The sequence below is a fragment of the Weissella oryzae SG25 genome (assembly GCF_000691805.2).
Lineage (GTDB): Bacteria > Bacillota > Bacilli > Lactobacillales > Lactobacillaceae > Weissella > Weissella oryzae.
Window position 1 is genome coordinate 57672 of the sequence record NZ_DF820486.1, and the last position, 57671, is coordinate 115342.

Annotated in this window: 51 protein-coding genes and 2 pseudogenes (2 of these 53 cut by a window edge); 3 read left to right on the forward strand and 50 right to left on the reverse strand. The window is 40.5% G+C overall.

Annotated features, from left to right (window positions below; all coding sequences use genetic code 11):
* The 6 genes from grpE to TT13_RS02765 all read right to left on the reverse strand — a co-directional run.
* On the reverse strand, positions 1 to 539 hold the 5' portion of the coding sequence (gene grpE / locus TT13_RS02740) for a nucleotide exchange factor GrpE (RefSeq protein WP_027698570.1). Its footprint begins 1 nt before the window's first position; 539 of the gene's 540 nt are visible here — the first part of the coding sequence; the start codon lies at positions 537 to 539; its stop codon straddles the left edge of the window (only 2 of its three bases are visible, at positions 1 to 2).
* Between the two features lie 16 nt (positions 540 to 555).
* Complete coding sequence (gene hrcA, locus TT13_RS02745) at positions 556 to 1581, reverse strand: heat-inducible transcriptional repressor HrcA (protein ID WP_027698571.1); 1026 nt, start codon at positions 1579 to 1581, stop codon at positions 556 to 558.
* Between the two features lie 159 nt (positions 1582 to 1740).
* Positions 1741 to 2757 (reverse strand): GH25 family lysozyme, encoded by a 1017-nt coding sequence (locus TT13_RS02750; protein WP_052348517.1) that lies wholly within the window; start codon positions 2755 to 2757, stop codon positions 1741 to 1743.
* On the reverse strand, positions 2744 to 3067 hold the full coding sequence (locus TT13_RS02755) for a hypothetical protein (RefSeq protein WP_027698572.1): 324 nt from the start codon (positions 3065 to 3067) through the stop codon (positions 2744 to 2746). The genes TT13_RS02750 and TT13_RS02755 overlap by 14 nt, the downstream gene beginning before the upstream one ends.
* Positions 3057 to 3368, reverse strand: coding sequence for a hypothetical protein (locus TT13_RS11545; protein WP_242868509.1), 312 nt, complete (start codon positions 3366 to 3368; stop codon positions 3057 to 3059). Before TT13_RS11545 ends, TT13_RS02755 begins: the two co-directional genes overlap by 11 nt.
* A 390-nt stretch (positions 3369 to 3758) precedes the next feature.
* Positions 3759 to 4151 carry a DUF1492 domain-containing protein gene (locus tag TT13_RS02765; protein ID WP_027698573.1) on the reverse strand — a complete coding sequence of 131 codons (393 nt, stop codon included), beginning with the start codon at positions 4149 to 4151 and terminating at the stop codon, positions 3759 to 3761.
* A gap of 160 nt (positions 4152 to 4311) precedes the next feature.
* Between TT13_RS02765 and TT13_RS02770 the strand changes: the two genes are divergently transcribed.
* Together TT13_RS02770 and TT13_RS02775 are read left to right on the forward strand one after the other, a co-directional pair.
* Positions 4312 to 4659, forward strand: a complete 348-nt coding sequence (locus TT13_RS02770) for a helix-turn-helix domain-containing protein (protein WP_027698574.1) — start codon at positions 4312 to 4314, stop codon at positions 4657 to 4659.
* A gap of 5 nt (positions 4660 to 4664) precedes the next feature.
* Positions 4665 to 5063, forward strand: a complete 399-nt coding sequence (locus TT13_RS02775) for a hypothetical protein (RefSeq protein WP_027698575.1) — start codon at positions 4665 to 4667, stop codon at positions 5061 to 5063.
* Positions 5064 to 5596: 533 nt separating this feature from the next.
* On the opposite strand, the gene TT13_RS02780 is transcribed toward TT13_RS02775, so the two are convergent.
* The 6 genes from TT13_RS02780 to map form a co-directional block, all read right to left on the reverse strand.
* A complete protein-coding gene (locus TT13_RS02780) occupies positions 5597 to 6550 on the reverse strand; it encodes a glycosyltransferase family 2 protein (protein ID WP_027698576.1) in 954 nt (317 codons plus the stop codon).
* A gap of 122 nt (positions 6551 to 6672) precedes the next feature.
* Positions 6673 to 7578: a glycosyltransferase family 2 protein gene (locus tag TT13_RS02785; protein WP_027698577.1), complete on the reverse strand. Its 906-nt coding sequence runs from the start codon at positions 7576 to 7578 to the stop codon at positions 6673 to 6675.
* Positions 7579 to 7584: 6 nt separating this feature from the next.
* Positions 7585 to 8766 (reverse strand): UDP-galactopyranose mutase, encoded by a 1182-nt coding sequence (glf, locus tag TT13_RS02790; protein WP_027698578.1) that lies wholly within the window; start codon positions 8764 to 8766, stop codon positions 7585 to 7587.
* Positions 8767 to 8840: 74 nt separating this feature from the next.
* A complete protein-coding gene (locus tag TT13_RS02795) occupies positions 8841 to 9620 on the reverse strand; it encodes a DUF4422 domain-containing protein (protein ID WP_340147919.1) in 780 nt (259 codons plus the stop codon).
* Between the two features lie 75 nt (positions 9621 to 9695).
* On the reverse strand, positions 9696 to 10322 hold the full coding sequence (locus TT13_RS02800) for a sugar transferase (protein ID WP_027698580.1): 627 nt from the start codon (positions 10320 to 10322) through the stop codon (positions 9696 to 9698).
* 32 nt (positions 10323 to 10354) lie between these two features.
* Positions 10355 to 11137, reverse strand: coding sequence for a type I methionyl aminopeptidase (gene map / locus TT13_RS02805; protein WP_027698581.1), 783 nt, complete (start codon positions 11135 to 11137; stop codon positions 10355 to 10357).
* Between the two features lie 233 nt (positions 11138 to 11370).
* Between map and TT13_RS02810 the strand changes: the two genes are divergently transcribed.
* Positions 11371 to 12609, forward strand: coding sequence for an aminopeptidase (locus TT13_RS02810; RefSeq protein ID WP_027698582.1), 1239 nt, complete (start codon positions 11371 to 11373; stop codon positions 12607 to 12609).
* Positions 12610 to 12697: 88 nt separating this feature from the next.
* Here the strand turns inward: TT13_RS02810 and TT13_RS02815 are convergent, their stop codons facing one another.
* The 38 genes and pseudogenes from TT13_RS02815 to TT13_RS03000 form a co-directional block, all read right to left on the reverse strand.
* Positions 12698 to 13123 carry a low molecular weight protein-tyrosine-phosphatase gene (locus tag TT13_RS02815; protein WP_027698583.1) on the reverse strand — a complete coding sequence of 142 codons (426 nt, stop codon included), beginning with the start codon at positions 13121 to 13123 and terminating at the stop codon, positions 12698 to 12700.
* A gap of 25 nt (positions 13124 to 13148) precedes the next feature.
* A pseudogene (locus tag TT13_RS02820) lies at positions 13149 to 14054 on the reverse strand (RluA family pseudouridine synthase).
* A 67-nt stretch (positions 14055 to 14121) separates the two neighbouring features.
* Positions 14122 to 14865, reverse strand: coding sequence for a DUF4811 domain-containing protein (locus tag TT13_RS02825; protein WP_027698584.1), 744 nt, complete (start codon positions 14863 to 14865; stop codon positions 14122 to 14124).
* A gap of 3 nt (positions 14866 to 14868) precedes the next feature.
* Positions 14869 to 16425, reverse strand: a complete 1557-nt coding sequence (locus TT13_RS02830) for an MDR family MFS transporter (protein WP_045476493.1) — start codon at positions 16423 to 16425, stop codon at positions 14869 to 14871.
* 328 nt (positions 16426 to 16753) lie between these two features.
* On the reverse strand, positions 16754 to 18115 hold the full coding sequence (locus TT13_RS02835) for a Sapep family Mn(2+)-dependent dipeptidase (RefSeq protein ID WP_027698585.1): 1362 nt from the start codon (positions 18113 to 18115) through the stop codon (positions 16754 to 16756).
* An 11-nt stretch (positions 18116 to 18126) separates the two neighbouring features.
* Positions 18127 to 19629, reverse strand: coding sequence for a YfcC family protein (locus tag TT13_RS02840; protein ID WP_027698586.1), 1503 nt, complete (start codon positions 19627 to 19629; stop codon positions 18127 to 18129).
* A 234-nt stretch (positions 19630 to 19863) separates the two neighbouring features.
* Positions 19864 to 20592, reverse strand: a complete 729-nt coding sequence (locus TT13_RS02845; RefSeq protein WP_027698587.1) for a LysM peptidoglycan-binding domain-containing protein — start codon at positions 20590 to 20592, stop codon at positions 19864 to 19866.
* 394 nt (positions 20593 to 20986) lie between these two features.
* Complete coding sequence (gene coaA / locus TT13_RS02850; protein ID WP_052348518.1) at positions 20987 to 21931, reverse strand: type I pantothenate kinase; 945 nt, start codon at positions 21929 to 21931, stop codon at positions 20987 to 20989.
* A gap of 19 nt (positions 21932 to 21950) precedes the next feature.
* Entirely contained in the window at positions 21951 to 24239 is a 2289-nt protein-coding gene (helD, locus tag TT13_RS02855; RefSeq protein ID WP_027698589.1) for an RNA polymerase recycling motor HelD, read from the reverse strand.
* Positions 24240 to 24441: 202 nt separating this feature from the next.
* On the reverse strand, positions 24442 to 25638 hold the full coding sequence (gene recA / locus TT13_RS02860; RefSeq protein ID WP_027698590.1) for a recombinase RecA: 1197 nt from the start codon (positions 25636 to 25638) through the stop codon (positions 24442 to 24444).
* An 86-nt stretch (positions 25639 to 25724) separates the two neighbouring features.
* The gene (locus tag TT13_RS02865) at positions 25725 to 26192 is read right to left on the reverse strand and encodes a nicotinamide-nucleotide amidohydrolase family protein (protein WP_052348519.1); all 468 of its coding nucleotides are present in this window, start codon (positions 26190 to 26192) and stop codon (positions 25725 to 25727) included.
* A gap of 117 nt (positions 26193 to 26309) precedes the next feature.
* Positions 26310 to 26894: a CDP-diacylglycerol--glycerol-3-phosphate 3-phosphatidyltransferase gene (gene pgsA, locus TT13_RS02870; protein ID WP_027698591.1), complete on the reverse strand. Its 585-nt coding sequence runs from the start codon at positions 26892 to 26894 to the stop codon at positions 26310 to 26312.
* Positions 26895 to 26915: 21 nt separating this feature from the next.
* A complete protein-coding gene (locus tag TT13_RS02875) occupies positions 26916 to 27794 on the reverse strand; it encodes a helix-turn-helix domain-containing protein (protein ID WP_045476495.1) in 879 nt (292 codons plus the stop codon).
* A gap of 51 nt (positions 27795 to 27845) precedes the next feature.
* Positions 27846 to 29108 (reverse strand): EF-P 5-aminopentanol modification-associated protein YfmH, encoded by a 1263-nt coding sequence (gene yfmH, locus TT13_RS02880; protein ID WP_027698593.1) that lies wholly within the window; start codon positions 29106 to 29108, stop codon positions 27846 to 27848.
* Positions 29108 to 30355: an EF-P 5-aminopentanol modification-associated protein YfmF gene (gene yfmF / locus TT13_RS02885; protein WP_242868510.1), complete on the reverse strand. Its 1248-nt coding sequence runs from the start codon at positions 30353 to 30355 to the stop codon at positions 29108 to 29110. The genes yfmH and yfmF overlap by 1 nt, the downstream gene beginning before the upstream one ends.
* Positions 30356 to 30398: 43 nt before the next feature.
* Positions 30399 to 31835, reverse strand: coding sequence for a cardiolipin synthase (gene cls, locus TT13_RS02890; protein WP_027698595.1), 1437 nt, complete (start codon positions 31833 to 31835; stop codon positions 30399 to 30401).
* A gap of 133 nt (positions 31836 to 31968) precedes the next feature.
* The gene (locus TT13_RS02895; RefSeq protein WP_027698596.1) at positions 31969 to 33468 is read right to left on the reverse strand and encodes a gluconate:H+ symporter; all 1500 of its coding nucleotides are present in this window, start codon (positions 33466 to 33468) and stop codon (positions 31969 to 31971) included.
* A gap of 207 nt (positions 33469 to 33675) precedes the next feature.
* Positions 33676 to 35211 (reverse strand): gluconokinase, encoded by a 1536-nt coding sequence (gene gntK / locus TT13_RS02900; protein ID WP_027698597.1) that lies wholly within the window; start codon positions 35209 to 35211, stop codon positions 33676 to 33678.
* A 149-nt stretch (positions 35212 to 35360) separates the two neighbouring features.
* Positions 35361 to 36320: a 3'-5' exoribonuclease YhaM family protein gene (locus tag TT13_RS02905; protein WP_045476497.1), complete on the reverse strand. Its 960-nt coding sequence runs from the start codon at positions 36318 to 36320 to the stop codon at positions 35361 to 35363.
* Positions 36321 to 36330: 10 nt separating this feature from the next.
* Positions 36331 to 38571: an ATP-binding protein gene (locus tag TT13_RS02910; RefSeq protein WP_027698599.1), complete on the reverse strand. Its 2241-nt coding sequence runs from the start codon at positions 38569 to 38571 to the stop codon at positions 36331 to 36333.
* Entirely contained in the window at positions 38561 to 39766 is a 1206-nt protein-coding gene (locus TT13_RS02915; RefSeq protein ID WP_027698600.1) for a metallophosphoesterase family protein, read from the reverse strand. The genes TT13_RS02910 and TT13_RS02915 overlap by 11 nt, the downstream gene beginning before the upstream one ends.
* A 218-nt stretch (positions 39767 to 39984) precedes the next feature.
* Positions 39985 to 40332, reverse strand: coding sequence for a YlbF family regulator (locus tag TT13_RS02920; RefSeq protein ID WP_027698601.1), 348 nt, complete (start codon positions 40330 to 40332; stop codon positions 39985 to 39987).
* Between the two features lie 39 nt (positions 40333 to 40371).
* The gene (locus TT13_RS02925; RefSeq protein ID WP_082816169.1) at positions 40372 to 42498 is read right to left on the reverse strand and encodes a PBP1A family penicillin-binding protein; all 2127 of its coding nucleotides are present in this window, start codon (positions 42496 to 42498) and stop codon (positions 40372 to 40374) included.
* 8 nt (positions 42499 to 42506) lie between these two features.
* Entirely contained in the window at positions 42507 to 42968 is a 462-nt protein-coding gene (gene argR, locus TT13_RS02930) for an arginine repressor (protein ID WP_045476499.1), read from the reverse strand.
* Between the two features lie 191 nt (positions 42969 to 43159).
* Positions 43160 to 44773: an ABC transporter permease gene (locus TT13_RS02935; RefSeq protein ID WP_027698603.1), complete on the reverse strand. Its 1614-nt coding sequence runs from the start codon at positions 44771 to 44773 to the stop codon at positions 43160 to 43162.
* A pseudogene (locus tag TT13_RS02940) lies at positions 44760 to 45667 on the reverse strand (ABC transporter ATP-binding protein). The gene TT13_RS02935 and the pseudogene TT13_RS02940 overlap by 14 nt, the downstream one beginning before the upstream one ends.
* 214 nt (positions 45668 to 45881) lie before the next feature.
* Positions 45882 to 46439: a TIGR01440 family protein gene (locus tag TT13_RS02945; protein ID WP_027698604.1), complete on the reverse strand. Its 558-nt coding sequence runs from the start codon at positions 46437 to 46439 to the stop codon at positions 45882 to 45884.
* Between the two features lie 10 nt (positions 46440 to 46449).
* Entirely contained in the window at positions 46450 to 46944 is a 495-nt protein-coding gene (locus TT13_RS02950; protein WP_027698605.1) for an ECF transporter S component, read from the reverse strand.
* A gap of 28 nt (positions 46945 to 46972) precedes the next feature.
* On the reverse strand, positions 46973 to 47776 hold the full coding sequence (locus TT13_RS02955) for a hydroxymethylpyrimidine/phosphomethylpyrimidine kinase (protein WP_027698606.1): 804 nt from the start codon (positions 47774 to 47776) through the stop codon (positions 46973 to 46975).
* Between the two features lie 142 nt (positions 47777 to 47918).
* Positions 47919 to 49604, reverse strand: a complete 1686-nt coding sequence (gene argS / locus TT13_RS02960; protein WP_027698607.1) for an arginine--tRNA ligase — start codon at positions 49602 to 49604, stop codon at positions 47919 to 47921.
* A 2-nt stretch (positions 49605 to 49606) separates the two neighbouring features.
* Positions 49607 to 49951, reverse strand: coding sequence for a hypothetical protein (locus TT13_RS02965; protein WP_027698608.1), 345 nt, complete (start codon positions 49949 to 49951; stop codon positions 49607 to 49609).
* Between the two features lie 152 nt (positions 49952 to 50103).
* A complete protein-coding gene (murE, locus tag TT13_RS02970; RefSeq protein ID WP_027698609.1) occupies positions 50104 to 51618 on the reverse strand; it encodes a UDP-N-acetylmuramyl-tripeptide synthetase in 1515 nt (504 codons plus the stop codon).
* A 20-nt stretch (positions 51619 to 51638) separates the two neighbouring features.
* On the reverse strand, positions 51639 to 52946 hold the full coding sequence (locus tag TT13_RS02975; protein ID WP_027698610.1) for a bifunctional folylpolyglutamate synthase/dihydrofolate synthase: 1308 nt from the start codon (positions 52944 to 52946) through the stop codon (positions 51639 to 51641).
* A gap of 174 nt (positions 52947 to 53120) precedes the next feature.
* Positions 53121 to 54077 (reverse strand): diacylglycerol kinase, encoded by a 957-nt coding sequence (locus tag TT13_RS02980; protein ID WP_045476502.1) that lies wholly within the window; start codon positions 54075 to 54077, stop codon positions 53121 to 53123.
* A gap of 153 nt (positions 54078 to 54230) precedes the next feature.
* Positions 54231 to 55676, reverse strand: a complete 1446-nt coding sequence (gatB, locus tag TT13_RS02985) for an Asp-tRNA(Asn)/Glu-tRNA(Gln) amidotransferase subunit GatB (protein WP_027698611.1) — start codon at positions 55674 to 55676, stop codon at positions 54231 to 54233.
* Complete coding sequence (gene gatA / locus TT13_RS02990) at positions 55676 to 57133, reverse strand: Asp-tRNA(Asn)/Glu-tRNA(Gln) amidotransferase subunit GatA (protein ID WP_027698612.1); 1458 nt, start codon at positions 57131 to 57133, stop codon at positions 55676 to 55678. The genes gatB and gatA overlap by 1 nt, the downstream gene beginning before the upstream one ends.
* Positions 57133 to 57444 carry an Asp-tRNA(Asn)/Glu-tRNA(Gln) amidotransferase subunit GatC gene (gene gatC / locus TT13_RS02995; RefSeq protein WP_027698613.1) on the reverse strand — a complete coding sequence of 104 codons (312 nt, stop codon included), beginning with the start codon at positions 57442 to 57444 and terminating at the stop codon, positions 57133 to 57135. The genes gatA and gatC overlap by 1 nt, the downstream gene beginning before the upstream one ends.
* A gap of 68 nt (positions 57445 to 57512) precedes the next feature.
* A protein-coding gene (locus TT13_RS03000; RefSeq protein ID WP_027698614.1) for an RsmF rRNA methyltransferase first C-terminal domain-containing protein crosses the window boundary here: on the reverse strand, positions 57513 to 57671 show its end. 1245 nt of this gene lie beyond the right edge of the window; only the last 159 of its 1404 coding nucleotides appear in the window; its start codon lies off the right edge, out of view — the gene reads right to left on this strand; it ends in the stop codon at positions 57513 to 57515.

Below are 57671 nucleotides of genomic sequence, written 5' to 3' on the forward strand. Positions count from 1 at the left end.
TAGTTATATACTGCAACCATTGCTGGTCGGATTACACGATCAGCTAATACGTAGCCCTTTTGAAGAACCGATGCAATCGTGTCAGCTGGATGTTGATCATCCGCAGGTACTGACTGAATTGCTTGGTGGAAGTTAGGGTCAAATGGTTCACCAACAGCACCAACCGTCTTTATCCCATTTTCTTCTAAGGCATTACCTAGGGTCTTAAAGACCATCTCAACCCCAGTTTTAATTTGTTGCGCCGCTTCGTCGTTTACTTCAACTTGCAAAGCTCGTTCCAAATTATCAACGGCTGGCAAAATTGACTTTGCTAGACCGGCAGCCGCAAACTTTACAGCCTGTGCCTGTTCACGCTCAGACCGTACCTTGATGTTTTGCATCTCGGCCCGGGCACGTAAAAACTTGTCTTCTGCTGCAGCTAATTTTGCTTCAAGGTCGGCAATTTGGTCGATATCTTCAACAACTTCAGTTGCTGCTACATCTTCAACCGCCTCAGCTGCCATCTCTTCTTCTGCTGGACTATTCTTATTTTCTGCCATGTAACACCTCTATTTTCTAATGATAGTAAGCAAATATTTTTTGAGCGAGAGCTTGCCGGAAAGTATCAACAATTGTGATGATTTCCCCGTACGGCATATTAGTTGGACCTAAAATAGCTAAGGCTCCCATACCTAATTGCGGTACACGGTAAGTCGCTGAAACCAAACTATAAGGAGCCAGCAAACTCAAACTATTCTCATCACCAATCTGAATCATCACGCCCTCATTTGCATTCGTAATGATTTTGCGCATCGCTACTGGATTTTCCAACAATTGATAAAGTTGCTTAATATCGAGCAGTTTTTTATCATCTGAAAAATCCAATAAATTCAAACGACCACCAGTGAAGACTAAATCACGGATTGAACGTGCCAAAACATCCCCAAATAATTGTAAGAAGGCCATCGGCGTCCTAATCATCCGTTCCATCTTTAATGGAAGATCGCCCGACAGGGTCATCAAAATTTCCCTTACTGGCTGATTCACCAACGTCTCATTGATGTAGCGCACCATGCTACTCAAATCATCAAGTGATGTTCTCGTCGGTAGTTGGAAGCTCTGACTGGTTACTTGACCATCACTATTAACAATAATTGCCATGACCTGATTGTTATTTAACGGTACTAATCTGAAACCAGATAACCGTACGTCTAACACTTCTGGCTTTAAGGCAAAAACCGTAAACCCGGTCAAATTAGCCATTTCATGAACCATCCGATCTATCAAGTCATCAATCTGCTGAAAATTACGTTCAAAAACGTGATTTAACGCACTTTGAATTTCTTGATCGAGCCCCGGCTCACGTAGCAACTCATCAACATAGTAACGATAACCCATTTGTGATGGCACCCGACCAGAAGAGGTGTGCTCTTTTTGTAATAGCCCATCCTCTTCTAAAGAAGCCATTTCATTACGGATTGTTGCTGTTGAAACCGCTAAATCCAATTCACTCAATAAGCGCTTTGAACCAACTGCTTTACCAGATCGAACGTAGTCTCGAATAATCGCCGCTAAGATTAATTTTTGCCGATCCGTTAACATACGCTTCCTCCTTAGCACTCTTATCAACTTCGTGCTAACGATTATTATAATACACAGTTGGAAAACAAAAGTCAACCTTTTTAGCACTTTATTTTAAAGAGTGCTAAAAAATGAAAATCGCTGGATAGAATCACTATCCAACGATTAACTACATAATTATTATGCACCTAGTAATGCCAGTGCATTAAACCAAATCAAGCCATAACCAACAAAGTTTATGCCAACTGCTCCAGTAGCCAAATCGTACTGGTCAATTTTCCCATGATTATAGCCGGCTTCAAAGGCTACCATAGCTCCTGGTTGAACATTATTATTGTCACCACCATCAACACGACTAATAATTTGTAATGGAATGCCATTTTTAGTCCAATCAAAGCCCATACCGTTAATTTCTACTCCAGCTAGCGCATAATTGGCAAATTGCCAAATACCATTACTGAATTGAACAGCATCAACACGTATGGGATTATATGCCGTATACAGGCCACCGACTTGTTGAAATTGTTCAATTGCCGAACTAGCTGTAATCTGCGATACCACCTTATCTGCTAACACAACTTGACTGCCCTGCACATATTTATGCCAAGCTGTTGCGTCCATATAAGCTAGATCCAGGTCCAAATCACCAACGTAACCTGGCAAATCACCGTTAGCACTATATTGATATAATACTGGTCCAGCTGACCAAGCTCCCCAGCCACTATCATCTGACCAAGGCGCACTTTGATAGCCAGTTGAAACGGTCGAAGCATACTGGGCACTCCATAATGCATAATCAACTGCAACTGGTGCCCAATCAAATTGGTGGATGGTTGACTTGCTCATATAAATCAATGGGGCTACCCCAGTAACCGTTCTAACATGATCTAAAAATTGTTTAGCTCCAGCTACACCTAAGGTCAGTGCTTGGGCCTCAAAATCTAACACTAGCAAAACTTGCCCAATATATTCCTGACTTTGACTAATAAAGTAATCGGCTTGTTCAATTGGGTTATCTGCCGTCATAAAATGATAGATACCGAGTAACCGTCCCAGAGCTTTTGCCTGCTGAAAATGTTGGTCAGCACTAGGATTCACATAATGAATTCCTTCTGTTGTTTTAATGATGACAAAATCAGTGGCAACCTGCTCAAGATTTAAAAGAGCTTGATAATTTGAAATATCAATGCCGTTCATTTGATAACACCTCCGTTTGAGTCAACGTTTTAATTGCCCAATTAACTCCTGCTGAAACTTGTTCTGCACTGAAGCGCTTTGCTAAGTGATTGGCTGCTAGCCGATCATTTAAAATAGCTGCCGCACGCTCATAATTAGTTTGAGTATGCGGTAATGCCAAAGCCAATTCAGCCGCCTGAAGCGCCCATGTTTCAAACATTTGTAAATTTTTATTTTTCGTTTGTGCTCGTAGTAACTTAATAATAAAAATTGCCAGCGCCAACAAAATATTACTATTAAATAACATCAGCAAAAAATCATCAATCTTCATCTAATCCTCCTCGCACTGTTTCATTTTCAATATACTGTTTGACCTTCTCAGTCATATAACTATTGCCACCAAGCAACTTATATTCTGCATAAATTTTCGCCACAATTTTGCTACCATAATCATGGTCAATCGCCAAATTTAATTCCGTACGAATTTCTCTTAGCTTCAATTCCCGAAACTCACGGGACAACTTTAAATTCGCTTTTTTGTGTATCTTGGCATTAGAACCAATTGTTGCGGCAGCAGAAGCAATAATTGTCACAACTCCCACAACAAAACCCTGAAACGCTTCATCTGTCACCAACCTAGAAAGTGATTTTAAAGAAAACATCATAAAAATCGTTAAATATTGAATGGTTATCATCTCCTTTGATTGATTACTTCCGGTTTACATTTTCACTCAACAAATTCATCAGTTATTACTAATATTCTTTAATTCAAATAGGTAAAACTTAATCAAATAATATAGTGCTTCCTTAATAGCAGGTCTAGTTTATATCACTATCATATTTTTTCTAACTAACTTCCGTAGCCATAACTCTAGCATCATTTAAATAACTATTTATGAATCATTGGTTAATTATTAAAGCCATTGCTCGGTATTCACTCCCCCTTCAACGTACTAATTATATAACCGGTTAATACAGTCATCTTACCTTGCTTTATCTCGCAAGAACCACTCGACGATTGACTAATTTCTTATCATTTTTCTTGCAGTAAATTCTTTATCAACTTGCTGTTTACCAATCGGCAATAGAATAAATAATTCAGTGAAATCACTGATTGCCCGTCGTTTATAACGATAAAATGTTGCCGTTGATTCGAACCCTAAACGTTCTAAAATTTGCATATCCGCCAATCTATCAATATAAGCTAACTCTAAAATCCGTGTCTCTTGCTCAGGAATGACTGCAAAAATATCTTGAACTATGTCCCAAATTTTGACTGCTTCATTATATTTTGTCATTTGTGGTTTATCTAAAACTAAATCAAGATTATCAGCAAGTTTTGCTAATTGAACAATCTTGACTAAATCTTTTTTTAGCCAGATACGTACAGTTTTTACTTCGTCCGCTTCTATCATCTCTAAACCCCTCTATCCTTTTGACTGGTTAAACTAAATCTTTTGAGTTAAACTTGTAAAAGTTGCTTTAAATCAATCAAGTTAAAACTAACTTAATTATAAAATTAACTAAATAAATTTAATTTGTCAACTAAAATAATTTATAAGGGTGGTTTAATCGATGGATATCTACGAACGTATTTATACAACTAGTCACGCCCGCGGTCTATCAATCAAGCAATTAGCTGACCGAGTGGGTATTAGTGATGCAACAATTTATACTTGGAAACGCAAAGGCAAGCCAAACGGGGCTACAATTCAAAAAATCGCCAACGAGTTACAGGTAAGTAGTGATTATTTACTAGGCGCTAGCGATAAAAGTTTGCGCGATACTTCCCAGCCAATTGACCTATACTATGTAGCTGATGAAGAAAGAGACAGCCTCCTTAGCGCCAACGGCCAAGCAATCAGCGATGATGACTGGCACATTATTAAAGCAATTTTAGCAAAGTATCCCAGAAAGGATTAAATTCAATGAATAAATCCGATATTATTGCCGATATTTTGCATCATATACGAGAAGCTGGCTGGCACTATGAAATTACTGATAACTTAAGTCCTCAACTCCACGCTTTTATTGACCCCGAACGTAGACTAGCAATTTTTAATCGGCAAACGGCATCCATCGCTGATTATATCCATGAAGAAGTACACATTGAATTAGCTCATAATGGTCGTTTAAACTGGACTAACGGCAACGATGAACGAAACCCCCACGAAACTGAAGCAAACGCTGAGATGATTAGCCGTATTGTTAATTTTCAAATTCAAAATGATTGGCCCTTAGATGTTTATACCATTATGACTTGGTACGGTATCCCGCCCTTTCTAGAATCTTATTTAATCGAAGAATTAACGCGTCAACACCAATAAAACAGCTTATTGCCTTCATTACTATCAGAGAATTAATCATTCTTTTTCATTGCAATAAATATATCCACCAAAAAAGCGCATCCTTTTGTTATTAATAACAAAAGGATGCGCTTTTATCTATATTCGAGGCATTAAACTCCCCCATGACTAAAGTCACGGGAATTGGCGCTTAGAATTACGATAACTTTAGGTAATATTCTACAATGGAACTCAGTTATCCAAAGCACAGTCATTTTGCAAACTCAGATTAATACGCAAATGGTTAATCCTTATATAGTTTTTATAGATGGCATAAGTCTGTTTGCCACATAGTTACCAATTTTTAAAGTTTGGCCTGCAATCTTTGAATGGTATTCAATCTAGCATTAATGCATCGAGTTTTCAGCCTACTTATGGGCGAAAAATTGTATCGCTACATCATAAATTAGCCTAAGATATCCTTGTACCATCCAATCCTGTAGAATGACCTAAACCAGAGCGGTGAACCAAACTAGCTGTACAAAAATTACAAGATTTAAGCAATTCTACTAAACTCAATCACGCCGATCAGCAATTAAATAGCGAGGACGATGCTTAACTTCCATAAAGACCTTACCAATATATTCACCGATAACCCCAATGGCAGTTAGCTGAATCCCACCCAAGAACCAAATTGAAACCATCAATGATGGCCAACCTAACTGCGTAACGCCCATCAGGTACCGAACAATTGCATAGATTAGCATCAATAGACTAATTCCTGAAATAGCTAACCCCATATTACGTACCATGGTAATTGGTGCAACTGAGAAAGAGGTAATTCCACTCAAGGCAAACTGTAACATTTTACGTAAGGGATATTTAGTTTCACCAGCTTCACGCTCAGCTCGTGCATAAAAAACTTCAGCAGAATTAAACCCAATTGCTGGGAAAATCCCACGTAAGAACATATCCCGTTCTTGATACTCTTGGAAGGCAGCCAACACTCGTTGATCAACCAAACGGAAATCAGCATGATTAGGAATGGTTTTAACGCCCAAAAAATTCATTAACTTGTAAAAAAGACCAGCTGTTTGCCGCTTAAAGGCAGTATCTGATGTACGGTCATTTCTAACTCCATAGACAATATCTTTATGCTCCTCAATCGCTAACCGAAGCATCTCAGTAATTGCCTGTGGATCATCTTGCAAATCTGCATCAATAGTTACCGCATAGTCAACATCTGACCCAGTTACTTCCGTTAGCCCAGCAATCAACGCATTCTGATGACCAAAATTATGACTAAAGCGTAACCCCTTAACATGACCATATTGATCCGCCAAACGATTAATCAACTGCCAAGTTTGGTCAACACTGCCGTCATCCACATACATGATAAAACTATCATCTGTAATTGTTTCAGCAGCTACTAAACTCTTAAGTAAATCACTAAGCACTTTTGTTGTTTTTTGAATTACTGGTTCTTCGTTATACGCTGGCAATATAATTGCAAGTTTCTTCTTTGACATGTTTATTAATACTTTCCTCACTTAATTGTATTCACGTTAATCATATTTCACTTAACTGCATATGAGCTTTTATCAGTAAGAAAAGCCCCCCTCTTAACTTAACATCAATCTGGTCAAAACATTTATTTTACAGCTTCATGCTTTTTGGCAAACTCAACCGGTGGATTAAATTTACGCCCGTCATGAACCGCCTGCAAAATAACTTTGACTTTACCCCAGCGATTTTCTACCTTCTTAGGCCAAAAAATTAACCGCATTGTTTCAAGTAAGATTCGCACTTGCCCTTTAAAATAACCAAAACTATTGCGTTGGCGTGCATAGTATAACTTATTACGATAAGCATAGTAATAACGATTCGTTCTCGCCTTACTATCTTTGATAATATCTGACCCAATATTTTGTGACATTTTATGTACCACTTGGGCAGCCGGTACTAAGTATCCTGGCGCAACGCGGCGCGCCCGTTCAGTATACTCAATATCGTCACCCCAAATGAAAAAGTCAGTGATTGGTAAGCCGATTGTTGCTACCACCGAACGAGCAAATAAAAGTGACACGAAGGTCGCTGAACGCAACTCAATTGGTACTACCGGATTTTCAGGTACAACCTGCAAACGATTGAGCGGTGCAGGTAAATTCATCAAAGCCCGCTGTCCATCAATCCAACGTACATCAGATGCTAAAAAGCCAAATTGTTGTTTGCTATCCGCAAAATTAACTAGTTTGGTTAAAGTATCTGGCTTCACCACGGTATCATCATCCATCAACCACACATAGTCATCGTTGGTTTCTTCCATAAAATAACGAATCCCACGGTTAAAACCGCCAGCACCACCCAAATTTTTAGTTAACCGGACATAACAAATCTGGCCGGCCAGACTATTTAGGTAAGCCTGTGTGTCTTGGTCTGAAGCGTTATCAACTACAATGATATGATTAACCAGTGTCTGTGATGCTTGCAAGGCTGCAATAACTTCTTTTAATAGGCTCAATCGATTATAGGTGACGACTACCGCACTAACTGTCATAACTAATTAATGCTCCTCATCATGTGCAAAGTTAAAGTCACTCGCAATGTCAAATTCACTACGCACCTCATTCAAAGCTGCATTAAAGACTTGGTCCATATCGTAATAGCGATACTGACCTAGGCGACCACCAAAAATAACTTGATCCTTGTGCTTACGCGCTTCTTTAGCGTATTCCTTGTAAAGATTCGTATTCTTTTCATCATTAACTGGATAATAGGCTTCCTTGCTCCGATCCCAGTCTTGTGGATACTCCCGCGTGATAATTGTCTTACCATCATCAGCCAAACCATCAAAGTGCCGCCACTCCATTACACGCGTATATGGTGTTTCTGCATCTGTGTAATTAATAACTGAGTTACCTTGGTAATTATCTGAATCAATCGTTTCATGTTCAAAACGAAGTGAACGATACTCTAACTCACCGTATTGATAGTCAAAGAACTGATCAATCATACCTGTGTATAGAATACGAGGGAATTCAGCTAGGTACTCATCTTTATGAGCAAAGAAATCCTCATTCAATTTAACATCAATCAAAGGATTATTATTAAGCATCTTTTCAAAAATTTGTGTGTATCCACCAACTGGAATACCTTGATAGCGGTGGTTAAAGTAATTATTGTCGTAAATAAAACGTACTGGTAAACGCTTAATAATGAAGGCAGGAAGCTCAGTTGCCTTACGTCCCCATTGCTTTTCTGTATAGCCCTTGATGAGCTTTTGGTAAATATCAGTACCAATCAAAGAAATTGCTTGTTCCTCTAGATTACGAGGTTCACGGTCACCTAAGTCAGCCAAAGCAGCCGCTTTTTGCTCCTCAATCTTAGCCTTAGCCTCGTCTGGAGTCTTTGTTCCCCACATCTCATAAAAGGTATTCATGTTAAATGGTAAGTTATATAGCTCACCCTTGTAGTTTGCAACAACTTGATTTTGATAACCATTAAAATCAGCAAATTGTCGTACATAGTCCCAAACTTCTTTGTTATCTGTATGGAAAATATGTGCCCCAAAATCATGAACTGTAATTCCATGTTCTGTATGGGTGTACATATTACCAGCTAGGTGGGCACGCTTTTCAATGATCAAAGACCGCTTATTACGCTTAGCTGCCTCATAAGCAAAAATGGCACCAAAAGGTCCAGCACCAACAATTAGATAATCATAATTTTTATCGTTTAAAGCCATCTTAAAAAAATCCTTTCAAAGTAAAAAACTCTTGCTAATACTTTACCATATAACCGAGTTTTTGAATATTGCCCCTAAAAATGGGTTCGACTGCCTTGCTTATATCCGAACTTACGTAGTAAAAATTGACTACCCTTATCAAGCCAATTAGTTTTTTCGGTTGTAACTAGTGGAAACTCTTTAAAACTTTTCTGATTAGTTACAAGCCAAACGTCCATTAAACGTTCAGCCAGAAAACCTAAAGCACGTTGTTCTTGACCTCGGTAGTTGACTAAATCAATCTGTTCAGCCACAAGAGCCAATACGTCAAATAAAAAGGTCGTGTAGGCTTGAAAATCTACCTGTTTCATTATACTCATATTAAATAAATGCGCCCGGGTTGTTTTAGCTAATTTGCTAAAAGCCGGTAAATAATCAGGATAATGGTCAGTTAAGACCTTTTCCAAAGCAAAATATGGTTCACCACGATGCGCATGTAGATAATGATCTTGCTGATTTTCAATAAAGTAGTTGCGAGCCTTGGGTAAAATAACATCAACCGTTTTTAGTGTCTGACGAATTTCGTCTTCGCTTAAAATATCAGCTAGGTTATGGCTTGCCTTACGTCCAAAGTAGCGCCGATAATGTACCAAACCAATAATATCCTCATCGGCTAAATTATATTTAGCCCAATATAATGCCGTTAGTTCATTGTAATGGCCATTCTCTTTTGAAATATTGCGTCCCGTATTATCAGCAATTGTATTAACAAGTAATTGACGATCAGGTAGGTCTGCCCCAACTTGAATTGGTAAATAAATCGCTTCTTTTGGTACTGCGTAGGGTTTATGCAGCGCAATTAATATTTTCATCATTACTCCCTCCATTTAAAAATGGGTCAGCTTGAACTGATCCATTCCTAAACCTTGCTTCTTGTTCAAATGGAGCATCTACATTGCCCCATCGCGCTTCAAAATTGCTAAGATATTTTGGGCTAAAATTTTAAAATCAAACCACATATCAGCTGAATAGACATAACTTAGTTCTAAATCGGCCCGCTCTGGGTATTGAATATCCGAACGACCTGACGCTTGCCAGACCCCCATTGCACCGGGCTTAACCGATAAAAACTCATCCACCCGGTCACCATACTCAATTAACTCTTTAGCAACAACCGGCCGCGGACCCACAATGCTCATATCCCCCAACAAGATATTAATAAACTGTGGAATTTCATCAAGGGAAGTTTTTCGTAAAAAGGCTCCGAATCTTGTAATCCGTGGATCATCCTCAGTTGGTAGCTTATAGCCATTTTCAACAAATTCGGCATATAACTTAGGATTAGCATATAACTTGCTTTCCGCATCAACAATCATTGACCGGAATTTGTAGATACCAAATTTTCGATGGTCTTGCCCGACCCGCTCCTGTTTATAAAAAACTGGCCCACGATTATCACCAAATAGATAAAACAAAGCAATAATTAAGAAAACTGGTGACAAAATAATTAAAGCAAATGAAGCCGCTGAAATATCTAAAAAACGTTTTGCGAAAATATAACTCTTGCTCTGTTGCATAAAATTTTAATTTCCTTACTAGCTAGCAATAATTACAAATATTTAGCGTCAAAGATTGGATCCTGACTCGTTAGAATTTTTGGACCATCATTAGTAATTGCAATTGTGTGCTCAAATTGGGCCGACCATGATCCATCCTTAGTTGTTACCGTCCAACCATCTTCTTCAGAGGTCTCGGTCCGCCAATCACCAACATTAACCATTGGCTCAATAGTAATTGTCATCCCTGGCTTCAAGCGCAAACCACGCCCAGCTACACCATAATGTGGTACTGCTGGATCTTCATGCATCGTAGGTCCAATTCCATGACCAATGTACTCACGCACATTACCAAAGCCATTCTCATCTTCGACATAGGCGTTGATTACAGCACCGATATCACCCAAACGATTACCAACTTGGGCTTGGTCAATCCCCAAATACAAAGCCTTGAAAGCCACATCCATCAACCGTTGGTGTTCGGCAGAAATTTCACCGACTGCATAGGTCCAAGCAGAATCCGAATAGGCCCCATCAAGGTCAACTACCGTGTCAACTTTGACTAAATCACCATCTTTAAGGAACAAGCCTTTACGTGGGAATGCGTGGGCAACTTCGTTATTAACTGAAACCGTTGTTGCGTATTCAAAGCCTTCAAAGCCAATTTGCGCCGCCCGACCGCCGTGGTCTTCGATATATTTACGCCCAAACTCTTCAATTTCCCAAGTCGAAATTCCAGGCTTGATAATATCACGTAAACCAATGTGCATACCGGCAATAATCGCCCCAGATGCTTTCATGGCTTCAATTTCACGTGCTGACTTCAAAGTAATCATTCTATAACCTTCTTATCTTTAAACTTATTCATTCTTTCATTATACCGGATTTTATGATTAGCGAACAATTAAGCCCAATAAATGTTTAAGAATCCTTCATTAAGCACCCTTCTAACCTTTAAATTACTTAATTTGCCTTCGCTAAAGCTTAAAATCAGCCGTTGCAACCAAATGGCCGGTGCCTAAAGCTGCTTTTTAGTGTAAAATTTTAACAAAGACAAAAGCGAGGGAAAATCATGTTAGAAAACCTAAATCAATATTTAGAAAAATATGCTGAAGTAATTACCTCAATTGGGGTTAATGTTCAACCGGGGCAGGATATTATCGTCTATGCTCAGATTGACCAAAGCCCACTAGTTCATGAAATCCAACGGGCCGCCTATCAACGCGGGGCCAATAATGTAATGGTTGAGTGGCAAGATACAACTACGGTACGTAATTTCTTAAACCACGCCCGTGAAGCGGACTTAACCAGCCAACCGGCCTGGCTGACCATTAGGGCCGAAGAATTAATGGGGCGCTCAACAAGTCGCATTAGCATCATCTCAGAAGATCCTGATGGCCTGGCTAGTGTTGATGCCGACCGAGTATCTGCCTACCAACAATCTTACCAACGGGCTGTTAAAGCTGTCCGTGAAGCTACCATGAATAACGATGTTTCATGGTTAGTTGTTGCTGCAGCTGGTCAAAAGTGGGCCCAGAAGGTCTTTCCAGAAATGGAAGCTAGTGCGGCACAAGATCGTTTATGGTTAGAAATCTTCAAAGCAACCCGCATTGACTTACAGCATGATGCAATTACCGCTTGGCAAGACCACATCAAACAACTCAAGCATAAGGCTACTTGGTTAAACGAGCAAAACTTTAAAGCCTTACACTTCCAATCACCCCGCACCGACCTAATTGTTGGCCTGGCAAAAAACCATCTCTGGGAGGCGGCTGATTCGGTTGATAAAGCTGGTAACCTCTTTGTCGCTAATATGCCAACCGAAGAAGTCTTCACCTCACCTGACCGTCAGCATATCACTGGTCATGTGAAAGCAACTAAGCCCCTCTCTTATGCGGGGGTCTTAATTAATGACATTGAGCTTACCTTTGTTGACGGCCAAGTTACTAAGGCCCAAGCCAGTTCAGGTGAAGCCGTTCTAAAACAATTACTAGCAACTGATGCTGGTGCCAGTTCACTTGGTGAGGTTTCATTAGTTCCTGACCCTTCACCAATTTCACAATCAGGGATTATTTTCTACAATACTCTCTTTGATGAGAATGCTTCTGACCACTTGGCACTCGGTGCTGCTTATCCCTTCAACGTTAAAAACGGTACACAGTTGAATGAAGCGCAGCGCAGCGCCCTAGGCCAAAACAATTCATTAGTCCACGTTGATTTCATGGTTGGCTCAGCTGATATGAATGTCGATGGCCTTACATTTGATGATCAAACAGTCCCAGTTTTCCGCAACGGCGATTGGGCATAAAATAAAAAACACTTAAAGCACTGGAAACGCAAACGCCAAACTAGCTTTGCGCTTGTACCAAGCTGCTTTAAGTGTTTTTTTGTGGTGCTTAGAGTAAATCTGCTAAGCCCACTTGTAATAAATCATATGTCCCAGCAAAATTACCGGAGTACCAAGGATCCGGCACATCTTGACTCATTAACTTACGAATCTTATGACTCGTACCTGCTGGTGCCATTTCCTGTAAGTCATCCACATTGGCTTGGTCCATTGCAATAATTTCATCAAAGTACGCAAAATCCGCCGCAGAGATTTTTTGACTGGTTTTATCCGCATCAAAGGGGATACCATGCGCAAGCATCATTCTTTGACTACCTTGATGGATTGGATTGCCATGTTCCCAACTGCTAGTTGCCCGGGATGCAATTTCAAAATCTGCTGCTTGATCATTTTGTCGAACAAGGTCCTTCATTAAAAATTCTGCCATTGGACTCCGACAGATATTTCCTAAACAAACAAAAACTATTTTTCGCATTTAATGCTCCTTGCTTCATATTATATTAAACTGGCCCCAAATTACGGGGGAAATCTTCTGGTAGTGGTACACCAATCATCTTTTCTTCATTGCTAAACGGAATTTGTAAACTAACCGCAGCAGCGTGTAAAAGCAAAGCTGCTCCTTTGGGGCTAGCTGGATTATATAGCGTATCCCCAACTAAGGGATGCCCAATTGCAGCAAAGTGAACTCGAATTTGATGAGTTCGCCCGGTAGCTAATTGAATCCGTACTAGACTGTAGTTAGTTACTTGATGAATTTTCACCCAATGCGTTAAAGCCGTCTGCGCATCTAATCCTGCCACCTAGCGCAAGCGTGGATTATTTGGGTCCAGGCCAATTGGTAAGGTAATTTCACCCGCTTGCTCGGCTAGCACCCCACTGACCCAGGCTAAATAAGTGCGGCCTAAAGTTTTATGCCGGAGTTGATCCGTTAAAATTGGCACCACAACTGGATTTTTTGCAATCACTAACGCACCCGTTGTTGCAGCATCTAAACGGTGGACCATGTAGGCCCGGTCCGTAGTTGATTTTTGCATCAAGTAAGCCTGGACGTAATTTAGCATTGTTCCTTGCTCATCCGGTGAATTAGGGTGCGTTTTTACATCCCTAAATTTATTAACAACCAATAAATCATCATTTTCAAAAATAATTTGTGGATGTCGCCCTTCATCCGGCAAATAACTTGATTCAGCGGTGATAAAATCACTAGCCACAAAGGTTAGTGCTAAAATATCTCCACTGGCTAAAGTCGTTGAGGTTGGCTGATAGTGCCCATTTAATAATATGCGCCGCGCTTGACGTAATTGTCCCCGAATCCGCTTGGGTAATTTCAAACCTATCAATAACTGCTTAATTGACTGCCCCGCCTGGGTCTTTGTAATCTTAATTTTCTTTTCCCAGCTTTGCATCGCAATCACCTACCACTTAATAATAATAAAAACACACCGCTAATTAGTGGTGTGTTTTTATTGTAACTTATTGCGCCAAACTGTGCTTAATTGCTTCGGCAGTTGCAGTTTTAGTTGCGGCTTGAATTTCACTCTGTTGTGCCCGTGGATGAGCTTGCATGTAGGCAGCGACCTTAGCTTCAACGGCCATCTTCATTTGGCTTTGTTGAGCTGCTGCCGCAGCTGGATTGCTCTGTGCTTGCGCTTGTTGCGCTTGCATTGTCTTAGCTTCTTGGGGCGTCATAACGACCCAAGTTGCTTTAGGCACTGTAACGGTCTTGACGCGTGAAACAAGTTCACCGCCCTGACCACCAACTTCAAACAAAAGCTTGTAGAAATTGTTCTTCCACTCCCAACGTACAGTCACTGTCTTAGCACTGGCATCATCTACATCAGCCAAGCGATAAGTTGTTCGCTCTTTAACTGCGGTTGTAATATGGCTTTTATCAGGTACACCAAAAGTGGTTGGCTTTTTAGCCGTTGCACTTGCACTGTACACTAGAACATAATTATCAGCCTTAGTTCCTAAGCGTTGCGCAATCAACATCCCCGCTGGTGATGCTGGACTTGCCGAGTATACGGCGCTCTTTTTACTAGTCGTAACTTTTTCCATTCCGAAATGATGAGCTATGTTTAAATTCAAAGCCCCTACAGTTACAAAGAGTAAGACCATTGAGATTGTACCAAGTGTAATCCGTAAATTGGTCTTTTTGATAAAGGCCCAACTTACAAAAGTCAAAATGGCCAAGATTAACATAATTATAAGAATCATTAATTAGGCCTCCTCTTTATTGATTTCACGTTCAACCCGAACATTGTTAGTTGTGCCAGCAATTACCTTACCCTTACGCAACATAAATGCAAACACAATTCCCAAAACGGCAAAACCAAAACCAAGACCGAAAGACCAGTGGAAACCTTTCATTGAGGCTTGCAAGAAGTCATTGGCATAAACCAAAGGATTTGTGGTTTGTAAATGCTTAGCTGGTTGATTGTTATTGATAATATCTTGCGTAACTGAAGCCAAGAGGGCAACAACCATTGCCGAAGCCACTTGGCGTGCAGTATTGTTTGATGCGGTTGCGTGTGCAGCTTCTTCTTGTGGTACTGCTGACATTGCACTAGCCGTCAAAGGCATCATTGCCATTGAAATTCCAAACATCCGCAAAGCATACAAAGCCGTGATGTAAATATCTGGCGTAGTTGAGCTCAAGAACATGAATGGGAAAGTCCCCAAAGCCAAAATAGTGAAGCCCATCAGTGCCAAACGACGTGCCCCAACGCGGTCATAAACTGCTCCGGCAATTGGTGACACGACTCCCAACATTAACGCACCTGGCAAAAGCATCAAACCTGAATCTAGTGGGCTCAAGCCGTGAACGTTTTGCAAATACGTAGGTAGCATCATCTCGACACCCATCATGGCCATCATGGCCATCATTACTGATAAGGTCGTCACACTGAATTGCTTGTTCTTAAAGACTCGCACATCCATAAATGGATCTTTTAGCTTCAATTGACGCAAAATAAAGGTAATAATAATCACAATTCCCAAGACAATTGGTAGGACAACGTTCTTTACATCACCCCAACCATCAGATGCAACATTAGTGAAGCCCCATAGGAATATTCCAAAACCAATGACTGACAAAATCAATGAAGTAACATCCAACTTCATCTTACGATTTGGCAAAACATCTTTAACTAAGAATGGTGTCAATACCCAAATAACTGCCAAAACAATCAGCGGTAGATAGAAAATCGTCCGCCAAGAATCTGAAATTAAGATACCGAATAGATAGTGGTTCTTATCCAAAATCCAACCAGTTAACGTTGGTCCAATTGCGGGGGCCAATCCGATAACTAAACCGTTAAGTCCCATGGCTGCACCACGTTCTTCGGCTGGGAAAATATTAACCATGATAACTTGCATCAATGGCATCGTAATTCCCACGGCCACCGCTGCCAACATCCGGCCAATCAAGAACATGAACCACATATCCTTACGTGCCGGTGTAAAGGCTGAAACTGCCATTCCAATGAACAACAAGGTATAAGCAATCCAATATAACCACTTACTTGAAATCCGCGTAACCAAAAATGCCGAAACTGGCACCATAATTCCATTTGCTAGTAAGAACCAGGTCGTCGCCTGTTGCGCCGTCCCTAAATTAATATCAAAACTAGTCATCAAAGTTGGAATTGCTGTTCCCAATGAAGTCTGCATTAACATACCTGCAAAGGTTCCAATCAGCAAAACCAAAATCATCACTGAACGATTATATGGCTTACCATGGATATCCAAAGTTGGTTGCTTTACTTTTTTTGCCATTATTTTCCTCCTGTTGTTCTACTTGCTAACTATCAATCATAGTTTTTATAATTCACAAGATGTTATTCTAAACCTCAAATTTCTTAAAAGCAACATTTTTGTCAAATAAGTTGACAAACTTTTGCCTTTCTTTTTTACTTTCTACAAATCTACCATCTGTAAGCGTATTCATATATTAAAAATATTATTATGCTTAACTTTCTTAAAAAATCAACTTACTTTTTCTCTCTATCAAATGAGCTAAAGCGGTCTTAAGTCCGCTTTTATTTGCAAGCAAAAAAATAGCCGGGTTTTAAATCACAAACCCAACTATCTTTACTTAATTTTTTTATTTATTATCGCTTACAAAGAGGCGATTAATTACTTCCGCGTAAATTTCCATCGCCTTGGTCATATCTTTGATTGCCCAACGCTCATTTGGTTGGTGTAAATAATCTGGTGTATCAGGGAACATTGCTCCAAAGGCCACGCTATTTTTAATCGTGCGCGCAAAGGTTGCCCCACCAGAAGTCATTGCTTTGGCCTCTGTATCACCACTAATCTCTTGATAAACGGCTAACATGGTTTGTACCATGGGTGAATCTTGCTCTACATAGAGCGGATCTAGGTAATCAACCTCACTAAAGGTTAGTCCGTAATCAGCAACATAAGCCTTAAGCTGATCAACAATCGTTTCTTTAGCTACCGTCACTGGGATTCGCACGTTCATTGCAATTCGGGTTTCGGCGGGTGTAATTGTAATCTTACCTAGGTTGAGTGACATAATGCCGGATTCAGCATCCTCGATGTCACCTAGAATAGTTGTCTGGTCTTCCATTGCCAAATCATTGGCAGCTAAAAACTTCAACACTGATAGTTCAGGATAGACACTGGCTAGCGCCTGCCCTAGATGAGTGATTGCATTCACCCCTTCAAGCGCTTCTTTAGCATGCGCACTCTTACCCTTAACTGTAATTGTACTATCAAGGATAGTATGCTCATAGCCAAGCTTTGTAAGCTGCTCAGCAACTTGTGCCAACTTATCGCTAGGCAAGGTAATTTCGGCACTATCTGGCACGGCATTATAAGCACCACCGGCGACAAAATTGATAACGGAGCTACCAGGACCAACAATGTCAAAATCAAGCAGCCCTTTTTCAGCGTAAGTCAGTGGGAAGGAAGCATCTGGTACAAAGCCCATGTCGATGCCACTCTCATGGGCATTATACTCTGCCATACAACGCCAAAGATTTTCTTCATCTGTACCAAAAATCACTCGAATCCGTCCTGCAAAATCTAAGCCAGCATCTACCAAGGCCTTAACTGCATACATTGCTGCAATGGTTGGTCCCTTATCATCTTGGGTACCACGCCCAAACATGATGTCATCTACAACTTGCATATTGAACGGACCGTATTGCCACTGACTAACATCACCACCAGGAACGACATCTAGATGGCCAACAATCCCAAAAATTTGTTCCCCTTCACCAATTTCAGCGTAGCCATAGTAGCCCTTAGGGTCACGATAAGTTGTAAAACCAAGCTCCGTCGCAATCCTTAAAGCTTCATCAAGGGCATCAATAATTGGCTTACCAAATGGTTGACCTGCTCCCATGGTTGCTTCATCAATCACTGATGGAATATCAACTAAGCGCTTAATTGCCGCAACTGCGCCAGTAAATTCTGTTTCATTAATCCACTTTGTCATTTTTTATCTCCTTAAAGCATGGTCCCAATTATCAAAAGCACACAAGTTGCAATAAATAGAATTAATAGTAGCTTCCAAACATATTTAAACCAAACAACAATATTCGTCCGGCCAATCGTTAGCGCCCCCATAACCACGGCAGAAGTTGGTGAGATTAGATTAACAATTCCCGAAGCAGATTGGTAGGCTGTGATAACTAGTGACTTATCTACATGCGCAAAGGTTCCCAACGGTCCCATAATGCCCATGGTTGCGGCAGCTAGGCCTGAAGTTGAAGGAATCAAGAATGACATTGGAATATAGAAGATATAGGTCAAAACAATGAAAATTCCAGCTGGTAGCCCATGCAAGCTTTGTTCACCAAAGTGCAAAACGGTTCCTGTAATCATTCCATCATTCATAATTACTTGAACACCACGCGCTACGGCAACAACCAGGGCAACCCCCATCATTTCGGCCGCACCATTCATAAAGGCATTAATAAACTTGTTTTCAGACATTTTGGCAAAGATTGCTACAATAATCGCCATCAGCATGAACCACATTGAAATTTCTGCGAAATACCATTGACCTAAAGGTATCATATCCGTTCCTAAGAACTTACCTAAGAAAGGAATGCCAACTAACCATTTAGTTAAGTTATCAAACAAAGTCCAGTGTGTATTCAACTGGTCCCAGGGAATCAAAGACACAATCATAATGATAAAAGAAGTAAAGAATAATACATTAACACTCTTTTGCGTCTTAGTAATTCCTTTGAAGTTTTCTAGCGCACTAGTATCAAAATGGGCTTCATCAGCCTTACGTTGACTATATAGTAGTGATTTAGTTGGGTCTTGCTTAATCTTATTGGCATAGCTCATTGTGAACCAAATTGAAATGGCAATTAAGACTACCAACATAATCAAACGGAGCCCCATTCCATCACCAACAGAGATTCCAACGGTTTGACTTGCTACCCCGGTTGCAAATGGGTTAACCGTCGAAGCTAAACATCCAACTTGTGAGCCAACAAGGGCAATTGAGATTCCAACGATGGCATCATACCCCACCGCCATCATCACTGGAATAATTAAGGCGAACAAAGGAATGATTTCTTCAGACATTCCATAACTTGATCCACCTAGGCCGAATAAGACCATTAACAAGGGAATCAATAATTTTTCCTTACCAGCATAGCGCTTTAATAAAGAAGCAATACCAGCATTTAATGAATCAGTTGCGTTCACAACGCCCAAGAAGCCACCAATAATTAAGATGAATAATGAAATCATAATTGCGCCATCGGTGCTGGCATTACCTAACATTCCATTAATTGGTGCCATTAGGACGTCCCAAAGTCCCTGAGCATGCGAAGCAACCGTCGTATATGTACCCGGTATGATTTGTCCAGCTGAACTAGTTTTATACTTTCCAGCTGGAATAAGCCAAGTCAATACCGCAATAACGGCTGTAATAATAAATAAGATGGTATATGCCGATGGCATCTGCATTTTTTTCTTCTGTTGATCCATACACTCTATCCTCCAAGAAATCGGTAATAAAATAACTGCTTTGAACAATAAAGTTATTCTAATTACTTTATGCAAAAAAAGCAAGCTTTTAGTATAAATATTCTTTTTAAAACGCTAAAAGTCCCGAAAAGAAAGGACTATATAGCATATTTATACATATACAAAATCAACAATTTAATTAGACAAAAAAAGCAAGCAACCAGATAACTGATTACTTGCTTATTACTTTTATTCTTACCACCATCCGTTAGCCAAGCGGAATTGTACGGCTGCATCAACTGAACCGTAACGTGATACGGCATAGTTAACCAAACCTTGAGTTTGTGTAGCAACGCTACCGTAACCCCAGCCTTGCATAGTTTGACCCAAACCATGATAGCCGTTTGGTGAAACAGCATTAGGATTTCCACCTGATTCAGGCATAACAATGTATTGCCACAAAGCATTAGTTCCACCAGCAGCGATGAACTGGCTATAAACAGAACCTGAACCTGCTGGTGCATCTGGTGTCGATGTAGTAGCAGCTGGTGTTGCAGCAGCGGCTTGTGATGCGGCAGCTGATGATGCGGCAGCTTGTGATGCAGCTGCTGACGAAGCAGCGGCTGATGATGCGGCGGCTGATGATGCAGCTGCAGCTGATGATGCGGCAGCTAATGAAGCAGCGGCTGATGATGCAGCAGATGAAGCAGCTTGTGATGCGGCAGCTGAATCATTTGTTGTTGAAGCTGATACAGCTGAAGTTGGAATAGAAATCTTTTGGTCAACGAAAAGCAAGTTTGCATCGCTAATCTTATTTGACTTAACCAAGTCTTCAACGGTTAAATTAAACTTTTGAGCCAATTGACTCAAAGTATCACCTTCTTGAACAGTGTATGTTGATGCAGCGTGGGCAACGGTTTGACCTGCGGCCAAAACGGTTGCTAAACCTGCGACTGTTAATGCTGTTTCTTTAATCTTATTCATAAGTTTTTTTAACTCCCTTTTGACTGCTTATCAGCAGCTCATCGTTTGTCTTCGATACCAGCCGATTGCTAGTAAATCTTATTCTGTAAAGAACTAAGTTATTTCTTTCATAACCACAAGATATAGTTTATCAATTCAGGCCGGCCTTAAATAACAAAAAGATTACAGTTTTTAACGAAGGAGCTAAATTCGCCGAAAATAGTGTTACAAGACTGTCACATTTAACCTTCAAGCCAACTTGAATGCCTGTTTATAGGCATCTATCTTCAAACCATTAACTGGTTAATACATGCGTTTTTTGTAATTTTTTTCTTCATATTCGCCACAAAATAGTCTTAAAAAAGACTAAAATAGAATTTTTGTCATATTTATGATAATTTTATAAGTTACGTTTTTAGTATTTACGTAACCAAACCTGGTCAATTTGATGGCCGGAAACCTTATGCAGCACTAAATCAGCCCGCTCCCTGGTCGGCAGAATATACTGTTCCAGATTAGGTAAATTAATGTCTTGCCACACATTATGTGCAATTTCAACCGCTTGACTTAAGGGCATCTGAGTCCAAGGCCAAAAGAAATTCGTCGCATCACCACTCTGAGCTGTCCGAGCTAAAAGCGCCTTAAAGCGGGTAATATACCACTCTTCAATTAGCTTCGTTGCTGCATCAACGTAAATTGATAAGTCAAAGAAATCTGATACATAGACTGGTGCGTTCGGTGTTGCCTGCAATGTATTAATTCCTTCAATAATAAAGATCTTTGGCTCTTTAAAAGTGTCATACGTATTTGGCAATACATCTGAAATCTCATGTGAATAGCGTGGTGATCGTAACTCTTCTGCCCCTTCTTTAAGCTTTGTCATAAAAGTCAATAGGGCTTCCATATCATATGATTCAGGAAAACCTTTTCGCTCAAAAAGATGACGGGCTTTGAGGGTTGCATTAGGCAGTAAAAAACCATCCGTCGTAGTTAGTGCAATCGATTTTTCACCAAACTCTGCTTGTAACATTAATTGTAACAAGCGAGCAGTGGTCGATTTACCAACAGCAACCGAACCAGCTACGCCAATCACAAAAGGACGTTTAAGCACCGGTTCACCTAAGAAATTCTGCCGTTCTACCAGAGCACGCTCATATTGTTGATAACGCAAGCGAATGTATTGGACTAATGGTTGATAAATGGTCATTACATCATCCATTGATATTTGATCATTAAAAGCCTTTATATGTGCTAGCGTTTCCTGATTAATTGTGGTCAATTGGTCATGGGCAACCTTTTTTGTTAAATCACCCCAAATGGCGCGCCCAATTACCTCATAGTTAAAGGCCATCTCTACCATGATTTACTCCTAATTTTGACTACTTTTCTTCTATATAGAGCTCTGCTGGTACAGCAGCTAGTAAGGGAGATAAGGTTTGCTTAGCCAGAACTGTTAATTGGTGCATAGCCCGTGAGGCAATCGTATAAACTAATTGGCGTTCATCATCCCCATGATAATTTTGTGCCGAAGCATCCCACATAATAACCGCATCAAATTCTAAGCCCTTGGCTAAATAAGCCGGTACAATAATAGTTCCTGGCACTAAGCGTTGATTTTCAGTCCGAATAATCGTCACATCTGTTTGATCTCGCAATAAATCATAAACTAGCTCTGCTTCAGCTAAAGTCTTCGTAATAATTGCAGTCGTTTCTCCCTCAGCAATATTAGCTTGTAGCTGAGCTAGTGCAGCTTGTGCCATCGTTGCATCATCGGCCAAAATTTGTACCTTTGGCAAATCACCAGTCCGTTCAAAAGCATCAATTTTTGCCCCATCAATCAAAATTGCCTTTGAATAATCGGTAATTTGTTGCGTTGAACGATAGGTTTGCGTTAATTGAATGTATTCTGATTTGGCTGGATCGAAAAGATTAGTTAATTCACTTTGTAAACTAACGGCATTCTCTTTGGTAAAGATTGCTTGATTTAAATCACCCAACATTGTGAAGCGCGCTCTTGGAAAGGCAAACTTCAAAAAGGCCAACTGGAATGGCGTATAGTCTTGAATCTCATCAATGAAGACAAAACGAATATCACGTTCACCACGACTACCTTTAATTAAATCAAATAGGAACATGAATGGTGTCATATCAGCCAAAGCTAATTCGCCTTGACGCATCATCTTTACCGTGGCCTTGATGCCTTCGGTCCATTCTTGCTCAGTCAGGCCATAATCAGCCAAATTAATTAATGTGGGGACTGTTTGCAAGAAATGTACAAACTGATTATTAATATTAATAAAGCGATTGCGGCTAATTCCACGCATAATTGGTGCCAATTCTTGTGTAACAATTAGTTTGGCTAAGGTCTTAAACTCTTGGTCATCTGATTTAAACTCACGTGGGTTATCACCTAGCAAAGAATCATACTCCTCTTTTGAAAGAGCTTGCACGGTATCCTCCACCCATGTTTTTTGCATCTCACTTCCAATTCTGCCTTGAACCATCTTTAATAAGCGTTCCTTAGTCGCTTGCAGACGATTACCTAGATTGTAATTTTCATTAAATGAATAATAAATTGCAGCAACTTGCTCTTTACTGATAATCTCCTCGCCTCGGAATTTAATTGGTCGTACCCGGATCTCAGCTTGATTTAGGCTTTGTGCGTACTCTTCCATTGCTTTAAAGTAGCGACTTGTCCCTTTTAAATCAATAATTTGCTTTACCGCACCTGTTGCTTGCGCCTCAAAACGTTCTTGTAGCGTCTCTAATTGTAACTTAGGTAAGCGGCGCGAAGCATACTGATAATAGGTCATTTGAACCATGTTTTGCTCACCTAATTCAGGCAAAACTTGGTCAATATAGTCATTAAAAAGTTGATTAGGTGAAAACATTACAACTTGTCCAGCATTAATACGTCCACGATAACGGTAAAGTAAAAATGCAACTCGTTGTAAGACTGCTGAAGTTTTTCCAGACCCTGCCGCTCCTTGGACAAAGAGCAATTCAGCCGCTGTATTACGAATAATCTTATTTTGTTCTTTTTGAATTGTTGTAACGATTGACTTCATCTTTGTCGATGACTCACCAGCCAAAGCGTTTAATAGTAATTGATCACCAACTGTTTCGTTTGTGTCAAATAAAGTAATGATTGTTCCATCTTCAATTTGAAACTGCCGCTTTAATTGTAAATCAGCCTTTTGAACCCCATCAGGAGTCTCATATTCAACCGGTCCCAAATTAGCATCATAATAGACCGAAGAAATTGGTGCTCGCCAGTCATAAATCAAAAAATTGTCAACGCCATCCGAAAAAGAAGCTAAACCAATATAAATTGCCTCAGGCTTATCTGCCCCTGGTTCCTGAATATCAATTCGTGCAAAATATGGTCGTTGCTTTAACCGCTGTAACACATCAGCCTGGTGTTCAGCTGTATTGACTGCTAATTCACGTTCTTGTAGCATCTGTTGTTGCTGACGAACCCCCATTGCGGTTTCAAATAGCGAGCTATATGTTCCGGCCTTGATGCGGACATCTTTCCAGCCATCATCAACATCAGCCTTATTATTTGCTGCTTTTTGCAAATCGGCTTGATTTGCCACAATGGCATCTTGAATCTTAACTAATACATTATCAAGACGCGTTTGTTCTATTTCATATGGTGTATCCATTCGAGCCTCCTGGAAAAAAATTCGTTATTCTATTTTACACTTTTTTTTTAGCTGTGTGAACTACTGCACCATCATTGCTTACTATTAGGCAGTCTAACTATTAATTAATTCAAAACGTATCAGTTAGTTCACACATTAAAAAAGCTGCAAAACCCTAAATGGGCTTTGTAGCTTAACAAACTTCCTATATTATAGTAGGTCTTTAATCTTCTGTATCAATATCTAAAGATAAATCAGCAGCATTATCAACAGTAGTTTCATCTAATTCAACCACTGTATCAGTAACATTAGCCGTATCATCATCGACTGTAGTACCATCTACATCCGCATCAATATAAGCATTACGGACCTTTTCATAAATCTCATCATACATATCTTTATGTTCAGGCATCTCAAGGAACTTTACAACGTTAACTTTTCCTTGACCAATCTTTTCACCATTATAAGAGAACCAAGAACCAGACTTCTTGATGATATCTTTATCCACAGCTAAATCAATTGTTTCACCAGTCCGTGAAATACCGTGACCAAAGAGAATTTCAAGTTCGACTTCCTTGAAAGGTGCTGCAACCTTATTTTTAGCAACCTTCACTTTGGTAATATTACCAATTGTCTTAATACTATCATCTTCGCCCTTATCCTTCTTACCAGGTTCAATGCCACCTTTGCGGCGTACATCCAAACGAACTGTTGAATAGAAGCGTAATGCACGACCACCTGGAGTAGTTTCTGGATTACCAAACATCACCCCAATTTTTTCACGAAGCTGATTAATGAAAATCGTTGTCGTACCAGTCTTAAGGATTGCACCTGACATCTTACGTAGCGCTTGTGACATCATTCGGGCTTGTAGTCCGACTGTCGAATCACCAATTGCTCCATCAATTTCCGCCTTGGGGGTCAAAGCAGCCACTGAGTCAACTACCACCATGTCAACGGCTGAAGATGTAATCAAAGCATCAGCAATCGCCAAACCTTGTTCACCAGTATCTGGTTGTGAGAGCAATAGCTCATCAACGTTTACACCCAAAGCACGAGCGTACTCAACATCCATCGCATTTTCGGCATCAATATAGGCAACGGTTCCACCATTTTTTTGCATTTCTGCAACGGCATGTAAGGCTAATGTCGTCTTACCAGATGACTCAGGGCCAAAGATTTCAATAATCCGCCCCTTTGGCAAACCACCAATTCCAAGCGCAATATCTAATTTTAGCGAACCAGTTGATGTTGACTCAACCTTGGTAAATTTAGAATCGCCCAGTTTCATGACTGACCCCTTTCCAAATTGCTTTTCAATATCTTTTAGCGCATCATTAAGAGCCTTTGCCCGCTCCTTTGGATCAGTGATACGTCCCTCTATTTTTTTATTCGGATTAATATTCTTTCCACTAGCCATAAAAGGCCTCCATCCTCATGTATATTATTTTTTAAGTTTTAACTTAACAACTATCTAGTTTACCCTAATTTTCAAAAAATTCAAGTTTAATCCTCCGGCAAAGCCGCAGCCAAAAGTATAAACGCAGCCTGAACTGCTTGTTCGCGAATCGACTGTCGATCACCCATAAAATGATATTCTTTTACTTGTGAAATCGCTGGACCAACCATACCAATAAATACCGTCCCAGCTGGTTGATTTTCTAGCCGCTCTGGTCCAGCCACACCGGTAAAAGAAACCGCCCAATCAGTTTGTAAGGTCTCTCGAGCACCTTCTGCCATCGCTTGGGCAACCACTGCTGAAACCACTCCTGCTCGCTCAATCAAGGCCAAATCAACCCCAACTAATTGATGCTTTGTGGCTGCAGAATAAGTTACAAAGGCCCCTGGCAAAGATTGCGAAATACCACTTACCTCAGCTAATGTCGCAACGAACAAGCCAGCAGTTAAACTTTCAGCACTGGTAATCGTCTGCTTGGCATTAATTAGCGCCCGTCCAACCTGTTCAACTAACATATAATTCCTCCATTATATCAACACAACCCCACTCACACCTATTAAGGCTAAGGTTAAAGAAAGGGCTGGGGCAGAAGACCACCCCAGCCCCGATAACTAATCAATGCTAGTAACTACCTATTTAAAGCCATCACTAAATACTTGACGATTTTGGTAAAAATAATCCACGCCTGAATAAATCGTAAAAATCAGAGCAATCCAAATCATAATTGTTGCAAATGGAATATTGAAGACTGCAAAAATAACATCATGTAGTAAGAAGAAAATTATTGCAACCATCTGCGTCGTTGTCTTAATCTTACCAGGCATAGCTGCTGCCAGTACCTTACCATTGTTTTCAACAATCAATGTTCGTAAACCAGTTATTGCTAACTCGCGAATAACAATAATTGACACAATCCAAGCTGGAACCCAACCAAATTGAACAAAGAAAATCAAAGCCGTCATAACTAAAAGCTTGTCAGCTAATGGATCAGCAAACTTACCAAAGTTGGTAACTAAATGATACTTACGTGCAATCTTACCATCGGCCAAATCTGTTAGTGCAGCTACGATAAAAACAATTGCTGCTACCAGGTGACTAAAAGGCATTGTTGCCCCTAGTAAGGTCAAGGTTCCCCAACCTAATGGTAAGGCCAGTAATAACATAAAAACTGGAATTAAAATTATTCTAAATACGGTTAACTTATTAGGTAAATTCATCCTAAAATCTCCATCCGTTTATTAGCGGACAACATTCAAAGTACTGGTCCAAACCGAAGAAGTTGACCCAGTTTGCAAAGTCTGACCATCAATACTTACATCTGTTTGTGCAGCATTACCAAATTGAATCCGCACATTGGTTGCATTTGCTGGAATTGTTACTTCCTCTGGTTGATTAACCTGTAGCGTACCGCTAAACAAAGCCACCCCATTATCGTAAGTTACTGATGTCCATGCCGCAGCTGACTTAGCCTTTAAGGTCATCGGAATCGTTGCAGTCTTATCCGCTGGTGTTACTGTAATTGTTGACGTACGTCCAGTAACTTGTGCTTTATCTATGGTTAGCTTTTTTTCGTCAGCCTTACTAGTTGAACTTGCCGCTTTCTTTTCAGCAGCTTTACTACTTGCGGCTGATGACTCAACCTTAGCCGATGAAACTGCCACACTTGACGAACTTGCTTCTTGCTTTGAATTACCAGCATAAGCAGCAACAGCCCACCAGATAGCAGCTACCAAGACTACTACGATAACCCCAATCACAACTTTTGGCATCAACTGACGAGTCTTTTCGGCCGCTGTATCCTCTTCTAGTCGCATACCAGTACGTGTAACGTTATCGGCATCCACCCGGGCAGCACTCAAATCTGGTTCAACTTCTTTTGTATCTAAATCATATTTTTCTAAAAGCGCAGCAGGATCTAGCCCAACAACGGCAGCGTACTGACGTACAAAGGCGCGCTCATAAAAAGTCCCAGGTAGTTGATCAAAGTTCCCGGCTTCGATTGCGGCTAAATACCGCTTTTGAATCTTCGTTTGTTGCTGAATATCATCAAGCGACAAATTTCTTTCGAGACGCGCTGCTTTTAGTTCTTCACCAATCGCACCATTTTGATTTTCCATCACTAAACTCACCCTTATCTTTTTGAAATTATCTGTTATTTTACCATATTATTACATTTTTGGTCGCACAAATACAGTAGCAATTTCACTTACTGGTACATTCTTTATAATTTTCTCAACTGTATCAAAATCAAGGGCCTGCAAAACGGCCAATTCATCTTGAACGGTTGCATTACCAAAAGTTGGCCCTTCAAACCGGGTTGCAATGTCTTCTAACTGGTCAAACTTAGCAATTAAATGACCAACAGCATCCCGATGAACGTACACGAACTGTTCCTTTAACTGTGCAAAATGCTCTGGCAAACTTGTCAAAACCTGTCTAATTGCTAAATGTAATTGTTCCGGCTCAGCTGTTTCAGCAGCAATTGTTAAATAGGCAGCTCCTCGCTCCCAATCAAACTCTGCAGCAAAACTATCATCAATTAATCCATCATCATACCAAGCCATATATTGGTCTGAATGTTCCGAAAAGACTAAATCAATCGCCAAACTAATTGCAATTGCCTGACGTAAAGCATCTTTACCAACGGGTAATTCAATTCCTTCATACCAACGCTGACCAAAAGCAACCTTATTACGAACCACCGACATTTCAACTTCTAAAATTTCTGGATTAACTGGCTGTAATTGATGTGCTAAATAATTTGGTTGTTGCCCAGCTTTTTTTTGGCCTAAAGGACTTGCTAATACCAAAGCTCGCATCGCCGTTAAATCAAACTTACCAGTAATTACTATATCAATATTAGCCGGTTGATAGGCTGCTTGATAAGCACTTAATAGTTCCTCAACTGTAATTGCATGGACTGACTGAACAGTCCCTGCAATATCATCCGCTAAACCATCACCTTGGTAAAGTTGCTGCAAAATCAAGCGATATAGGCGTGCATTTACATCATCGTCATACATATCAATCTCTTGACTAATAATTTCGGCTTCACGGGCAACCGAGCTCGCTTCAAAATATGGTTCTTGAGTGAAGGTCAACAATTCCTTAATTGCATCCTTACCATGGCTTGCAGTCGATAAAAAGTAACTAGTCCGGGTTTGCGTTGTAAAAGCATTAGCACTAGCACCTAACTCACTAAGCTTAGTAAAGGCATCATAAGTTGGTTGATCAAAAATTTTATGTTCAATAAAGTGCGCTAAGCCTGCATGAAAATGAGTTGTTTGACCATTGATAACGATATCTTGGTCACGGGCACCAAAGTCAACTGATAGCATCGCAACAACTTGATGATAATTCTGCCGTGGTAATAAATGCAGCCGACTACCGTTTGGTAATTCTTCATGATATTCCGGCATTTCTCCTTGCATTAAGCTTCACCTCCCTGCAAAGCATAGTCTAATTGAAGCTGTGCACGTAAAGCTACTTGCATGACATCTTCAGCCGTAACGGCTTTTAAGTTGTCCTGCCATTCAGCAATGCTTGTATGCTGGTTTGTTAATGCTTGGGTCAACTCTCGGTCAACAATTCGGGCTGGTTGATCTAAGGCTAATAAGAAATCAACATTCATTAATTGCTTAATCGTTGCTAATTCGTCAGGACTGACTAGTTCTGTTTGTAGGCGCGCTAATTCGGCTTCGATTCGCTGGCGCGTTTCAGCAAGATTACTGCGTTCAACCCCCGCTTCAACCAAAAGAACCCCAGTAAAGAGATTATAATCAGATGAAATTGCATAAGCCAGGCCTGCACTCTCACGAACATTCATAAATAACCGTGAGACTGCGTGCCCCCCCAAAAGCATATTGAAGACATAAGCCGCGAAACGCTCATTAGCACTCACCTTTAATTGATAGATTAACACTAAGTGGGCTTGATTGACGTCAGATTGAACCCGCAACGCTTTAACTTGCTCCAATAAAGGTTGTTGATAATTCAAGCTTAGTTTAGGTTGTCGAGCTGCCCAATGCCAGCTCATAAATGCAGTGCGAATCATCTCAGCATCAACTTGACCAAAGACCACAATATCAACGCGATCATTAGCTAGCATTGCTTGCCATGCCTGATATGCTACCAGTCGGTTAGTTTCAACCAGCAACTCCTCTGAACCAAATGCTGGTAGCGCCTGATCTTTGGATACAAAATACACTTGCAGCGCTTGACGTAACGCTAAATATTGTCGATCTTCTTTGAGGCCGGCTAGTTCGTCTAACGTAATCGCCTTTTGACGCTCAAAAACAGTTAAATGAAAGCCACGGTCACCATCAATCAAAGGATATAACAAAGATGACTTTAAGAAGGCTAAGCCGGCTTGTAACGTGTTCTCCCCGGCTGGTAAATACTCGTTATCAGCTAAGACCAAGCTTGCCCGTACCGTATGCAATTGTCCTGTTTTCATCACGTCAACATTAAAATCAGCCCCATATAATTTACTCTGGGCCTGTGCCATCAACTTTTGCGATGGTAATTCTGCTGAAACTGTCTCAACCATATTACTTGCCAAGACACGTGGACCAACCATATTTGCAGTTAAATTTTGCGTAAAATTCACCTGAATATGCGTAGTTGCAAAACCTTGATTTGGTAGCACATGTAAATATACTCCCTCAACTAACTCCATTGTTGCCAAAAACTCTTACCTGACTTTTCTCTTTTTTATTTACTTAAAGAATTGGAGCAAGCAAGCGTGAAAACATCTGTTTAAAGGTTAACCAGTGTGACTGTGCCGCATAGGTTGCCTCAGTTACCCGCTTTGCTTGCTTTAAATCATTTTCAAATTGCGCTTCTAAGTCCTGTGCAATTGTTTGATCATACATAAAAGCATTAACTTCAAAATTCAAATCAAAAGACCGAATATCCATATTTGCCGTACCAACCGAGGCAAATTTACCATCAACTACAACTACTTTAGCATGCAAGAAGCCGCCTTCATAGGTGTAAACTTCCCCACCCGCTAACATTAACTCACGGGCAAAATACTGCGTAGCTCGATAAACGAAAACATGATCCGGTCGATTAGGAATCATTAATCGGACTTTAACACCTGCCATAGCTGCTAATTGCAACAACTCTAACATTGCTTGCTTAGGAATAAAGTAAGGCGTTTGGATTGTAATTGATTCTTTAGCTCGGGCAAATAATTGTAAATAACCTTGATAAATTTGCTTAACTTCACTATCCGGACCAGATGAAACAATTTGCATTGCAACATTGCCTTGCACTACAGGTGAAGGGAAATATTCATCCGCAAAATCAATTTTTGCTTTACGTGTTGTTGCATTCCAGTCTAGAAAAAAACGACTCTGCATTGCCAAAACAGCATCACCAGCAATTCGCAAATGAGTATCGCGCCAATAGCCAAACTTCTTAAATTTGCCCACATATTGATCACCAATATTAAAACCGCCGACATAACCAATATTACCATCGATAATTACTAACTTTCGATGCATTCGATTGTTAATTCGGAAGGTAAACGGCTGCCACCAAGGCATTAAAAATGCTTCAACCTGACCACCGGCATCCTTTAGTGGTTTAAAGAGCCGTTTGTGGCGCCCATGTGAGCCCCACATATCATAAATTACCCGCACGCGTACTCCTCTGGCCGCACTTTGCGTTAGCGCATTAATAATTTGATTACCAATTTCATCATCGTAAATTGTAAAATACTCAACATTTATATGATGCTTGGCATTTGCAATATCAAACAGAAGCGCCGTAAATTTTTCATAGCCATCATCAAAAATTTTGACAGCATTTGCCTGCGTAAAGATTGCTTCATCATTTTTTAAAAAAAGTCGGATAAAAGCCTCCGCCTCACTGCGGCCATCATTGGCACTTAATAAGGCAGCTTGATGTTCAGCAATTCTATCAATTCCCATGGCCTCTTGCGCCTGTAGATTAAAAATATGTTTATTAGATAATTTACGCCCCAAAATAAAATAAATCATAAAGCCGACCACTGGAAAGAAGATTAAAACTAATAGCCAGGCCCAGATTGATGAAATGTCTCTTTTTTCTCTGAAAACGGTGATCACAGCTGCAATAATATTTAAAAGTACAATTAACTCAACCGTTCGTAAAATCACATTACTAGCCATGTACCCACCTCCTAAAGAATAACTTAATCCAGAATAGCAGACTTATATGAACAAAAAAAGAGCATTACCCGGCTTTTCTTAGTTAGACAAAAAAAGTATTGGCCTCAAGCTGAAGCCAATACTAAAATATTTTTTACTTAAATACTACACTCAAAAGTAGCACGACTAACAAACCGACCACCGAGATAATTGTTTCTAAGACTGTCCAAATTTTCAGTGTTTGGGTAACATCCAAATCAAAGAATTCCTTAAACATCCAGAAACCAGCATCATTCACGTGAGAAGCGGCTAATGAACCGGCACCAATTGCCAAAACCACAAAGGCTGGGTTCACAGTAGCACTTGCGACCAAAGGTGCAACGATACCAGCAGCTGTCAAACCAGCCACGGTTGCTGAACCAACAGATACACGGATAATTACCGCAATCAACCAAGCAAAGATGATTGGTGACATGTGAGTGTGTGCAAAGGCAGTTGCGATTGCGACTGAGATACCACCAGCAGTTAGTACACCCTTAAAGGCTGCACCACCAGCAATAACCATCAAAAGATTGGCAATTGACTTCAAGGCATCAGACATTGACTTACCAACTTGACCCATTGTGCGGTTTTGCTTTGGTCCCATTGACCAGATTGCAAAGGCCATTGCAATGACCATGGCAATCACTGGGTTACCAATGAAGGAAACGAAGTGTGCAAAACCAGATGGGTGAAGTAGGTAACCCTTTTGAGCAGCTGGTGTCAAAAGCTTCCAAGCTGCATCACCAATCGTACCACCATAAACTTGCTTACCACCATTAGCGGTCATTGTGAAAATTGTTGAAAGCAAAAGTAAGATAACTGGCATCAATGATGTCAAAATTGAAAGACCAAAACTTGGTGTGTCCTCCAACTTGAAAGTCTTTACTTCACCAAAGGCATCAAGTGTCTTGGTAATCTTGAAAGCACCTGGCTCCATCTTACGTGCCCAACGAGTGAACACTGGACCAGCAACTAACATCGCTACAATGGCAACGATAATACCATACATCAACACAACTCCAATGTTAGCCCCTAACATATTTGTAACGGCTGTTGGTGATGGCTGTGGTGGCAAGAAACCTTGTGCAGCAGACAAAGCCGCTGCCATTGGAATACCAAGATAAAGTAGTGGCACTTCTGCTTCAAGGGCAATCGTAAAGACGATTGGAATCAAAACAACCAAACCAACTTCAAACAATAGTGAAATTCCGATGATAAATGATGCACCGGCAACGGCCCACTGCAAACGCTTCTTACCAAAACGACTAATCAAGGTTGAAGCGATACGATAAGAACCACCAGCATCAGAAACCAAACGACCAATCATTGATCCCATACCGAAGACAATGATTAGCTCACCCATCGTACCACCAATACCTGTTTTAAGGGCATCACCGATACCGGCTGGGTTCATACCCAAAGCCAAGGCGACCAAGATTGAGATAATAATCAATGAAACAAAAGTATTAACTTTCAACTTCAAAATGAAGAATAGTAGTAAGGCAATTCCGATAATCAAAATCAAAAATGGCCATACATTCACATCACTCATCATCCATTGAAAGAGTCCGGTTGTTGGATTTACAGTAAATCCAGACAAAAGCGTAAACATACACAAACTCCTTTTCAAAAACAATCTACAAATAAGATAAAAATTGCATCGTGGTCAAAAGCTAATTTGACCACCTGCTAAAACTACTACTAGTTCCAAGCATTGTCAATACATTTAAAATTAAATGACATTAACAAATTTTAAAAAAATAATAAAATTGAAATAATAAAATATTAATTCAGTTCAATCAAAAAACTATCCGCTAAATTAGTCTTTATGGCTATGCTTCCGTTGGAAATCAGCAATATTCTTGTACTCAGTCTGCAATTGACGTGACAACCGAATAAAGATTGGTGCTAATTCACGATAAGCTTCATAATTTTCAGGATTTGGCTCATAAGTATTTGAATCACCAATCATTCCACCAATTACATCTAAGCTATCAATCATCCCCAAAGCTTTTTGCGCCATTACTGTAGCTGCCAAAGCCCCTGATTCAAAGGCCATTGGTACTGTTACAGGTTGCTCAAAAATATCCGCCATCATCTGGCGCCACAAAGGTGAGCGAGCAAAGCCACCGGTTCCTTGAATTGACTTAAGATCACCAACAACTTCTTCAAGCGCTAGTGACACCATGTAAATATTGAAGACAATTCCTTCCAAGACGGCCCGGGCCATGTGGGCCCGAGTATGACCATGATTCAAACCAAAGAAAGAACCACGGGCATTTGCATCCCAAATTGGAGCACGCTCTCCGCCAAGATATGGATGGAAAAGTAAACCATCTGACCCAGCCGGAATTTTAGATGCAATGTCTGTCAACAAATCATAAGTGTCAATTCCCAATAAAGCTGCAGTTGATGACTCTGCATCAAACATTTTATCGCGAGCCCAACGGAAAACATCACCACCATTGTTGACAGGTCCACCAACGACCCAGTGATCGCGGTCTAAGGCATAAGTAAATGTTCGCGCCTTTGGATCAATTCTTGGTCTGTCGGTCACAACCCGAATCGCACCTGAAGTTCCAATTGTGATTGCTGCAACTCCTGGTTGAATTGCATTAACCCCTAAGTTTGACAATGGTCCATCGCCGGCACCGTAAACGAATGGCGTCTCAACTGGTAAGCCCATCACTTTAGCGTAAACCTTGTCCATCCCCCGCTCAATCTCATAGGGTTCAACTGGTGTTGGCAATTGTTCCGCCTTAATGCCTGTCAATTCAAGGGCTTGCTCATCCCAAGCTAGATTAAAGATATTAAACAAGCCAGTACCTGAAGCAATTGAGTAATCCATTTTATTTGCGCCAAACAAACGGTGGAACAAATATTCCTTAATTCCTAAATAGTGCTTTGCTTTTTTATAAATATCTGGCTTATCACCTTTTAACCAAAGTAGCTTTGACAAAGGCGCCATCGGGTGAATTGGTGTACCAGTCTTGGCATAAAGTTCATTACCAAGACCAGTTGCCTTAAGTTCTTCGGTGTACTTAACTGCGCGACTGTCAGCCCAGGTAATCACCCGGGTCAATGGATGCCAGTCTTCATCAAAGGCAATCAGTGAATGCATTGCTGAACTGAAAGAAACAGCCAGAACCGTACCTGCCTTAGCAGCGCGGGTTACTTCCGTCATTGCATCCATAAAGGCTTCAAAAATTTCATTAATATCTTCTTCAGCCATATCTGGCTCATCTCGATACAAATTATATCCCTTATTTGAGCTTGCAATGACATTACCAGCTGTATCAAACAATACTGCTTTCGTTGATGTTGTTCCCAAATCAACGCCAATCAAGTAATCCATAATTATCTCCCACAAAAACAAAATTTCAAAAATCACGCTATAAACTATTAACCTATAATATTTTAGGTAAATTCTTTTCAAATTGCAAGCGTTTTACCTGTAAGATTTTTTCATAATCGTCACCTTCTAATAAAACTAATCCTAATTGATTAATTAGCACTACCTGATTCTGGGTGATAGACCATGCGCCCATCCAAGGCAAAAATGCGTTGTGAAAACTCACCAGGCTGTGTATCGGCTAACGCCTTGTCAAAACTTTGCATATTTGCATCTAATTCATCGAGCAGATGCAAAACCTGTGCCTCTTTGACCATTGGCCTAACTGGTGAACCCCAATCTAATTGGCCATGATGTGCCAAAACGACATGCCTTAGTAAAATCATATCCTCACTAAATAAGTCGATTTTAAGCTCATGCGCAGCTAAAACAATTTGTTCATCAATAATTGCGATGTGGCCTAAAAGGTTACCTGCAGTCGTATATTTAGTTGCGACCGGACCAGACAGCTCAATCACCTTACCCAAATCATGTAAGAGTGCACCGGCATAAAGTAGCGACTCATCAAGGTCTTCATATTGTTTAGCAACTGCCTGCGCTAAATGAGCAATCGACAGACTATGAAAGGCTAGTCCACCCGTAAAGGCATGATGATTACTCTTAGCTGCCGGGTACTTATAAAATTCCTCTTGATACTCTTTTAAAAGATACCGAACAATCCGATTCCAAGTTGGATTTACAATTTTGAAGACCAATTCTGTCACTTCAGCAGTCATTTCAGCTTTTTTCAATGGTGCAGCTTGAATAAAATCAGCTGGATCGTGCGGTTCAGTCTCCGTAGTCTTACGAATACTAAGGATTTTTAATTGCGGTTTATCCTTGTACTCTTGGCGAATTGCCGACACCGCGACAACTTGACCTGCTTTTAAGTCAGCCAGCTCCTCAGCGGTAACTTCCCACTTCATACCTGAAATTTCACCAGTCTGATCAGCTAACGTGACAGCAATATATGGCTTTCCTTGTTGCGTAACTCTTTGATCTAATTCCTTCAAAATCGTAAAAGCGGTAAAATGCTCATTCAATTTAACGTCTTTAAGTAATTTTTCATCCATAATATTCAACTTACTCCATCAAATTAATTATATTGGCAACATAATTAGGCTTTTTAATCGTAAAGTAAAGAATCTGCTGAGTTTGACCTAATTTACTCAATAAGTTAATCATACGCCCATAACGTTCATCATCAAAATCTACAAAAGCATCATCAATTAATAGCGGTAAAGTAAAGCTTGTGGCAATTACCTGGCTAAAGGCTAAACGCATTGCTACATACAATTGTTCGGCTGTACCCTTAGACAATTCAGTTACGCTCAACAGCTGTCCAGCCTGATTTTGCACTTGTAAAAGTTTGCCCGATGTAACCAATTTTTGATAGCGATTAGCCGTTAAATATGCTAAATATTCTTGGCTTTTTTCTAACATGGTTGGTAATCGATCTGCAATCGTTAAGGTTAGGGTCTGATTAATCCATTGAGCCGCCAGCCGGTCAACTAGTACCGCTGTTAATTCATGACTAGCTTGGGCTCGTAAATCGGCTAAATGCTGCTTAGCTTGTTGCACTTGATTGTCATTTGCCAATCGTTCTAAGCGAACTGCAATTGTTGCTAATTGTTGCTGTTGCTCAGCTAACTGGGCTGCTAGTTCCGTGGCATTTAACTCAGGGTATTTATTACCAATCTGCAAAGTCTTAGGATCGACTGAGCCCAGTTGCGTGTTCAAAGCTTGTTGCTCTTGTAATAATACCTGTCTTTGTTGGTCAGCTTGACGTTTAACGGTTAAATCAGTACTATCCTTAGCGCCTAATTGGGCCAGCAAAGTAAGCTGTTGACCTTTAAGTTGACCCAAAACTGTACGGTGTTGATTTTGACTGGCACGTCTAGCTTGTAGTTCAGCTAAATTCTGCTGGTAATCAGTTAATTTAGTTCCTTGCACTAAATGGCCTAATTGCTCTTTTAGTTGTGCCATTTCGGGCATCAAGGCTTGTAATTGTTGGTTGGTTTTTGCAATATTTTCATCCAAATGTTCAAGATGTTGACGGTCAGTTGACTCAGACGTTACTGTTGTTATTGGCTTGTCTGGTTGCTGTTGTAGCTTTCGCCATTGCAAGCCTAGTAACGCCAAGGCAAGTACCAAAAATAGGCCTGCTAAAGCAGCCTGCTTAAGGCCAAAGGCAAAAATTGCCGCAATTGCTGCAAAAATTCCCAAGCCTAAAAATAAATAGGTTTGTTTTTGGTTTGGGGCTGCAATCGGTTGCTTATCAGTTTTTTGCTGCTGTGACCACCCATGTTGACTTAAAATATGTTGGCGCTCAGCCTGCAAATCTAACTGGCGTTCAACTAATAACTTTTGTTCACGGTCATTGATTGCGAGTTGCTCGACAAACCGCCTGGCTTGACTTAATTCGGTGTCACTCGCTAAAGTCATGTCAGGACTAGCATTAGCTTCTTGCAAACTAATCTGTGCCATTAAACCATCGTATTCATTTAAAAGTTGTTGATCAAGCGCTACTGGCAATTGCGCTAATTGCCGCTCTATTTCATCCAATCGTGCCAGCAGTGGCTGAATTTGTTGTTGTTCTAATAATAAATGTTCATTTTGCCGTTCAGTGTTTTGGAGTGATTTGAGCTGTGTAATCTGTTGATTAATCTTTGTTTGTTCTGCCAATAAGTCCGCTACTAATGGTTGTTTATCTAATAAGTCCTGAACTAGGTCCGCTTGCTTTGAAATCGCCTTAAGTAATTGATTTAATGGTCGCTTAGCAAGTTTGGTGGCTCCTAAAACATTGCTCGCTGCTTGCTCTAAATCATCAGCTTTTTGCGCCCATTTCTCACTACCAGGTACTGCCAATTGGCCTAGTCGCTTAGCAAAATCATCTGGTTTCAAAGAAAAAACCGCTAATAAATCGGTTTGATTAAATGAAAAAACCGCTTCAAAAGTTTCACGGTCAATTGGTCCTAAAACTTCAGCTAATAACTGCTCCGGAGCTGCCAATTCTTGCTGGTTTGCCAGCAGATGAATTGATAACTCACTTTGTGTACGACCTAACCGCGTTAATTGATACCGTTGGCCTTCATGGATAAAAATTAAATGACCACCGTAGATTGCTTGCTGGCTTTGTTGATAGGTATTAACACGGTTCCCACGCTTTTGCGGAAATCCGTATAACATAGCTACTATAAATTGATGTAGAGTCGTCTTGCCAGCGGCATTTAAACCATAAATCACATTGAAGCCCTCTGTAAAATCAAATTCACGTTGGGTCCACTGACCAAAGCCCTCAATAATTGCTTTTTCAATTTTCATCGCTACCCTCACCTCGTGCTAGTGTTTGTATTTTCAAACTAACCGCTGTTTGTAGTTCCTGTAATTTTTCCGCTTGTAAAAACTCATGTAACAGCTCACTATCAACAACCTGTTTTAACCCCAACGCTTGTAGATTATCCAAAGTAAACACTGCTGCGACACTAGTTTGCCAATCGGCCTGCGCTAGCTGAGGTAATTGATCTTCTATCTTTGCAGCTAAGTAGGTCAATTCCCAGATATACCATTGGTCTTGCGTCCGTGAGTCTTGCATTAATTGCGCCTGTAATTGACCATTTGCTAGTAACGATTGAATCCTTTCATCATTACTACTTAAAGCAAGGGTAATCAGTGCAAAATTATCATTATCGCCTTGTACATGTTGCCGAATATAATTACTTAAGTCATTCACAGCCAAATTTGCTGGTAAGATAAGCTTTTCTTGTAACCAAACAACTGGCGCCACATCAATAAATCGACCTTGCAATTGTCCACTCGCATCATCAACCAAGTAATAACCCTTATGTCCAGTCTCATTTTTATTCAAGCCCTGGAGATTACCAGAATAACCAATGAATGGCTGTTCTTGTAAAGTTTGCCGTACATGAATATGGCCTAAGGCCCAGTAATCATAGTGCTTACTGTTCATCGCAGTTAAACTAAACGGGGCATAATCACCCTGTCCTGGCTGACCCAGTTCGCCATGATACAAGCCAATATGATATTTACTAGCTTGATTGCGACTTGGAAATTGACTAAGCATATCTGCATTAATATGTTGTTGCCCGTAAGAAAAGCCTGAAAAAGTGACTAGTTCACCATGCTTACTCATTAATTGTCGGCTTTCAACTTCTCCCTTAGCCAAAACAAATACATTATCTGGCCAAGGCAAGTCCCTCTTTTGTCCAACCATAAAATCATGATTCCCATAAACTAGAACCACTTGAATTTTTGCAGCTTTTAATTCTTCAAAGGCATTTAAAGCCGTTAAAATAACTTGTGCATCGAGGCTTCCCCCATCAAAAAGGTCCCCGGGTAGTATGACAAAATCAACGTCTTCAGCAATTGCATCTGCCACTAGGCGTTGAAATGCTGTATTACCAGCTTCTTGTATTAAATTTTGGGCCCAATTTGGAATATTCCTTAGGCCTACAAAGGGATTACCCAAGTGAATATCGCCCGCATGAATGAATTTCATCCTTAATACTCCTTCAGTTCATATGCTTTTTCTTATAACTTTCAACTAGTTAATCGGTTTAAATGTGTTAGTAAACCTAATCTAAGTATACTCAAACTTAAGCGTTTAAAACATATCCTTGTCAAAGTAACCGAACCATCTGTGTGTGTTTGTAAAAAAAGCTAAGCCTGCGTGCATAATCAACGCTGGCTTAGCTTTTTTAGAGTTGCTAAACTAAATTACTTTGCTGCATACAAATCAGCGATTGGCTTAGTAACAATATCATTAATTTCAACTAACAGTGCATTTAAAGCTTGCTCTGCTTGCATCAAATTTTTCAATGGCTCAATTGCATCCATTTGTGTTGCAACTGCTTGCCAATTTTTAATTTGCTCTTCATTTGGCTCTTGACCAGCTTGCATTGTTTGGTTAATGTCAGCTTGCGCAACTTGGAAGCGACTAAAAACCTCAGTTGCTGCTGCATCAGCTTGCACAGCAGTAAAAGCATCACGTAGTGTCTTATACTGAGCAGTCTCAACCAATTCGCTTTGTAGCTTGTTAATTGTATCGTAAATATTAATCATCATCGTACCATCCTTTTTCTTAATTATCGCATATTTAAAGGTCTAATTGCCAAAGATTCCCTGCACGATATTATTCGCACCCTTAGTAATATTGTCCCAAGTAGATGTAACCGCACTTTTGAAGTTTTGCATCAAATCATTGGTAGAGCCTGAACTTGTACTACTACTAGTACCGTTAGCACTATTAGTGCCTAGAGCTTGATTAGCCAAGGTTGTTTCGACACTTTGTACACCAAATTTCGTCTGTGCTGTATTTGGTAGAATATCGGTCAATTCCGCCTTCATCAATGGACCAACCGTCTTTGCCAAGTACGGTGAAATATAATCACTTCCTGAGGTATTATCTAAACCACCCCAAGTAACATCAACAATATCCGGAGTATAGGCTACTGCCCAAGAATCAGTTGCTGCAGCAGTATTTTCATCAGCCGCTACCTCGGTGGTTCCAGTCTTACCCGCAACCGTATAACCGGCCGGCTTAGCGCTGGCACCCGTTCCATAAGTATAGACTCCTAGCATCATCTGCGTCATTTCATTGGCAACTTTATTTGACCAAAGGCGTGTTTGCTTAGGCTGGTAGCTAGCTACCTCTTTACCTGAAGAATCGACAATTTTAGTGATAAAGTGCGCATTAGACATTACGCCACCATTTGCAAAACTAGTATAGGCTTGTGCTAATTGTAATGGTGTCACACCCTTAGTTAGACCACCAATTGCCATTGATAAGTTCTTATCTTTCTTGGTTAGCGGTAAGCCAGCTTTAATACCGGCATCATAACCAGCTTGCACCCCAATCTGGTCTAAAATCCAAACTGCTGGGATATTATAAGAATACTCAATTGCTTTATACATCGGTACGGGACCAGAAACATAATTGCTAGCATTGGTTGGTGCATAATTATCAGTTCCAAAGGTCATCGGTTCATTCTTTAGCATTGAATCATAGCTAAAGCCACGACTTAAAGATGGTGCATAGTCAACAATTGGTTTAATGGTTGAACCTGGTTGCCGATAAGACTGCGTTGCTCGGTTCAACCCCAAAAATACGTGTTCACCACGACCACCAACCACAGCACGCACACCACCTGTCCGTGCATCTAAGACCACACTTGCTGCTTGCGAATTTTCGCCAATTGGATTCAGCGCACTATCAGCGAAGGCCGTCTGTACATTACTCTGATCTTTTTGATTCAAAGTCGTGTAAATTCGATACCCGTTATTCAGTAAATCAGTCTGCGAAATACCATACTTTGCCGTTGCTTCTTCAAGCACCGCATCAAAATAATAAGGATACTTATAGCCATTATTACTAATATCATGCTTTTCAGCCCCTAATTCAGTTGCTTTAAAAGCATTCGCCTGATTAGCTGCCAACTTTTTGTCGTTGACCATATTAGTAATAACTTGATTTCGCCGGGCCAAAGTACCACTTGGATTATTGAAGGGATTATAACCATTTGGCGATTGCAACATCCCGACCAGCATCGCTGCTTGATTAACCGTCAAATCAGCAGCATTAACTCCAAAATACTTCTGCGCAGCATCCTGAATCCCCCATACGTCCTCACCAAAGTAGGCTGAATTTAGATACATCGTCAAAATATCATTTTTACTGTAAACTTTTTCCACCTGAATGGCTAAGAATAATTCACGTACCTTCCGCGTTATGCTCTGATTTTGCGTTAGAAAGGCATTTTTAACCAACTGCTGGGTAATTGTTGAACCACCAGCTGCCGCATTAACTCCGCGAATTCGATACCAAATCGTCGTAAGTAGCCCTCGGGTCATTCCCTTAACTGAAAACCCAGGTTCATGGTAAAAATTTCGATCCTCAGTTGCCAATAAAGCGCTAACCACATTTGGTGAAATTTTGTTGTAATTAATATAATCACCCTTTTGACCAGCAATCGAGCCTGCTTTATTACCATCACTATCATAAACTGTCGTAGGGGTTTTTAACTGGCTCATCAAATCACGTACATCAGTTGTTTTCGCCTCTAGTGTACCCAAGGCACTAATCGTTAAAAAAATAGCTAGTAGTAAGACTACTAACCAACGTGTAATTTGAAAACGATGCCACCATGGTTGCACATGCTTAGCAAACCAAGGAGCAACCCGACCTTTATGCCAAGCCCACCATCGTTTAAAGATATTTTTATTTGCTTTCATAGAGTATCCTATTGCCAACTATTAAATAACGCTTCAAGCCGGCTCGCCGCATCAACTGATGGTGCTGTAACATAAATCGTGTCATGCCCGGCCAAGGTACCTAATAAGTCATCCATTTCTTCATCGTCTAAGGCCGCACCCAAGCGATTACCATAGCCAGGTAGAGTCTTGATTACAATCATAAATTCAACTCGTTGCATACTTTGTACCAAGTCACTATATAGACTGGCTAAACGATCATTATCATCATTTGTATTTCCATCAAAGGCCATTAACTGATAACGATTTCGTCCTTGACTATCTGGTCGTCGAATAATCAACAACTCCTTAATGTCACGTGAAACTGTTGCCTGAGTTACTTCCACGCCAGCTTGTTCAAGGTGTTGCATTAATTCTTCTTGTGAGTCAATTACACGCTCCTCAATTAATTCTAAAATTAATGCTTGTCGTTCTTTTTTGCGCAGTGCCATTTAATAACCCCCGTAAATTAATACCGTTACCACTATGTATATTATAACCAATTTATTTAACTTTTTCTTAATTCATATTAAAAATGTTAAAAACGAATAAAAGTCCGCAGAATTGAGCATAGCACAGAACCAACCTTTTTCCAAAAGGATCCTCTTGCTTACCAAAACTTACGGACTAATAATATTTTTTCCTAAACTAAATCACGCCGGCGATAACCAATATAGCCAAATACCATTAAGCAGACAGCCACGCCAATTAAACCAAGTAAAGTTCCTGTTTTCACTGTTACAACTGGCAGCTGATAAGTCCAACCAAAAGGCGCTAATTTTAGCAAACCTAGTGGAATATGGAACATTTCTTTCATATAAGTTAATAAAAAGAAAATACCAAAATAGCCATACAGAGCACCAATTATTTTGGGGAACCAACCTATAACTAGGGCAATTATGCCAACTGCTACAACAATCGTTGGCATATAGCCAAAGAGTGCTTTAATAAACATTGCATGAGGCAAAGCATCACCGACACTCTGACGGGCTGCAAACCAAAGGGTTAAAATCCCAATCGTCCAAGTCAATAGTGCCGTGAACAAACCGCCAATTGTATATGTCAAAAATAGGCGTCTACGCGTAACTCTAGTTCCACTAAGTAAATCATAAGCCCCTGAATGAGCATCTTTATTCTGCCTTTGCATTACCATTAAAGCAGCAAAAATTACCATCGCTGCCATAAAAACAATAATCATTGCCAAAAATGACTCATAAACTTTGTTTTGCATTTGATGCAATACTTTTAAGCCCATAATTTGTTGTAACTCAGGCGACGTGTCCACCATCTTACCCACCTGCACAAAGAGGCCACCATACATTACACCTAAAAACACCAAGCCCAAAGTCCAGCCCCAAACTACTTTTTGCTCTAAGCGAATAAAAAGTGTTACATAACTGCGTAGAGCAAAACTAGCTCTTTGGCGCCCATGTCCGTTAAATTGCCAAAAGCCTGCACCTAAGTCACGCCGACTAATCAAGTAATAACTTGTCGTAAACATTAGCAAGATAACAATTATCATCGGCCACAGATAGCTCAAATTGTTTTGCGCAAAAATCTGCATGTCTTCTAGCCAATTAAAGGGTGATAAATAGTGCCAACTTGGGTAATGACTTGCGCCATCAATTACACTACGTAACCCATAAGTCAAAACCAACAATCCGTAGAGGGTAAAAGCCGTTGCTCTTGCATCTGCAAAAAGTTGTGCTGCTAGAACTGTGATTGCCCCAAACATTAACCCAAAAATAGCTAAGGCCAAAGCAAACAAGGCATAGCCTATTAAGTTAGCACCATTCATCTGAATTAACATTGAACCGGCAAAAATTAGGACAGCTAACAAGCCGTTTACAATGATTAGCTCAGTAATCACTACCAAGACAGGTTGGGTTGCTTTAACAGCCCTAGAACGTATCAATTCAGTTGCCCCACTATCCTCATCACCGCGAGTTCCCCGCGTAGCAAGCTGAATGTTCATTAAGGCCACTAAGACGCCCATCATCGCCATCATTAAAGCTGCAAATAAAATTGCCGTCGTCATCTGATGGCCAACTGGCAACCGGCCGAATAGTGCCGCCACCATTGGTGAATTGAGCATCGATTTTAATGAAGCAACTTCGCTAGGCGTATTATAAAGCGTTGCTAGTTTTGATACACCAGAAATTATTATCATTACATTCACAATTAACCAGACAATAATGACCCGTAAGTCACGTTTTAGGGCAGCTAGTAATAGCCAACGAAAGTTATTCTTGATCATCCGTGGCTACCTCCTTGTCTTCTACATAAAACTGTAAGAAGATATCCTCTAATGTTGGTGGTGTAATCTGTAAATCATGCACCATCATTTGACCCAAACTAGCTAAAACTGTTGGAAGTGCTTCATGGCTAACCGTAAAGGAAATTTTATTACCACTTTGCGTAAAATGTGCCTCTTGGCTAAACTTAGCGGCATTAGTCGCATCAGCCAACACGGCTTGTACATTCAATGCGGAAAGCTCCTGCATCTCTGCTAACGTACCAATCTTAACAATCGCACCTTGCCGAATAATTGCAACACGGTCAACCATTTTTCAACTTCCGATAAAATATGTGACGATAACAAGACCGTTTTCCCAGCGGTCTTTAGCGCCAATACTTCTTCTTGAAAATTTCGTTCCTGTAAAGGATCCAAACCTGAGGTTGGCTCATCAAATATATATAAATCGGCATCCGCGGCAAAAGCAGCAATCAAAGCCACCTTTTGCCGGTTACCCTTTGAATATGTCCGGGCCTTTTTCTTAGGATCAAGTTCAAACTTTTTTATTAGGGCGTCCGTTCGATCTGTCCGTGGATGACCACCTAAGCGAAGTAATAAATCAATGATTTCACCACCGGTTAAATTCGGCCATAAAAAGACGTCGCCTGGTACGTAGGCAATTTTCTGGTGGCTTTCTAAGACGTTTGCTTGTGCATCTTGACCTAAAATTTTAATGCTGCCACTATCTTCTTTCAAAAGTCCCAAGATTGTCCGCAAAGTTGTTGATTTTCCGGCACCATTAGGTCCCAAAAATCCAAACACTTCACCCTGATTGATTGAAAATGTAACATCTTTCAAGGCCTGAAACTTGCCAAAATATTTATTGACCCGGTCAAGCTCTAATACTTTTGTCATTTTATAATCCTCATTCTTTCAGCTGGGGTAAAAGCTTATGCCATTATTATGCTCGCTGTTTTCACCATACACAAGCTAATTAACAATAAGTTCACTCTTTAAATTATCATACAAAATCTATTATTTTAAGAAGTAAATACTAAAAATTATTGTACTATGCACTTAGTAAAAAAAAGCAGTCAACCATCTGGTCAACTGCATAAAAAATTTTGCCTTAGGCTTGCATCTCAAAACGATATACGGCACGTTCCCCACCAATTTTTTTAGGCCGACTTGTCAAAGCTGTAACATGGGCTGCACCGAGTTCTTTTATCGCTGGACGAACCGGAATTTGAACATGTTTAACATGCATACCAATCGCTGTATCGCCAATATCAATGCCAGCTTTTGCTACAATAAATTCAACTTCGACCGGGTCATTCATTAGTTCATAGCTAGCAACCTGTCCAGCACCGCCGGCGTGTAAAGCGGGTACTACGGTTACAATTTCTAAATCCTTTTTTTCAGCTAGTTCACGTTCAACCAATAAAGCGCGATTTAAATGTTCGCAAGCTTGAACAGCGAGATAAATTCCCTTCTCAGTCAACTTACTATGGATTACCTGCATAACTGCTCGCCCAATTTCCAAAGAAGAGCCTTGCCCAATTTTTTCACCAGCAACTTCCGATGATGAAAAACCAACAACAAAAATTTCACCAGCTTTAATACCAGTCTGCAACAAAACATCATCTATAATTGCTGCGGTATCAGCCTTAATTTTTTCAAGTTCCACTATCATAATATTAAACCTCGATTCGCTCAATAACTTGTTTTAGACTAGGATACAAAATTAATGCGCCCAAACCACCTAATATTTCCTGTAAAAAATTAGTTGATAATAAATCAACAATTGCACCGCCTAGACCTAATAAGATTAAATCAGCGATGAAATAGCCCACTAGCATCACAAATGCACCTAAAATAACTGCGCCCAACCGCTTATAACCCCTTGCCTGCCAACCGTATTTCCCAACAACATAACCTTGAATACCATGAATAAATAAGGAAAAAAACATATATTGTGGATAACCAGATAAAAAGTCAATCATAAAGGCTGCAATTCCGCCAACTAATAGTCCCCGTCGCGGACCATAAATTAGCGCAATTATAAAAATCATCAAATCAACCAAGGTAAAAATACCACCGCCCACTGGAATTTTGATTACAAAACCCAAAGCGGCGGTTAAAGCAATTAAAATTGCATCTTCACTAATCATTCGTATCTTAGTCTGCTTCATTGCCGGAGGTTCCCTTCTTGTTAGCTTTTCATCTTTGCTTGTAGCGCCTTGCACCCTGCCAAACATTCCCCAAATTTGTTTCAATCGGAACACCAGCTTGAATCCCTTGATAGACAAAGTCCTTTGCGTCTTCAACTGCGCCTAATAAGTTCAACCCCAAACTTAAGTTAGCCGTAATTGCAGCGGCAAAAGTACAGCCTGCACCGTTGACAGTCACAGCGTTTAACATCGTTTTCTCAAAATAATGTACATTTTGTTCACTATCTAACAACAAATCAATTGCTTCTGTCCCAGCTAACCGTTTACCGCCTTTTATCACAACACTGCCATTAAAATCACTTTGAATTTGTTGTGCCAAGGACAACAGTCCGGTCGGAGTTGTGGGTACTGGCCTATTAGCCAATAATGCTGCTTCACTTAGATTAGGTGTAATTACATCAGCATAGGGGAAAATATTTGTACGCATGGCTTGTACCAAATCAGCTAAATCAAGTTGATTGGCTTCTTTAAAAATCAAAACCGGATCAAAAACGACTAACTTAGTGGGGCTTTCCTTTAGGTACTGCCCAACTAATTCAATCAATTCAACCGTTGGCAATAAGCCCAGCTTGATTCCCTCAAGATCCGGCAAGGCAAAGATTGTCGCTAATTGTTCATCAAGTTGCTGGACTTCAGTCGGATAAATTTTAAAATCGTGCTGTACATTTGTAACAATCGAAGTAATTGCCGCTAAACCAAATAGACCATACTCACTAAAAGTTGCTAAATCTGCCTGTAGGCCGCCGGCTGCTAGCGGGTCTGAACCCGCAATCGTTAAAACTTTTTTTACCACCTATATTTACCCCCAAGCGCCTTGTTTTAACTATTGTAGCCCATTTTTTACGTTCTGGTTGCACAGCTTTGCAAGATTAAAGTGAAACTTGTTTAACCAACAAAAAAAGTAGTTCAATTTGCTTGAACTACTTTTAATTAAATTACATTTCTTTTGGTGCTTTTACCCCAAGAATATCTAAGGCACTAGTCAAAACTTGTGATACTGATTGTACCAAAGCCAAACGTGCATTTAGTTGAGCATCCTCGGTCAAAATCTTTGAGTTAGCATAGTACTTGTTGAACGTACGAGCTAAGTTCAAAGCATACTTAGCAATGATTGATGGCTCACGATCACGCCAAGCGCGACGAACAACCTCAGTATAGTCTGCCAAGAGTTTCTCAGTTTCCCAAACTGCTTCATCATCAATTGCCAAGTTTGTCAAATCTAATTCTGGCATACCAGCTTTACGCAACAAAGATTGTGCACGGGCATTGGTATATTGAACATAAGGACCAGTATCACCCTCAAAACGCACAACGTCTTCTAGGTTAAAGTCGAAGTTACCAATCCGTTCATTCATCAAATCATGGAAGACCACCGCACCGGTTCCAACTTCGTGCGCGACAACTTCCTTATTAGGCAAGTCTGGATTTTTCTCCTCAATTTGCTTAGCTGCTAAGCTAATTGAATCATTCAAAACTTCCTTCAACAGGATAATCCGGCCTGAACGAGTTGACAACTTCTTACCGCCAACCGTGATTAGACCAAACTGGATGTGCTCAATGTCATCAGACCACTCAAAGCCCATCTCCTTAAGCACAGCCTTAAGCTGCATAAAGTGATTCCTTTGTTCGCCACCAACAACATAAAGTGACTTTACAAAGTCGTAGTTACGCTTACGGAAAAGAGCTGCCGCCAAGTCACGCGTAATATACAAAGTTGCTCCATCGGTCCGCTGAATCATGGCCACATTCAAATCATACTTATCAAGGTCAACGACCATGGCACCCTTTGACTCATGTAACAAATCTTTTTCCTTCAAAATGTCAACGATTTCGTCCATCTTGTCGTTATAGAAAGATTCACCAGCAAATGAGTCAAACTTGATGTCAAGCATGTCGTAAATTTCCATGAATTCCTTCAAAGACTCATCACGGAACCATGACCATAGCTCATGCGCTTCTTGATCACCATCTTCTAGCTTCTTGAACCATGCACGACCCTCATCATCAAGCTCAGGGTTCTCCTTAGCTTCCTCATGGAAGCGTACATAATACTTAACTAATGTATTGATTGGATCATTGGTAACTTCTTCTTTTGAACCCCAGCGCTTGTAGGCTGACATCAACTTTCCAAATTGCGTACCCCAATCACCAAGATGGTTAATCTTAACTGGCTGGTAGCCGTTAGCCGTAGCTAAGTTGGCAATCGCATTTCCAATAACTGTTGAACGTAAGTGGCCCATTGACATTGGCTTAGCAATATTTGGTGAAGACATATCAATCGTGATATGACCAGTCTGACCATCAGCATTATTTCCATAAGCGTTGTTAGTTAAGACCGTATGCAAAACATCAGCCCCAAAGTCTGCTTGATTCAAGAAGAAATTAACATATGGACCAGCTGCCTTAACGGCCTTAAAACCAGTCTGGTCAATTTGGGCTACCAATTCTGCTGCAATTTGTTGTGGTGCCATCTTACGGGCTTTAGCCAAAACAAAAGTTGGGAAAGCAAAATCACCCATTGTTGAATCTTTAGGTACTTCAATTTTTGCCAAAACATCGGCAGCTGCTAGCTCTGGCACAATTGTGGTCAGTGCATCTGCAACACTCTGCTTATAATCCATAATTAGTCTTCTTCCTTTTCGTCCTCATCGTCGTCTTCATCTTCAATCAAGTCTGCAGGCATCGCTTCTTCCTCTTCCTCAGCTTCTTCAGCATTCAAGCGAGGAGCAGGATTATCAGTCTTAATCAAGATTTTAGTCTCTGACATGCGTACAACAGCACGATGATTATATTCATTAACTGTTGCAGTATCTTCTGGATCAAACTCAGTGATATTTACTAGCAAAGAATGCTCATAAATCCGTTCAACAATCCCTTTAAAATCGTGTTCGAAATTTGCAAACTTCTTGCCCGCAACAAAATCTCCCAAGTCAAATTCAGATGTATTTTCAACAGGTTCTTTAGCCATGATATGACAACTCCCTTATTCCAATTTAATAGCCAAAATTCGGCAAGTTGCTATATTATAGCAAAATTATTGGAATCTTTCATCATTTTCTAATCCCTGTTTTTTTATTCATTATAGCACAGGTGTTTGAATTTTTATTCATTTTTTTGAAATTAATCTAGTAAACGATGGGCAATTGCAAAGTCATTTTCATAAGGTGTATCAACCCCATTAATTTTCTGGTACTCATCCATTCCTTTACCAGCCAAAACGGTTACATCATCTGGTCCAGCGGCATTAATTGCCATTGTAATTGCCGCAGTCCGATCCATTTCACGAATAACGGTCACTTTAGAATCAGTGATGTGAGCTTGAATTTCATCTGCAATTACGGCTGGATCTTCATATTGCGGATCATCAGCGGTTAAATAAACCACATCTGCCGAAGCATTAACGGCTTTACCAATCCCTGGTCGTCGTGACACCCCTTTATTACCTGTAGCCCCGACAACAATCTGTAATTTGCCAGCTGCCTTATTTTGCTTAGCAAAATTAAGTAAAGCGGCAATTGATGCATAATTATGAGCATAATCAACATATACCGTCCCATGCTCAGCAGAAGTTATTACCTCCATCCGGCCTGGAATTTTAACTGTATTTAGTGCTTCATGCATTGCAGCGGTGTCTGTTCCAATCAAACGACTGGCAATCATTGCAGCTAAGGCATTTCCTTGGTTAAAATCACCAGGAATATCTAATTCATATTCACCTGCAATACCTAAGCGTCCCGCTTGTTGATTATCCTCATAAACGGCAAAAGTTGAACGCCGTAAATCAGCATTCACTGTTGCGTAGGTTAAATCAGCACGATTACCATCATCAGCCAAACGACCGTACAACCAAATTGCATCGCCGGGATGGCTCTGCTCAGCACGTTCAATCAAATCAGTAAAATGGTCTGAATCAACATTAATAATTACTTGATCTGAATGGTCAAGTAATTGCATCTTGCATTCTAAATAATCGGCAAAAGTTGGGTGTTCATTTTCACCAACGTGGTCTGGGCTAATGTTTAAAAAGATCCCCACATCATAACGAAGCCCATAAACTCTTTCTTTCTTATAAGCCTGAGAAGAGACCTCCATCACCATTGCCTGCATACCATTGTCAACGGCTTCTCGCATCCAAGCAAAAAGGTCCAATGACTCAGGGGTTGTTAGATGTGCCCGATAATGGTTTTCAGGCTGATTACCGGTGATTACTTCTAAGGTTGATGAGAGGGCAACCCGTTCATCTGTAGCTATCTTTAACATTTCATGAGCCATGTAAGCTGTCGATGTCTTACCCTTTGTACCAGTAATGCCAATTAACTTTAGTTGTTCTTGCGGATAATCGTAATAAGCCATCGCCAAAATTGACATTGCAGCAGCTACATCAGCTACAACCCAGGTTGGTAACTCAGTTGATAATGCAAAATCTGCTGGTACAACTAACGCCGTCAAACCATTTTGCTCAGCCTCAGCTAAATATTCAGCTTTAAAGGCACCTTTGACAAACAATAGACTACCACTTTTTACTTTTTTAGAATTATAGGCTAATTGATCAACTTGCCCGGCAAAATCCGGCTTACTTACTAAAAGCCCTTCTGTTGTTAAAAGATTATTTATTTGCTCTGCAGTTAATTTCAAGAGTTAATCCCCCATCAAATTTAAATTCTTTCATCACTTTGAATTGCTCGTAACGTATAAAATGATCCGGTTACGATAATCATCGCTTGTGATGATTCACGAACACGCCGTGCTAGCTGAATTGCGGCACTAGGATCATCAGCAATTTCAACATCAACGTTACTCATCATCACAATTCGTGCTGCCAAAGCGTCAGCAGAAATTACATGCTTATAGCTTGGTGCTTCAGGTGTTACTGCAATAATCGTCTCAACATTGGGCAAGAGTTCATCCAAAATTTCTTGGGTATTTGAATTCTCTAGCAAGCCCAAAATCACCGTTGGCTTAAAAGCTAAATGCCAAGCACGCATTGAAGCAACTAAGGCCCGAATTCCCTCTGGATTGTGGGCTCCATCATATAAAATATTCCGTTCTTTATCGTATTCCATCCGCCCAGGGATTTTCACATCAGCTAAGCCTTGCTTAATTGCATCATCAGAAATTTGGCAATCCATGCTCTTCAACACGTCGATAATTTGCATTACTGTACTTAAATTATGTACTTGATAGGCCCCAGTTAGTCCTAAATGAACATTTTCTAAATTATCAATATTAACGTTTAAGCCATTTGGGCTACCAGATAGAAGGGTAATTTTAGGCCGCGGTAAAGTATTCCAATACGCCCCAACTTCGGCGACCTTAGCCTCAAGGACTTTATACACTTCAATTGCCTGACCTGGATAATTAACAACCATTGCTCCGGGCTTAATCAATTCTGCTTTTTCATTCGCAATTGCTGCGATTGAATCCTCTTTTTCCTCAAGGTCATCTTCATTAATCTTAGTAATCGCAATAATTACCGGATTGGTAACCATATTGGTTGCATCATTGATGCCGCCCCAACCAGCTTCCAAGATTACAAAATCAGTGCCAACTTCCGCAAAATAATATAAAGCAACTAGCGTCCACCATTCTTGTCCAGATAAAGTATCTTGGTGCCCACCGTGTTCCTCAATTACTTGTTTTATATGCCCATAAATTCGCATAAAAGTATCTTTGGCAATCATTTGATGATTAACACTCACCATCTCACGGTCGTCCATAATTGCTGGAGTTGAAAAATGCCCAACTTTGTAGCCAGCGGCAATTAAAATATCGGCGGTCATTACACCCGTTGAACCCTTACCATTTGTACCCGTAATATGAATAATCTTTGACTGTAAGTCTGGGTCACCCAACCAATGTAAAATTTCTTGGAGCATGGCAATCCGGCTACCTGCTGTATTTGCTGGCCACCAATTTTCATCCAAACGTGCCGTAATCTGTTGTAACGTTTCTACTTTACCCATAACATACACCTTATTTATAAGATTATTCTATATTTTCGTATCTAACCCTAATTCTATCATAAATCGCATCACGTCCATTGTTAATTCTGTCTCTAGCAAGCAAATGTTAATCAATTTTTTAAACCAAAAATAAAAGTCCTAAAACCTCAAATACGGCTTCACGACTTTTAATGACTATTCAGGTAATTTTAACGGCTCAGATAGCAGTGTATCATCTGCCATGCCAGCAATATTAGCAACCATTTCAATATGTTGTTGATAATTTTGGAAGACCATTGGTACATCGCCACCATACTCACCATCAAGATTAATTGAAATTTTAGCTGAATCATTCAAAGCTTCAATCTTAACCTGCTTTGATTTTACGTAAATCAAATTTTCATTTTCAACATGTCGACCCCCGGCCAAGACTTCACCAATCAAGCCAAGCATATCAGAAAATTTAGTTGTTTTAACAATTAATAAAGTAAATTTACCATCATCCAAACGTGCATCGGGCACAATTTGCTCAAAACCACCAACCGAATTGGTCAAAGCCAAAAAGAACATTGAGGCCGTTCCCTCATAGCTCCCCTCATCGTACTCAATACGCACATCAATTGGTTGGACATGGGTCAATAACTCAGCTCCCTTAACCACGTAAGCTAAATAACCGTACATTGACTTCAATTTTGATGGAACTTGATAGGTTAATTCAGTCAATGAACCACCCGCTGCAATATTAATGAAGTAAGTATCATTTGCACGACCGACATCCATTTTAGCGGTCTGACCGGCCAAAATTAACTTCGCCGCTTCTAGTGGATTATCACGTGGAATTGCCAAGGCCCGTGCATAATCATTGGTCGTCCCAGAAGGAATAATCGCTAAACGAGGGCGCGTAGCTAAAGGCGCAATTCCATTAACAACTTCATTAATAGTACCATCACCACCAGCTGCAATTAACAACTCAAAGCCTGCCTCCGCCGCCCGGCGCGCTTCTTTTTCTGCAGACTTTGGCTCGGCCGTGGTAGCAAAGGCACTCGTTTCATAGCCGGCCATTTCATATACATTTAAAATATCTACCAAATCTCGGCGAATGGCTTCACGCCCTGAAGTGGGATTATAAATGATGCGTGCTCGACGTGTCATTTGAGGACCCTCCTAAAATTTTTCTATGTATCTGAACCCAAAATAATCGAGTCAGCTCACCAAGAACCTAATAATATAGTTCTTTGAGCATGCCTATCTTGGCATGGCTGCCTTTAGATTATCTTGAAAAATGAGTTCAGTTTATACTTATTTTTATTCTGGCTTCCGTGCTTGCAACTCAGCCATCAAGATTTCATTAACCACTGTAGGGTTTGCATTACCCTTAGTTTGTTTCATAACTTGACCGACCAAGGCCCCAACGGCCCGGTCTTTACCATTATGGAAATCAATAATTGATTGCTCGTTCTTATCCAAAATTCCAGTAATAATTGGCGTTAAGGTGGCTGGATCAGATAATTGCTTCAAGCCGTTTTCTTCAACGAAGGCTACCGCGTCCTCACCCTTAGTAACAGCGACAAAGACGCGCTTAGCCATCTTAGTTGAAATTGTGCCATCTTCAATCATCTTAATCATGGCTGCTAAATTCTCTGGTTGCAACTTAGTTTCTTGCAAATCAAGATGAGCTTCATTCAAAAAGGCATTGACCTCACCCATTACATAATTAGCTGAACGGACTGGTTCGGCCCCTTGCGCAACCATTACATCGAAGAAATCAGACATTTCCAAAGTTTGTGTCAAAACTTCAGCGGCATATGGTTCAAGCCCTAAGGTATCGATATAGTGAGCCCGACGAGCTGGCGCTGACTTTGGTAATTCAGTCCGCACTTGCTCAATCCAAGCTTGACTAATGTGGACCGGTGCCAAGTCTGGTTCTGGGAAATAACGATAATCATCGGCTGTTTCCTTTTCCCGCATCAAAACGGTCACATTGCTAGCTGAATCATAACGACGGGTTTGTTGCTTAACAACCCCACCAGCCAAATAAATCTTTGCTTGTCGTTCCTCTTCATAGGCTAAAGCCTTACGCACATAGTTTAATGAATTTAAGTTTTTCAACTCAACGCGCTCACCATGTACTTGTGACCCAATTGGTCGAATTGAGATATTAGCATCAACTCGCATTGAACCTTCTTGCATCTTGACGTCTGATACACCAGAGAATTGAATTGTTTGGCGTAAAGCTTCAAGGTAAGCATAAGCTTCTTCTGGTGTGTGTAAATCAGGGGCACCAACAATTTCAATCAAAGGTGTGCCCTGACGGTTCAAATCAACATAAGAATAACCATCATGACCGTGGGTATTCTTACCTGCATCCTCTTCAACGTGCAATTCGGTGATACCAACTAGCTTTTTCTCACCGTCAACTTCAATTTCTAGTTGACCATTTGAAGCCAATGGCTCAAATTGTTGCGTGATTTGGTAAGCTTTAGGATTATCTGGATAGAAGTAGTTTTTTCGATCCCAATGTAATACTGGTCGGATTTCTGCCCCTAGTGCCAAAGCAGCTCGAATACCATAATCCAACGCTCCTTTGTTGGCCTGCGGTAATACTCCTGGGTAACCCCAATCAATTACATTGGTGTTAGCATTTGGCGTTGCTCCGAACTGAACGGGCGAAGGTGACATTGCTTTAGAGTTAGTCTTCATTTCAACGTGGACTTCTAATCCAATCGTTGTTTCAAAATTAGGTACTGCCATTACTTATCACCTCCTGGAACTTGTTCAAACAATCGGGTTGCTTGTTCAAAGGCATAGGCCACGCGATAGACTGTCTCCTCGGCAAAGCGGTCACCAATTAACTGCATACCAACCGGTAGTCCGTTACTGAAACCAGCATTGATTGACAAACCAGGCAAGCCAGCCATGTTAACTGGGATTGTTAGTACGTCATTCATGTAAGTGATTTCTGGATCATCTTCATTTTGACCGAAGCCATAAGCGACATTTGGTGTCGCTGGTGCAACAATCAAATCATAGTCCGCAAACACTTTATCGAAATCTTGATTCATCAGAGTTCGAACTTGGGCGGCCTGCTTGAAGAATTTTTCATAAGCACCAGCTGACAAAGCATAAGTACCTAGCATAATCCGTTGTTTAACTTCATCACCAAAGCCTTGTGTACGTGTTTGCACATAAAGGTCTTCCAAAGTCTTAACGTCCTTAGCCCTAAAGCCATAGCGAATGCCATCAAATCTTTGCAAATTTGATGATGCTTCAGCTGAACCTAGGATATAATAAGCAGCCACTCCATACTTAGTATGGGGAAGTGAAACTTCATCCACAATTGCCCCTAATGCTTCTAATTGATTAATGGCTTGACGCACAATGTCTTTGACAGCGGCGTTAACACCAGCCCCAAAGTATTCTTTTGGTACGGCAATTTTTAGACCCTTAATATCGCCATTCAAAGAAGCCGTGAAATCTGGTACGGCTCGATTTGAAGTCGTCTGGTCATTTGCATCCTGGCCAGCTAAGGCAGACAATACAGCGGCATTATCTTTAACTGTCCGCGTGAATTGACCAACCTGATCCAAAGATGAGGCAAATGCGACAACACCAAAACGCGAAACGCGACCATAAGATGGCTTCATTCCAACAATTCCGTTGAAAGCCGCTGGTTGGCGAATTGAACCACCAGTATCTGTTCCAAGGGCAAATGGTACTTGTCCGGCCCCAACCGTGACCGCTGAACCAGATGATGACCCACCAGGCACCTTCGTCTGGTCCCAAGCATTTTTAGTTGTCTTATAGTAAGAAGTTTCACCAGTTGAACCCATTGCAAATTCATCTAGATTGGTCTTACCAACACCAATCGCCCCGGCCTTACGCATTTTCTCAACAACGGTTGCATCAAAAACCGGCTTAAATCCTTCTAGGATATGTGAAGCCGCGGTTGTTTGAACACCCTTAGTTAAAATATTGTCCTTAATTCCATAAGGAATCCCTGACAAAAGATTATTAGCATCAATTCCAGCTGCATCAACCGCAGCGGCTGTTTCAATTGCCTCATCCTCCATAGTCGTGATGTAGGCTTCATACTTACTATCCGTTGCTGCAATATTGGCTAAGGTTGCTTTAGTCAACTCAACTGCTGATACTTCGCGGTTCAACAATTGTTCATGCAAAGTTGTTAAATCTGTATGCAAAAAATTCATTAACCTTCACCTCCTTCATCCAAAATTGCCGGCACCTTAATCAGGTTATCGGTATGTTCTGGTGCATTTGCTAATAATTCAGCGGCTTGATTTGCTTGAACTGCCACATCATCACGCAACACTGTATCCATATCCGTCACTGAAAAAGTTGGTTGAACATTACTTGTATCAACTTCTCCTAGCATGTTAACCATTTCAAAAATCTTTTCCAAATGGTCAGTAAACATTGCCGCATCGTTATCCGTTAATGCCAACTTAGCTAACCCGGCAACGTGCATAACTTCTTCACGGGTAATCATTTCTTCTTCCATGATTTTTCCTTTCAAAATCAATTTAAATTTTATTCTACTAGTCCTATCAGCTTAGACGCCTGGCCAAACTAATACATATCATCTGCCAAAGACTTTTGCGTTGCGCGTACTTGGAACCGTAAGCCCTTCGGGTAGAAATTTTTCATCTGACCGTCAACCAACTTACCAAAACCGGTCCCATTGCCATTAATTTCCAATAGGTACCAGCCATTTGCATATTTTTGGTC

Coding starts and splice junctions, on each gene's coding strand:
- TT13_RS02765 (WP_027698573.1), bottom strand. CDS start 4,151: ATGATAGAAGCGGACGAAGTAAAAACTGTACGTATCTGGCTAAAAAAA.
- glf (WP_027698578.1), bottom strand. CDS start 8,766: ATGGCTTTAAACGATAAAAATTATGATTATCTAATTGTTGGTGCTGGA.
- TT13_RS02775 (WP_027698575.1), top strand. CDS start 4,665: ATGAATAAATCCGATATTATTGCCGATATTTTGCATCATATACGAGAA.
- argR (WP_045476499.1), bottom strand. CDS start 42,968: ATGGCACTGCGCAAAAAAGAACGACAAGCATTAATTTTAGAATTAATT.
- TT13_RS02750 (WP_052348517.1), bottom strand. CDS start 2,757: ATGAACGGCATTGATATTTCAAATTATCAAGCTCTTTTAAATCTTGAG.
- TT13_RS02785 (WP_027698577.1), bottom strand. CDS start 7,578: ATGACAGTTAGTGCGGTAGTCGTCACCTATAATCGATTGAGCCTATTA.
- yfmF (WP_242868510.1), bottom strand. CDS start 30,355: ATGGAGTTAGTTGAGGGAGTATATTTACATGTGCTACCAAATCAAGGT.
- TT13_RS02830 (WP_045476493.1), bottom strand. CDS start 16,425: ATGGCAAAAAAAGTAAAGCAACCAACTTTGGATATCCATGGTAAGCCA.
- TT13_RS02905 (WP_045476497.1), bottom strand. CDS start 36,320: ATGGATGAAAAATTACTTAAAGACGTTAAATTGAATGAGCATTTTACC.
- coaA (WP_052348518.1), bottom strand. CDS start 21,931: ATGGTAGAGATGGCCTTTAACTATGAGGTAATTGGGCGCGCCATTTGG.
- TT13_RS02815 (WP_027698583.1), bottom strand. CDS start 13,123: ATGCGAAAAATAGTTTTTGTTTGTTTAGGAAATATCTGTCGGAGTCCA.
- TT13_RS02950 (WP_027698605.1), bottom strand. CDS start 46,944: ATGAAGCAGACTAAGATACGAATGATTAGTGAAGATGCAATTTTAATT.
- argS (WP_027698607.1), bottom strand. CDS start 49,604: ATGGATTATAAGCAGAGTGTTGCAGATGCACTGACCACAATTGTGCCA.
- gatC (WP_027698613.1), bottom strand. CDS start 57,444: ATGGAAGAAGAAATGATTACCCGTGAAGAAGTTATGCACGTTGCCGGG.
- TT13_RS02980 (WP_045476502.1), bottom strand. CDS start 54,077: ATGACACGTCGAGCACGCATCATTTATAATCCCACTTCAGGGCGTGAA.
- TT13_RS02840 (WP_027698586.1), bottom strand. CDS start 19,629: ATGGATCAACAGAAGAAAAAAATGCAGATGCCATCGGCATATACCATC.
- TT13_RS02825 (WP_027698584.1), bottom strand. CDS start 14,865: ATGATTCTTATAATTATGTTAATCTTGGCCATTTTGACTTTTGTAAGT.
- TT13_RS02875 (WP_045476495.1), bottom strand. CDS start 27,794: ATGGAAAATCAAAATGGTGCGATTGGTGAAGAACTAAAAGCAGCGCGT.
- TT13_RS02770 (WP_027698574.1), top strand. CDS start 4,312: ATGGATATCTACGAACGTATTTATACAACTAGTCACGCCCGCGGTCTA.
- map (WP_027698581.1), bottom strand. CDS start 11,137: ATGATTACTTTGAAGTCAGCACGTGAAATTGAAGCCATGAAAGCATCT.
- TT13_RS02935 (WP_027698603.1), bottom strand. CDS start 44,773: ATGATCAAGAATAACTTTCGTTGGCTATTACTAGCTGCCCTAAAACGT.
- gatA (WP_027698612.1), bottom strand. CDS start 57,133: ATGAATTTTTTGCATACAGATTTAACAACTTTGCATGAACAATTGTTG.
- TT13_RS02895 (WP_027698596.1), bottom strand. CDS start 33,468: ATGTTTACGCTTTTGTCTGGATTTACTGTAAATCCAACAACCGGACTC.
- TT13_RS02835 (WP_027698585.1), bottom strand. CDS start 18,115: ATGACAAAGTGGATTAATGAAACAGAATTTACTGGCGCAGTTGCGGCA.
- TT13_RS02915 (WP_027698600.1), bottom strand. CDS start 39,766: ATGAAATTCATTCATGCGGGCGATATTCACTTGGGTAATCCCTTTGTA.
- hrcA (WP_027698571.1), bottom strand. CDS start 1,581: ATGTTAACGGATCGGCAAAAATTAATCTTAGCGGCGATTATTCGAGAC.
- gntK (WP_027698597.1), bottom strand. CDS start 35,211: ATGGATTACTTGATTGGCGTTGATTTGGGAACAACATCAACGAAAGCA.
- TT13_RS02865 (WP_052348519.1), bottom strand. CDS start 26,192: ATGTTAGTTGAACAGGTTGGACGGGCGCTAATTAATGCCAAGCAGACG.
- TT13_RS02965 (WP_027698608.1), bottom strand. CDS start 49,951: ATGGCTAAAGAACCTGTTGAAAATACATCTGAATTTGACTTGGGAGAT.
- TT13_RS02925 (WP_082816169.1), bottom strand. CDS start 42,498: ATGAAAGCAAATAAAAATATCTTTAAACGATGGTGGGCTTGGCATAAA.
- gatB (WP_027698611.1), bottom strand. CDS start 55,676: ATGGCAGTACCTAATTTTGAAACAACGATTGGATTAGAAGTCCACGTT.
- recA (WP_027698590.1), bottom strand. CDS start 25,638: ATGGCTAGTGGAAAGAATATTAATCCGAATAAAAAAATAGAGGGACGT.
- pgsA (WP_027698591.1), bottom strand. CDS start 26,894: ATGAATTTACCTAATAAGTTAACCGTATTTAGAATAATTTTAATTCCA.
- TT13_RS02755 (WP_027698572.1), bottom strand. CDS start 3,067: ATGAAGATTGATGATTTTTTGCTGATGTTATTTAATAGTAATATTTTG.
- TT13_RS02800 (WP_027698580.1), bottom strand. CDS start 10,322: ATGCAACAGAGCAAGAGTTATATTTTCGCAAAACGTTTTTTAGATATT.
- yfmH (WP_027698593.1), bottom strand. CDS start 29,108: ATGCAAGGAGAAATGCCGGAATATCATGAAGAATTACCAAACGGTAGT.
- TT13_RS02975 (WP_027698610.1), bottom strand. CDS start 52,946: ATGGGTAAAGTAGAAACGTTACAACAGATTACGGCACGTTTGGATGAA.
- helD (WP_027698589.1), bottom strand. CDS start 24,239: ATGGATACACCATATGAAATAGAACAAACGCGTCTTGATAATGTATTA.
- TT13_RS02845 (WP_027698587.1), bottom strand. CDS start 20,592: ATGAATAAGATTAAAGAAACAGCATTAACAGTCGCAGGTTTAGCAACC.
- TT13_RS02910 (WP_027698599.1), bottom strand. CDS start 38,571: ATGAAAATTGAAAAAGCAATTATTGAGGGCTTTGGTCAGTGGACCCAA.
- TT13_RS02920 (WP_027698601.1), bottom strand. CDS start 40,332: ATGATGATTAATATTTACGATACAATTAACAAGCTACAAAGCGAATTG.
- TT13_RS02795 (WP_340147919.1), bottom strand. CDS start 9,620: ATGATGAAAATATTAATTGCGCTGCATAAACCCTACGCAGTACCAAAA.
- TT13_RS02780 (WP_027698576.1), bottom strand. CDS start 6,550: ATGTCAAAGAAGAAACTTGCAATTATATTGCCAGCGTATAACGAAGAA.
- cls (WP_027698595.1), bottom strand. CDS start 31,835: ATGGCTAGTAATGTGATTTTACGAACGGTTGAGTTAATTGTACTTTTA.